Origin of the sequence: Streptomyces colwelliae (assembly GCF_048158785.1) — a bacterium.
Classification (GTDB): domain Bacteria; phylum Actinomycetota; class Actinomycetes; order Streptomycetales; family Streptomycetaceae; genus Streptomyces.
Genome location: NZ_JBLTJC010000010.1, coordinates 1 through 56842, shown reverse-complemented (window position 1 = coordinate 56842; position 56842 = coordinate 1). Strand labels below are relative to the sequence as shown.

Genomic DNA, 56842 nt, shown 5'->3' with positions numbered 1-56842 from the left:
TGAAGGAACACGGACGTCGTCGCGAGCGAGGTCGACAGGTGCTGTACCTCGGAGGGACCGAGAGCGGGACGGGCTCGTCGTCGCCGCCCTGGGCGAGCATCATCCCGGCCGCCGCCTGGATGACGACGTCATAGCCGGGCTTGTGGGCCAATGGTCCCCGCTCGCCGCCGTACGCCGTCACCGAAACCGTGGCGATGTCCTTCGTGTCCTTGGCGAGGTCTTCATGGCTCGTGCCGAGTCGCCGTGTGACACCGAGTCGAAAGTTGTCGACGACCACATCGCAGGAGGTGAGAAGCCAATAGACCGCGGTTGCGGCTGCAGCCCTGCATGCGCCACGGATCGCCGACCAGCGGTTCGACCTTGATGACGTCGACACCCAGCTCGGCCAGCAGACGACCGACGTAGGGTGCGGCGACATAGGAGCCTGAGACTGCGGCCCATAGCCGGCCAGCGCTCCGAGTCGCTCCGCGCCCCGCAGGGCACGCATTAGCCCGGTGTGCCCCGGACACCCCGGCTCACCGGGTCGGCCGGGGCACAGTGCATGTCAGCCTGGCCGCCGAGCCGGTCTCGGTGGAGGGGGCGGTCACCGAACTGGTCCTCGAGCACGGCGCAGTGCAGGTGATGTGAGCGCTGGACGGGGCCCGATCGGTGATCGGGGTCGAACCGGTGACCGTTCCTTGCTGGCCTGATGTCGGCCCCCTATGCGCCCATCAGGGCCGACGACGCACCTCGAAGCCCAGGCCGGCCCGGGCGCGACGCCGCAGCGGGCCTACGCCTGGCGGGGCTCTTGTTCGCCCGGCTCTCCCCGTTGCGGCTGGGCAGTGCCCTGTCCGGCAGTGATGGGGTGGGTGGTGGACTGGGCGTACCAGCTGGCCAGGATACGTAGTCTTCCAAGGTCGTCGTCGGTTTTGCCCGCGTAGACGAAGAGGATCTGGTCGGGGTCGCCGGGCAGGGAGAGGGCTTCGTAGGTGATGTCGAGGCGGCCGACGACGGGATGGTTGAACCGTTTGCTGCCCCAGGTGCGTTCGACCACGGTCCGCTCGGCCCACCACGTGCGGAACTCGGGGGATGCGGAGCGCAGTTCGGCGACGAATTCGGCGATCTGCGGGTCGTCCGGGTTACGGCCGGCCTCCGCACGCAGCACGCCGACGACCTCGGAGGTGATCTGCGCCCAGTCGAGGTACAGAGAGCGGGCGGCGGGGTCGAGGAGCAGCCAGCGCAGCAGGTTGCGCTCGCCGGGCGGGCGGTGGTTGAACGGGGTGAACAGGGCGTCGAGAAGGTCATTGGAGGCCAGAACCTCGTTGCGGCGGCCGAGGACGAAGGCGGGCTGGTCATGCAGCCCGTTCAGCATGCGCAGCAGAGCGGGCCGCACCTGCTGGGGCGGCGCCGGTTCAACGCTGCGGTGGAGCTGGGGGCGCAGCAGGTCACGCAGGTACTGGGTCTCGGCCTGCGTCAGTCGCAGGGCCTCGGCGATGGACAGGATGACGCCTTCGGAGGCGCTGGTGAGGCGTCCCTGTTCCAGGCGTGTGTAGTAGTCCACGCTGACCCCGGCGAGCTGCGCGACCTCTTCGCGGCGCAGGCCGGGTACCCGTCGGCCCGGGTAGTTCGCCAGGCCGACTTCGGAGGGGCGGACCGCGTCGCGCCGGGCGCGCAGAAACTTCTTGATCTCCTCGGCATTGTTCGCCATGTCCGCCAGTGTTCCCCGGGTCGTCGCGGGGATCCACGGGCGTGAGGGGGAAGGTTTTTCCCCGGCAGCAATGGCCCCCGTTCACAGCTTGGTCCGCCGCCTCGCGGCGTGCATCAATGGTTGGGCGGCCATCGCAGCGACCTTGAGAGGTTCGCGGCCCGCCTGCCGTGTGCGTGACACAGGCCGGGGCGGGCGTCGCTTTCCCCCGTACATAGCGCCCCCTTCACTGTCACCCCTGGTGATCGCCGTGGGAGAGGTGCGCCCGTTCTGAGGAAGATCCGCATCGTGACTGTTCAGCAGAAGGTCTGGTTCATCACCGGATGCTCGACCGGCTTCGGCCACGCTCTGGCCCAGGAAGTCCTTGCCGCCGGCCACAAGGCGGTCGTCACCGCCCGCGACGTCGCCCAGGTCCAGGATCTCGTCGAGGGCAATGGCCAGGCGCTCGCTCTGCCCCTCGACGTCACCGACGGCGCTCAGGTCAGGGAGACCGTCGAGGCTGCGGAGAAACACTTCGGCGGCATCGATGTGCTGGTCAACAACGCCGGCATCGGCTACTTCGCCGCCGTGGAGGAGAGCGCCGACGACGAGATCCGCCGGATCTTCGACATCAACGTCTTCGGCCTGTCCGACGTCATCCGCGCCGTCCTGCCCGGTATGCGCGATCGCCGCTCGGGAACGGTCGTGAACTTCTCCTCCATCGGAGGACTCCGCGCCTTTCCGGCTGTCGGCTACTACGCCGCCACCAAGTTCGCCGTCGAGGGCCTGACCGACGCCCTGCGCCAGGAGGTCGCCCCGCTGGGCATCACCACGCTGCTCGTGGAGCCCGGCCCCTTCCGCACCGACTGGGCCGGCCGTTCCGCCAACGAGACCCTGCCCGAGCGGGAGATCGCCGACTACGCCGACACGGTCGGCGCGCAGCGCGCGGCGTTCCGCGCGGACACCGGCAAGGAGCCCGGCGACCCCCACGCCGCCGCCCGGGCGATCATTACCGCCCTCGCCGCCGACACCCACCCCCAGCGCCTGCTGCTGGGCGCTCCGGCGTACGGCATGGCGATCGAGCAGCTGGAGTCCATGCTCGCCGAGATCCGCGCGAACGAGGCGCTGACGAAGTCGGCCGACTTCCACGCCTCCGCCGCCTGACCTCGAAGTCGGGCGGGCCGGCCGGTGACAACGCCGTACAGCCTGTCGCCGGCCGCGGCCTCACCCACGGCCCAGGGAACGCTGGTACCGCACACGGTTCTTCGACGACCTGACCTACCAGCCCGACGCGATCACGGACGCCGATGTGGACTTCTGCGCGCGCACCGTTCGACCAGTGCGCACGGCAAGGAGGAAGCCACCATGGCAGACAGCCACGAACCCGGCTTCCCAGGCCGCGTCAGCGCCATCACCGCGCCTCCTCCACATCGACGCGACCACCGCCCGCGTCGTCCCAGCCGCCCACAACGCCGATGTCACCCACCCAGACGACGTCGAGGGTCTATGGGTTTCACCGCCAGTGAGTACGGCCCTGCCGGCCACCTGGTCAGCAACGCAGGCCCGATGCTGTTTCTCCAAGTGGTCCGACCGTGCCGTCGACGACTGGGACAAGATGATCGACACCAACCCCCACGGCTTCCCGCACGCCGGCAGCGCCGTCCTGCCCGGAATGATCGCCCGCCGGTCGGGCCACATCGTCAACCTCAGCGCGGTGCCGGCATCCGCGTTGGGGACGTCGGCGGCGTCCACAGCGCCACCAGGTTCTTCATCCGCGACATCACTGACAGCCTCCGCCAAGAAGTCGGCATCGTCCACGGCATCCGGGTCTCCATGATTATCCCCGGTGTCAACGACACCGGCTGGGCCTACGAGGTCTGCAACGCCGAGGGCAAGCAGATCGCCCAGGACCGCAGCGGGTGCCATCCGCCCGGACCGCGTGGCCGACGCCGTCCTACGCCCTCAGCCAGCCCACCGGCGTCACAGTCAACGGCCTCGTCATCCACCCCACCTGCCAGGACTGATAACGCCACCCCCAGCCTCGTGGTCGGCGATCGGCAGCACCGGCCAGCCACCGGCACACGAAGAAGGAGCACCTCTCATGAGCAGCATCACCTCCCACCGCCCGCTCGCCCTGGTGACCGGGGCCTCCGCGGGCATCGGCCACGAACTCGCGAAGCTCTTCGCCATCAACGGGTTCGACCTGATCGCCACCGGCCGCAGCGAGCACACCGACCAGGCAGCGGCCGACCTCTCGCAGCACGGCGTCCACGTCACTCCCGTGCGCGCCGACCTCTCCCGGAGCGAGGGCGTCGAGACGGTGTGGCGGGCAGTGCGGGAGACCGGCCGACCGCTCGACGCCGCGGTCCTCAACGCCGGCCGGAGCATCGGCGGGGCCTTCCTCGACACCGACCTCGACGACGAACTCTCCCTGATCCAGCTGAACGTGGCCTCCGTCGTCCACCTGGCCAAGCACGTCGCCCGGCACATGGCCGGCAACAGCCGCGGCCGCATCCTGATCACCTCGTCGCTGTCGGCAACCTTGCCCACCCCCTACGAGACCGTGTACGGGCCCTCCCGCGCCTTCACCCGCATGTTCGCCCTCGGACTGCGCGAGGAACTCAAGGAACACGGCGTCAGCGTCACCTGCCTCATGCCCGGAGCCACCGACAGCGACTTCCACGCCAGCGCCGGCATGAACAACACCGCCTTCGGCCCCGGCATGAAGAAGAACAGCCGCAAGGAAGTCGCCCGCCAGGGCTTCCTCGCCCTGATGAACGGACGTGCCGAGGTCGTCGGCGGCGACACCGCCACCAAGCGCACCGCCATCGAACACCGCTTCCTGCCCGAGACCTACAAGGCCGCCCGCCACGCCATCAAGGCCAAGCCGCGCCCTGAGCACTAGGCAACCATTGACTTCGAAGCTCGGAGGATCACGAGCCGAATGCGGCCCCTCACGTTTCGGGCCCGGGTTGGCTCGCAGTCGGGGGCGCGCTGCCGACTACTGCACGCGGCTCTGTGTTGTCGACGGCCGGCAGCCACGAGCTTGACGCGCTTGCGGAGTAGCGGAGTGCCGCCCAACTGACGCTTGCGAAACTTGATGTCCGTGACTCTGCCCTCGACGCAGCCCGAACTTCATCCCGTGCTCAGGCCGAGGACGACGGCGTCGAGGTCGGTGAGCAGGCCGTCGGCGAAGCCGCGGAGGCCGATGGCGGAGTCCGCTCGGGCTGCGGCGATCCATTCGGGCAGGCGGCTCGCGCTGCGGAATGCCATCATCGCGGCGAAGGAGCGGACGTGTCCGGTGGCGGCTTCGAGTTCGGGGCAGCACGCCAGGATGGCCTTGAGTTTCTGCTGGTCGTCGTCGTTCATGCGGTCGGGGTTTCGGGTGATCCAGCTGGTGACCTTGCGGATGCCGTGTGGCCGGTGTGGGGGCGGGGCGTCGGCGGGCAGACGGCGGAAGCGCCGGAGGTAGTCGCGGAAGACGGAGTAGGAGCCGGTGAAGCCGCGCTCACGGAGTTCGGCGTGGAGCTTGGCGCCGTTGGTGTGGCCCTGGTGCCACCGCTGGTGCGGGTAGGGCTTGTAGGGGTCCAGGGTGCTGGGGAGGTTCTGCCAGCGGCCGGTGGCCGGTTCCTCCCAGGTGACGGCGCGGGCATAACGGCGGACGGTGTTCCGGGACAGCTTCAGTCGGCGGGCGACGGCCCGGATGTTGAGACCCTGGGGACCGATCAGATCGTGCACGGCGGTGTGGTGCTGCTGGACCCGCTCGGTCAGCCGACCCGCGTGGGAGAACGGCGGGTGCAGGACTTCAGGGGGTGACTCCGGGGCAGGTGCCGGTTCGCGAAGGCAGGAACTGTGCTTGCTGACCACGGACTTCACGGCTTCGGCGAGGTCGTACCAGACGTGCCACAAATCGGCGACCTGGACGGCGTTGGGGGCACCGGTGCGAGCGCCGTCCGCGAAGGCGCCGCCACGGTCGCGGCAGATGATCCTCCCCAGGCTCAGCGCGTGGTGTCGCTGACCGGAGCCGACAGCCGGGCCGCCAGGCGTTCACCGGCGCGGCCCGCCAAGGCCACCGCAATCGCGCCCAACATGCCCTTGAGGTGCGAAGTCCGCCGGCCGTAACGCACGGTCAGTCCATCGTCCTGCTCGGCGAACGTCACTCTCGCGCAGCCCGGGTTGTCGCAGAACAGGCGCCGGATGGTCCACGTGATGACACTCGCCGGCCTCCGACTGCGTCGTCGGCGAGCCGGCGCTCGTAGCCGCTGTGCCGACGTCTCGACAGAAACCTCGCAGTCCAGACATGACGCCGAGATCGTCGATGCCGTACTCGCCACGATCTGACCGAGCATCCCGCCGTCCGTGACGGAGCGTCACCGGCGCACGGAAGCATGACCGGCTGCACGGAAATCTTGGAAGGGCCACGATTCACTCGTCGCCGACGCTGTTCCCGCACCGCGTTCTCTGACGAAGGCTTTACGACTGAACCAGATGTTCCTGCATCGCTGGGTCGGGTTCTCTGACAGACGGACATCGGCGTTATTTTTCGGATAGTGATAGCGCCCACAGATGGCTACCTTGTGACAGCCAGGTAGCCCAGTCGTTTCGGCTGGTACTCATCTCGACGTGACCGGAGTAACTCCGTGACCATGCCCGTGCATCAGCAGGACACCTTCGGCGTCGGAGAAGTCGATGTCGCCACCACACCCATGATGAACGACCAGAAGTTCAAGCTCGGGGTTTTCGCCTTCAATTGCAGCGGCGGCATCGTCAACAGCCACGCCCCCACATCCTTCCGCGTCACCTGGGAGCAGCAGAAGAGAATCGCTCAGCTCGCCGACAGGAGCGGCTTCGAAGCGATCGTTCCCATCGCGCGGTGGCGAGGATTCGGTGGTGAGACGAACTTCAACGGCGTTTGCTACGAAACCTTCACGTGGGCAGCGGGCCTTGCGGAGGCCACGGAGAACATCCACGTCTTCACCACGTGTCACCTGCCGACGGTGCATCCCATCGCGGCCGCCAAGATGGCCACCACCATCGACCACATCTCCAACGGCCGTTACGGCATCAACTTGGTCATGGGCTGGTTCACGCCGGAAATGGAGATGTTCGGCAAGAAGCAGCTGGAACACGACGACAGGTACGCGTTCGGTAGCGAGTGGGTCGAGTTCGCCGAAGAGCTGTGGACCAAGGACGGCTCATTCGACTTCGACGGCAAGTACTTCCAGTCCAAGGGCGTCGAGGCATACCCGAAGCCACTGTCGAAGCCCCGGCCCCTACTGCTCAACGCCGGCACGTCACGCGCCGCACTGGAGTTCAACGCCAAGCACGTCGACGTCAACTTCACCGCTCTCGACACCCGCGAGAGCATGAAGGAGTACTCCGACGCGATCAAGGCCCGGGCGAAGAACAGGTACCAGCGCGACATCCAGGTCATGACCATGGCGCTGGTCGTGTGCCGCGACACCGAAGCCGAAGCCAAAGCGGTGCACCAGGAGATCATCGACCAGGGTGACTGGCCGGGTGCGCGCAACATCATGAGTGTCCTCGGGATCGAGAGCCAGTCGTCGAACGCGCAGATCGAGAAGATGCAGGAGCGGTTCATCGCCGGCTGGGGCGGAATCAACCTGGTCGGCACGCCCGAACAGGTCGTCGAGCAGTTCCAGCAGCTTTCCGATGCCGGAATGGACGGCGCCTTGATCGGATTCCTGGACTACGCCGAGGAACTCGAGTACTTCAACGAGAAGGTCATGCCCCTGATGCGTGATGCCGGCCTCAGGCACTGATCGACCGGCCGTGCGTCGTCTCCGGAAAGGGAGGAAACGTGACCTTCACGGTTGTCGCTCGATACACCGTCATCGATGGACACACTGACCGGCTCCTGGACCTGCTGCGGCAGGTACGGGAGGAGACTCTGAAGGAGCCCGGTTGCATTTCGTACGAACCGCATCGATCGGCCGACGATGAAAATGTCTTTTTCATCGTCGAGAGGTACCAGGAAGCAGCTGACTTCGATCACCATTTCTCCACACCTCACGTGAAGGACATCGTGTTCGGGCAGATTGTTCCTCTGCTGTCGGATCGAGTGGTCACCAAAGGACCGCCCATCTTCTGACGCTCGGTCAGAAGAAGCGGCCGTGGCCCCTTTTCGGCATACCGCTGAAGACTCGCGGTCTTTCAATCGAATTGTGCCGCCGATGCCGTCGGCTCTGGCGGCACAATTCATCCCACGGATTTCCCCAGTTATCTGGAAAGTGATGGGAGCATCATGTCCATGTCATCCGACACCATGCCAGAAACTCTTCTGGTCGAGGAACCCCTCAGCCCACGGAATCTGCGCAAAACTCTGGGGCTGTTCTGCTCAGGTCTGACCGTCATATCCGCCGCCGACGAAACCGGTCCGATCGGCTTCACGTGCCAGTCGTTCGCCTCGCTCTCTCTCGATCCGGCGCTGGTGAGCTTCAATCCGGCACGTACCTCGACGACCTGGCCGCGCATCCGCGCCGTGGGCAACTTCTGCGTCAACGTCCTGGCGACGCACCAGGAAGAGATCTCGAACGCCTTCGCCAGGTCCGGCGCCGACAAGTTCGCGGGTGTGCACTGGTCGCCCGCACCATCCGGGGCCCCCATCCTGGACGGTGCCATCGCGTGGGCCGACTGCACCGTGTGGGCGGAGTACGACGGTGGCGACCACACGATCGTCGCCGCGGAGATACGGACGCTGGGCTCCGATTCGACTCAGCATCCACTCGTATTCTTCGGCGGCAAGTACGGGCTTCCTGTGCCTGCGGGCAACGCCTCCACTGTCACCGGCAAGGAAAGGTGAGTAACTCGTGACCAGGGAAGCAGCTCAGGAGTTCCCCGCCCTGCGGCGCGACGTAGAGCGCGTCATCGGGACGCTGACTCGCGAAGAGTGGATGATGGACTCGGCCTGTGCCGGGTGGCGGATCCGTGATGTGGTGGCCCACATGGCCGCGAACGCTCATGAGGCCATTGATCCCATCCCCGAACCCGAGGGCGCGCCGCCGCTCCCATCGAACCGTGAACGACAGCACGATGTGCGTGTCGACCGGCGCCGGAACCGTTCGATCGAAGAGATTCTCGAAGAGTTCCACACCTATGTCCCGCTGTTCGAGCAGAAACTGCTCGCCCAGCAGGAAGAGCCTCAAGCGTCGGTTCCCGTGACGATCCCGACTTTGGGAACCTATCCAACGCACGCCCTCGCCAACGCCCAGGTGTTCGACTACTTCTGTCATCTGCGGCACGACATCCTGCGGCCGTACGGGCCTGTCGATCCCACCCCGGCGGCCCGAGCCCTCGAGCCAGTGAGCCAAGCCGCACTGTACGCGGCGGTGCAGTGGATGATGTGGGGGCTGCCGCAGATGCAGGGCTCGTTGCTCGACGAGACGGTGACGGCGCCCGTGACCTTCGAGTTCACTGGCGCCGGGGCGAGTGTGTGGACGGTCAGCCGGTGCATGGACGGAGGCCTGAGCACTGGCGAGGGCGACTTCGGAGCGGTGCGCGTGATTTCGGACGCAAGTGCGTTCGTGGCGTGGGGAACAACCCGGCGTCCTTGGGTGGACCACTGCAAGATCGACGGCCGGCAAGAGCTCGCTGTTCCACTGCTCGATGCACTGGACATCGTCTGACCCGTCGTTCCGACAGTCTCGATGGAGCAGCGAGTCCATGCCGGACGACAGGGGTGCCGTGGTGGGCGGCGTGTAAAAGTGAGAGCCGTTATCGGTGATGAATTCGCGGAACGGATAGTCGCGACGTTCTCTGGATAGTGACACCCGCCCACACTTGCTCTATTGTCTTGCGCAAGTCTAGGCCATGCGGTTTCCCATGGTGGCGGGTGGAGGTGGCGAAGTGATCACAGGCTTGAGCGGCGATACTCAAGGCCGCTCCGGAGTGGAATCCAAGCGAGTGCAGCGAGATGCGGGAGATCTTCTTCGCAGCTCTGAGCCCGCCATGCCGGCACCGGGGAGCCTCCTTTCGCGCGTCCCTGATCGATCTTCTCGGCAGCCGGATCCGCAACTGCGGCCCGACACCGTGAGGACCAGGGACTTCGAAGAGGCCCATGACGTGATTGCGTCCGTTTACGTGCCTCATGAATTGAAGTCTCACGACGGGAAACCGCTGGACTTCAAGTTTCACTTTCTACGGTCCCAGCAACTGCTCATCGGGCACCTCGGTTACGGGGCGGACGCCGAGTTGCTGGTCCCGCAGATGGTGCAGAACTACCACCTCAACCTGACCATGCAGGGCAGGAGCAGGGTGACACAGGCCGGCCGGCGTGTGGTGACGACGGGGATGTGGCAGGGGGTGATGGTCCGCCCGTTCGATGACTTCACCGTCCGCTGGAGCCCCGATGCCCTGCAGTACGCCGTCCTGCTGCCGAGCAAGGCGGTCGAGGAACATCTGGGAGTGTTGCTGAACCGTCCTGTGGAAGGGCCGATCGATTTTTCGCTCGGCTTCGACATGACCACAGGAGCCGGACAGGGCCTGGTCTCAGCGGTCCGCTTTCTGCGTTCTGAACTCGCCCGGCCCGGAGGCGTCGCTGAATTTCCGCTCGCCCTGAGGCAGTTGGAATCATTCGTGTTGACTCAACTGCTGTTGGCCGTGCCGCACAGCTATAGTGACGAGCTCTGCACGCCGACGAAGCCGGCGCAGCGCAATAGGATCAAGGACGTCATCGACCTTGTCGATTCGCAACCTGAGTCGGACCTGTCCATCGCGCGTCTGGCCGGGGTCGCAGGTGTCAGCGCGAAGTCACTGCAAGTGGGATTTCGTGAGGCCACGGGAATCACACCGATGGCATACGTTCGAAAAGTCCGTCTCGAACGAGTCCGAAATGAATTGATGGCCCTGGCCGGTCGGCGTTCCATTACCGACATCGCCACACACTGGGGATTTCTACACCTAGGCCGATTCTCCTCGTATTACCGGCAGCAATATGGTGAGACTCCCACGGAGACCGTCCGAAAGGCATTGCGTGGCTGAACAATTCGCCGACTTTCCCAGTGATTTGGTGGGGATTCAGGCCGAGCGCCGCCACAGGTGAGCTGACCGGCGCGGCGGACCATCGGCGAGCGCGTTGTGTCGGATCCGCCTCGGTGAGCGTCTCTCCGAGCAATCGTCCTGCCTTGGCGCCCGGGCGGTGAGGCCGGCGCAGTACTCGTTCTCGTAGTCCGTCGGGCTCTTGAACCCGCACCCGCTGTGTGTACTCGACCTTGAGAACGCTGTCGAAAGCCTCGCTGACAGCGTTGTCGAAACACGAGCCGACCCGGCCCATGGACTGGGTGACGCCCAGCTTGCGGCGCGGACGTCACCGCACCGGGTGGCCCCAGCCATGTTCAGCGCGGCCACGACCAGCTCCGCAATCATGGTGGGCGCCCATCACGTAGCCGAGCAGGCGCCGGGACAGCAGGTCAATGACCGTGGCGAGGTGGAGCTTGCCCTTCTCGGTGACGATCTCCGTCATGTCGTCCTCCCAGACGAAGTCCCGCTTGACGAAGGCGGGGGCAGCGGACCGCTTGCCCGGCCTGGTCAGCCCGCTTCGGCGTCTTACCACCCGGGCGACGAGGCCGAGTTCGGCCATCAGCTTCGCGACGGTGTTCACCGAGCTGCGCCAGCCCTTGCGGACCAGCAGAATGAAGATCTTCGGGTGATCGGCGTGCACTTGGACCAGCTCGACGACGTCGTGACGCGACGATGACGGAGGCCCGCACAGCACTGGCCGCCGCACCACGGCCCGTGACGGTGCGGGATGTCCGGGCCTTGCTGGGCAGGCGTACTGAGGGGCGGGGAGATCACTCTCCCGGGTTCTGCCTCGCCGGAAACTGGTGTGAGTGCGGATGGGGGTGCGGGTGCGCGTGGTGGCGCGGCTTGATCGCGCCCGACGCCAGCTCGTCTGCCGTCAACGGGGCGGCGTGGTAAGGGCCTTCGTGGGCAACGACGGGTGAGCGTTTCTCGGCAAGTTCCGGGTGGCGCTCCTCCAGTGCCGCGCGTGCGTCGAGGGTGCGGCGCCAGTGCGCGATGTACTCGGTGTTGCCCTGGTGGGTCCCGTCCCAGGACTTGGGCGCGGCGTCGGCGGTTGCGGGCAGCCGAGCCTGGCCGAGCAGGGCAGCGCCCGCGGACGGCAGGCGCCGGGTCGGCCGGCCGCAGTCGGCGCATGGGGGCGGGGGCGCGTCGGGGCCGCTGACCATCGCCTCGAAGCGGGTGCCGCACGCGCAGGCGTAGTCGTAGATTCGCATGGTGACCGTCCTTGGGCCGGGGGCCGGCGATGCCCGCCCCCGGCGGTGTGTCATCAGGAGTAGAAGGCGGGGGTGACCTTGAGCTGGGTGATCTGCTCCTCGTCGTGCCCGAACACCACGGTGGCGTTGGTCCGCTCGGCGATGCTGCGGATCTTCTCCACCGAGGCGAACCACTTTCGGCTGTCGTACACGACTCCGGCGCCGACCGACGGGGGGCCGTAGCTCTCGGAGCGGTAGACGGCGTCCGACGTGAAGATCATGGTGCCGCTGTCGGGGAGGTCGACCTGCAGGGACATGGTGCCCCAGGTGTGGCCGGGGGTCTGCAGCAGGGTGACCCCGGGCAGGATCTCGGTGTCGCCCTCGACCGTCTCGAAGTGCAGTCCCGCGTAGTCGTTCTTCACGTGGGCGCCGAGGTTGTACCCCTCGAAGCCGAAGGCGCCTTCGTACTCGTCCTTGCTGCAGATGACCCTCGTGCGTGGAGCGTCGTTCCACAGGTCGGCCTGGCCGGCATGGTCGAAGTGCAGGTGGGACAGGACGAGATGATCGATGTCGTGGGGCTCGTAGCCGAGTTGCTCCAGCCGCGAGTCCAGCCACTGGTCCTCGGTGACCTCATCGACGGGGAAGTACTCCTGCAGGCCTGTCGGGGCCCAGCGGGTCTCCCAGTCGCGGGGCACACCGGCGTCCCAGAGCAGCTTGCCCTCGGGGTGGTCGATGAACACACAGTGCGTGGGCACGCCGACCCACTGCGCGGGCCTGTTCTTCTCCGCGCGCGACGCCATCACCCTGGAAGGGTCCAGGAGCAGCCAGGTGAGGTCGGCGTGCATGGTGCCGGTCGGCAGGATCTGCAGCTTGATGTTGTCCGGCATGGTTCACGTCCTCAAAGTCCGTGTCGGGGACGGGGGTGGAGTGCTGCTGGAGGTTCGCGCTGTGCGGGTGGCCGCGCCGGTCACGGGCGTTCTCCCGTTCCCTCGTAGACCCGTACCGTGCGGGCTGCGAGCCGCGGAATGATCTCGGTCTTGCCAATGGTCTCGAAGTGATCGGTCTTCAGGTGGGCGTCGAAGCCGGCGGCGTCCACGTACCGCTCCAGGACGACGACGTGGGCCGGATCTTCCGCGTCGCGGAAGAACTCGTAGCTGATGTTGGCCGGTTCGGTCCGGCTTGCCGCGGCGAGGCGTGCGAGGTGGCCGAGCACCACTTCCTCGGTGCCTTCCCGCAGCCGGTAGTCGGCGATGACCTGGAATCGTGCGACCTGCTGGGCGTCGTTGCTCACCATGGCGTTCTCCCCTTGCAGTCTTCTGCGTTCGTTGTCCGTACGATCAGGGCGCCTGCCGAGCCCGGACGGTTCGACGGGCACGGTCGAGGTCAGCGGCCCCAGATGGAGGTACCGCCGTCGACGGTCAGCACGCTGCCCACCACGAACCCTGACTCTTCGGACGCCAACCAGACGATGGCGTCCGCGATCTCCTCGGGCTCCGCCATCCGGCCGACAGGAGCACGGCCGTCGAGCGAGGCCCGCAGGCTCTCCGGCTCCGGCGACTCGGCGAGCATCTTGGCGAAGTACGGCGAGTTGACGGTGCCGGGCGCCACGGCGTTCACCCGAATGCCCTGGCCGATGTGGTCCACCGCCATGGCCCGGGTCAGGGACGCGATGGCCCCCTTCGACGCCACGTAGGCGGCGCGGTCGGCGATGCCCTGGGCCGCCGTGTACGAGGCGACGTTGACGATGCGGCCGCCGGTCTTGGCGAGCTCGGGGATGGCGTACTTCGAGCAGAGGAAGACACCCTTGGCGTTGACCGCCATCACACGGTCCCAGTCGGCTTCCTCGATGGTCTCGACGGTGCCCCGGAACCCGAAGCCGGCATTGTTGACCAGGACGTCGATCCTGCCGAAAGACTGCACCACGGTGCTGATCAGCGCCGCGACCCGGGCACTGTCGCTGACGTCCACAGACACCGCCTTGCCGGGCGTCTTCAGCTCGGCGACGGTGCGGGCGGCCGCGCCCTCGTCGACGTCGGCTGCGACGACCGTCCAGCCGCGCTCGGCGAACCGCAGCGCGGTCGCGCGACCGATGCCGCTGCCCGCACCGGTGACGATGACGACCTGCCCTTGTCCACTCATGCCGGCTCCTGCTCGTTCGCGAGATCGATGATCTGGCGCAGGACCGATCCCGCGTGGAGGTCGTCCATCGCCTTGTTGATGTCAGCGAGGGCTATGTGGCCCGTGATCAGCTTGTCCAGTGGCAACCGGCCTTCGAGGTACAGGGCGGCATAGCGCCTGATGTCCTCGGCGGGGTCGCCGGAACCGAGGTACGAGCCGATCAGTGAGCGCGCCTCGGTGACGAGGGAGAGCGGCGAGATGGTCAGCTGCGTCGAGGGGTGCGGCAGGCCGACCGTGACGGTCCGACCGCCCGGACGCGTCAGAGCGATCGCCGTCTCCAGCGCACGTAGGTTGCCGGTGCACTCGACGACGAGGTCGTAGCGCGCGTCGGCGGCGACCGCGTCCTGCGGGGTGAGCGAGCGCGTCGCACCGAAGCCCCCGGCCCGGGTGAGCTTTCCGGGCAGGACATCGACCGCGAGGACCGCTGACGGCTCGGCGCTGGCGGCGATCATCATGGCGGCGAATCCGACACCGCCCAGACCGACCACCGCGACCGACTCCCCGGGCTTCAGTCCTCCGGCGTTGAGCACGGCGCCGCCGCCGGTCAGCACCGCGCATCCGAGCACGGCGGCGACGTCGGCTGGCACCTCGGGCGGAACGACCACGAGCGAGGCGATGTCGACGATGGCGCGGGTCGCGAACGACGACACGCCGCCGTGATGGTCGATGTGCCCGCCGCGCCGGCGCAGCCGTCGCCCGCCGCCCAGCATTTCACCGCGCGCGTTGGCGGCGCTCCCGCGCGAGCACAGGGCCCATCCGGGGCTGGTGCACGCCTCGCAGGTGCCGCAGATCGGGAGGAAGGTCATGACGACGCGGTCACCAACCGCGACACCGTCGGTGTCGGGCCCGCAGCGCACGACGGTGCCGCTGCCCTCGTGGCCGAGCAGCATCGGCACGACGACCTCACGGTTGCCGTTGACGCGGGAGAGGTCCGAGTGGCAGACGCCCGCCGCCTCCATGCGGACCTCGACCTCGCCAGGTCCGGGGTCGTCGAGTTCGAGCACGTCCACCGTGATCGGGGTCGACTTCGACCACGGCTCGGCGTCACCCACCCGTTCGAGGACTGCGCCTCTGATCCGTGTCATTGGGGACCATCTCCCTTCACCTTCGTGCTGTACATGTCGGTTTCGCGGACAGATGTGCCGAGGGCTTCACCGGGCGCATCCGCTGCCTCTCCGTGATGCGTCCTTCTGCGGCGTCAAGGCCGGACGACGGCTCTTGGGTCACGGGGGTCAGGGGCAGGCGCCGCTTCAAACAGAGTGGGCGGGCCGGCCGGAGGCTCTGGATCAGCTTCCGAAAACCGACAGCCATATGACCGTAATACCGTAATCGGCAATGTCAAGGGACCGGGACGGATCCCGTCAGGATCGACATCGAGCGAGGCCGGCGTGGGACTGCGCGGCCGCCCACCTGGGCATCCTGATGGCCGTTGACTGACACCCTCACGCCCTGCGGGCAAGGGGGGTCAGCGACCCCAAATGGACGTGCCGCCGTCGACGGTGAGCACGGTGCCGACGGCGAAGCGCGACTCGGAGCCGGCCAGCCAGGCGATGGCATCGGCGATCTCCTCCGGCTCGGCCATGCGGCCGATCGGCGCGCGACCGTCGAGTGAGGCTCGCAGCTTCTCCGGGTTGTCGGACTCGGCGAGCATCCTGGAGAAGTACGGGGAGTTCACGGTCCCCGGTGCGACCGCGTTGACGCGGACGCCCTGGCCGATGTGGTCGACGGCCATGGCCCTGGTCAGTGCCGCGATCGCGCCCTTGGAGGCGACATAGGCGGCACGGTCGGGGATGCCGACCTGGGCGGTGTAGGAGGTGACGTTCACGATGGCGCCGGATGTCTTGACCAGTTCAGGAAGTGCGAACTTTGAGCAGAGGAAGACGCTCTTGGTATTGACGGCCATCAGTCGATCCCAGTCGGCTTCGGAGATCGTCTCCACCGTGCCGCGGAAGCCGTACCCGGCGTTGTTGACCAGGATGTCGAGCCGCCCGAACGCCTCGACCGTCGCGGCGACCATCTTCTGCACGTCAGCGGAACTGCTGACGTCGGTGCAGGTTGCCACTGCCCGCTTTCCGGCCAGGCCCGCCGTTTCCTCTGCTGCCGCCAGGTTCTTGTCCGCGGCAGTCAGCGAGGCGCCGAGTGCGGCCAGCCTCAGTGCCGTCGCCCGGCCGATGCCGCTGCCGGCGCCGGTGACGATCGCGGTCTTCCCGTGGAAATCCATGGATGCTCCTCAGTCAAAGGTGTTGATGTGGCCCAGGGCGCGGCCTTCGTGGAGTCCGTCCATGGCCCCCGCTGCTTGTGTCGTACCGCCGAATGTCCTCGGCAGGGGAGCCCACGGAGAGCCGATCGCGCATGGGTGACCAAGGCCAGTGGGGCTGCCACACCGCATGTGTTGATCATGTTCCTGCTGCGGTCGCCGGGTTCTCGGGTGGCGCCGTAGCGGTGTCAGCTTCGCTGATCTCGTCGAGGGCCGGCAGGAGGTATTCGCGAAACAGCGCGTAGTTCTCCGCCATCGGGAAATGCCCGATCCCTGCCATCCGCCCGCCACGGGCGCCGCTGATCCTGCTGATGGCTTCCTGGGTTTCGTCGGCCGTGCAGGCATGGTCGTACTCACCGGTGAACAGATAGACGGGGCACCGCTTCGTGTCGAACTCCCCTGTCTTCTCCGTCAGGTCCAGGTCCTCGGAGTAGAAGTAGGTGTCGCCCCGGTAGATGCCCGGGCCGCCCTGGCTGTAGATCCACCACACCTCCCGGCGCCATTCCTCCGGGCTCGACGGGGCCATCAGGCTGTAGGTCCAACTCGGCACCGACTGCTGGGCGTTGACGTCCGGACGCAGCGACCAGTCCTGGAACCGGCCGTGCACCTTGAGCGCACCGGACAGGCCGATGACGGCACGCCAGCGGTCGGGGGTGCGCCGGGCCAGTTCCAGCACGATCGAGCCGGCCATCGAGCACCCAAGGACGATTGGGGAGCGCAGTTCGAGCGCGTCGGCGAAAGCATGGATGATCTGGAGGTAGGAGTCCGTCGTCAGCAGGTACTCCTCACGCCACCAGCCGTCGGGAGGCAGGGAGCGGCCGTGCCACGGAAGGTCGAAGGCGATCACGCGATACCGAGAGGTCAGCTCCCGGTCATTGATCATCTGCCGGAACTGCCGCGAGTCGGCGCCGGCCGTGTGCAAGCACAGCAGCACCGGGCCTGAGCCCGCTTCTTCGAAATAGATGCGGTAGCGCACACCGCCCGCAGTGAGATGGACGTAACGTCCGACCGTCTCTTCCAGGACGACCGGTTCACTGGATTTCGACATTCTTCCCCAATTCCACCAGGCGCGTAATGACCCGCAAATTACGAATGAGTGTGAGCCGACCTTTGCGTAGTTCGATTCCCTGAGAATGCTTGAGCAGAGCCAGGAGATCGTGCCGGAGCGGCTGGGGTGGGCCGTGGAACAGCTCGGTCCATGTGTGGAGATCCGCGCACAGGGTTACGGTTTCTCCGTCAGATTCTTCACTGTCGCCGAGGGCCAGTGTTCCCGCTCGATAGGTCAGCTTGATTTCTCGACCGTCACTCACGACAAGCTCGATCAGGAAATTGCTGAACCTACCCGTGTGGCACAACTCGGGGTCTGCCCAAGCGTGTTCGATCCATCGCCCGATCCATGATTCATCGGGAAAACTCGCGGTGCCCGATGCGGTCACCATTCCTCCTTGGATCCGATAACGGCGGCGTGTTCCCCCAGATCGCCCCGTTGAGGGCGGAATCGCTGGAGTGTCGAGGCGTCGTGGCCCGTCACCAGGTGGCGCACTCCAGACGCCTGCAGGTCACGGACGGTCTGGAGTCCGCTGTACGTGTCGAGAAGGCTGGTCAGCGAGACGAAGGGCATGTCCCGCTCCACCTCCTCGTAGAAGTGCACCGCGTCGGACGCGAGCAGTGTCGATCCCTCTGAGGTCTCCACCAGTACAGCCAGCTGACCTGGGGTGTGCCCGCTGATTTCCAAGAGGGTGATGCCGGGCGCGGGCGAGTATCCGTTCTCCACGAAGATCATGCGGCCCGTTTTCGCGGCAGCAACGATTTGATCGATCTCCTCGGCTTCGGTGAACTGCCGGAGAAGGGTCTTGTCGGAGATCTCGGAGGTCCAGAAGTCGTATTCGCGCCGGGACATGAAGACGGTGCTGTTCGGCAGGGAGCCGAGATTGCCGATGTGATCGTAGTGGGCGTGGGTGACGATGACGTCGTTCTGGGCCTCCGGGTCAATGCCCAGGGACCGCATCGCTGTCACGGGGTCCACACACGTCGTGCGTTGCCTCTTGCGGCCCGCCTCGCTGTTGAAGCCGGTGTCCACGATGAATGTTCGGTTGGAGCCGCGGACCACCCAGAAGAAGTAGTCGACAGTCATAGGCCCGTCGGAGAGGCCGTAGAACTGGTAATTGAGGAAGACATCGCTGCGCAGGGTTTCTCTGGTGCCGTAGCGAACAATGGTCACCTCGTAGAGGTCTTCAGGAACCGCCTGTTTGTTGCTCATCTTTTCTCCGTGAGGTCGCGTCAACCCAGAGTGCTGGGCCGCCGCAGCGGCCGCCTGCCGGGGACTCCTCGAGAGGCGTAGAACGCCGGTGGCGCTTCGGACGCACAGTGAACTGAGCAGAGCCACCGGAGGAGTCGAGCGAGGGAGAACAGCCGGCCCGCGGTCGTCGCGAAGAACGTGACGAACGCGAAGTCGGACTACCCCGTCAAACTGCCGACACCGACCGCGACGGTGGTCCTGGCCCCATGTCCGGCAAGCGGTAGCCAAGGACCTGTGGGCACTGTGGTGTCCGCTGTGGCCACGGGAATGTCGATGCCTTTCGGATGGAGCCAGCCAGCTACGGACGGCCTCATCGGGGCGGGGTGACTGCGTCCATCCTCTCACCAGCCTCGGTGAGAGGACGATATTACGGTATGACGCTATGAGCAAGGCTTTTCTGCTGCTCTGGGAGGTGTACATCCCGGCGGTGGCCTCAAGGGAGGTGGCGCGCGCAGGGCGCCCGGCTCCTGTCCGTCGGGCGTTGCTGGGCCGACGAGACGTGTGATGCACAGAATGCGCTGTAGATGGTCAGGGGTGTGGCGAGGCCCGCCTTTGTGATCAGGCCTCGGCGGCCCGCCTGGCTTCGCGCGCAGAGCGCATGGCGGTGGCGGCCGCTCCCACGTGCTCCAGGCAACGGATCCGGGCCAATTCCGGGTCTCGGCGCACGACGGTGGCTTCCACGATGCCCTCCAGTTCCCGCAGCGTGTGGGGGAGGCGCCCCTCGGCCTGCAGCGACAGCGAGCGCAGCATGCGGATCTGGGTGTGGATGTTGCGCAGGGCCGTACCGATGACACCGTTGCCCGACCCCTCGATCAGGGCGTCATAGAAGCTGTCCTTCACCTCCAGCAACCTGGCAAGCGAGCCGTCGGCGAGCGCCGTACGCACCTGATCCAAAGCACGTAGGAGCTGCTCCCGCTGGGCGGGCGTGGCTCGCTCGGCGAACAGCTGGCCGGCCAGGCCCTCAAGGGCCCCGCGCACCTCGTACAGCGAGTCTGCCTCCTGGTCGGAGAGCACCCGCACTACAGGACCCCGGTTCGCCACGATGTCGACCAAACCCTCGGCCTCGAGATGCCGAAGGGCCTCACGGATCACCGTCCGGCTCACGCCGTAGCGCGCACACAGGACTTTCTCCACCAGCCGCTCACCTGGTTGGAACTGCTCCCCAGAGATCGCGTCGCGAAGCCGTTCGATCACCTGCTGACGCAAAGGGGCAGCCATCCTGGGAACGGCATCGACGGTCGAATCTGCAGCCTCAGTCGTCATGTTCCTGATAATACGGTAACACCCGATGTACTAGTCGAGGAGGGCGAGGGCATGGCGGCATTCCGGGTGGTCGCGGGGGTCCCAGTTGCTGACGGAGCCGCGCCTTGGTCCCGGAGCGATGAGGGGGACCAAGACACGGAAGACGAGGTCAGTTGGAGCCGGAACCGCCCTCGTGCACCGTGACGGTGGGCTCCAGACCATCGGCCCCCACTACCTCGCGCCACGCGTCGAAGCCTGCCTGGAAGGCGACGATGCCGGCCTCCGGCAGGGCGATCTCGATGGCTTCGAGGATCTCCCCCGGACTCAGCCCGAGGTCCAGTGCGACGCGGATGTGGGTCTGGATGTGACCCTTCGAGGCCCGCATCACGGTGAGGCTGACGATGAAGATGAGTTCCTTGGTCGCGCGGTCCAGCTTCCGCTGCTTGAGATAGGCGCTCGACACCAGGTTGTTGGCCGCCGTCAGGACGTCGAAGTCCTGCTTGGCCATCACCTTGTGGTAGTCCAGCACGTAACCGCGCGCGCGAGCCATGTCGTCGATGTATGCCTGAGCCTCGGCCTCGGTGGCCATGCGGCTCTCCTTTCGTTGTACGGATGGATGTTGCCGATGTGGCGCGGGCGGCGCCTACGCTCAGCGCAGCTTGGCGCCGACCATGCGTTCAACGCACGGGTAGGTGGACGACGCGACGCAGGGGCGCAGCCCTGGCCGCTTCGCCCGTGCCCGCAGGTTTGGGCGCTCATATGGATTCCGACACGGAGTGGTCCGCGCGTGCGAGGTTGCCGCCGTGAGCGCGCGGCATTGATGCTCGCTCCGAGAAACGGGACCCGGCCCGCAACGCGTGTCAGCCCATCCGTCATGTGCTGGATCTCCTCGCGAAGCGGGCGGCAGGCCGGCGTGCGACTCTTGGAGCGCCTGAGTTCGCGGCCTTCGCCGTGTCCGTGGGGCGGCGACCCGTCATCCGGAGGGAATGAGTCGCCCCCGGCGGAACAGTATTACGGTAATACGAGTCGGGCAAGTATGTGACTCCCCGTTGTGCGAGCGGCAGATGCCGGGCGCCGGCTTGATGGAGCCAGGCGGGGGCCGATCCGCCGGGCTTGGGCCCGACTCCCCCCTGTGAAGCCGCTGTTTGCGTGCGCCCTTGCGTGCGAGGAGCCCCAGCTCAAGACGAGCGAGGCCCAGGTCATCGCGGATGTTCTCCTCGGTAGGACCCGCACTCGATCAGAGGGTGTTGGGGTGCGGAGTGTCGAGGATCTTTGTCCGCCCCCTTGTCTGCACATGTCGACGGTATTACTGTCTGCTCGCCGCAGTGCATCGGGCGGTGCGACGATCAGGCGCGGCAGATCGGCCGCGAAGGAATCGGCGTCGAGCTTCCGGCGAACCACCGGCACGCCGGCCCGGCGGGCCCATCCGACCCAACCGCATTTCCCTCCATCTCCTTCCGGGACAACCAGATCGAACCGGATGAAAAAAGTCTCACGATCACTGAGGGAACGGGCGCTCAGCGACAGCCGAATGGATCCGACGGCGAGGATCACGGTTATTTTCGCCAGGCCTCAAGACGTATACAGCGCGGGTTACGCATGCGGCAGATGCAAGCCCCTCCGATGAAGGAACTCACCTTGTTGAAACGAACCCAACTTGCCCTGCTTGCGGTCCTCGCCGCACTGGTCCTGGCAGCCGCCGGGTGCGCCGGATCGAACGGAGCAGAATCCGGCACACAGAAGTCATCACAGCAGGGGCTGAAATCACTGCCGAGCGACATAAGAGCGGCTTACACGGACTTTGACGGGCCGACCGGCTCATCGCCCTTCGCGAACTTCAAGCCGAAACAGGGCCCTCCGTGGACCATCGGCTACGCCAGCTCGTACGCCGGCAACACATGGCGATCCGGGTCGCTCAACCAGCTGCAGAAGGTCCTCGTCCCCGCCTACAAGAAGGCCGGGCTGGTGGACAAGCTGATCGTGACCCAGTCCAACCTGAATGACTCGACGCAGATCCAGCAGATACATCAGCTGGTCAACCAGGGCGCCGACATCATTCTGCTGTGCTGCTCGTCCACCGCGATCAACCCTGCGGTCACCTACGCCCAGGCGCGCGGCGTTCCCGTCGTGACGTTCTCGGGATTCACGTCGGCCGAGGGATCCGTGAACGTGTACGGCAACTACGTCCAGGGCGGTGCCGCCATGGCCGACTTCGTGGCCAAGCAGATGGGTGGCAAGGGCAACATGCTCTATGTCAACGGCATTCCCGGAGCCGCGTCCAGTGACAGCGTCGACAGGGGCGTCAAGGCTGTCCTGAAGAAGTACCCGAACATCAAGCTGGTCGGAACCGTGGCCGGACAGTGGACCGATCAGATCGCGAAGACCGAGGTCCTGAAGTTCCTCTCCACCCACCCGGAGCGCATCGACGGCATCGTCACCCAGTCCGCTCAGGAGATCGGCGTGATGCAGGCCGTGCTCGAATCAGGGCGCAAGCTGCCGCCGATGACCATCGGCGGTGAGAAGGGCGCTGCCTGCTACTGGACGAAGCACCCGGAGTGGAAGACCCGGCTGTTCAACGTGTGGCCGCCCGGAAGCGAGGCGACCGGTGCCATGAGCATCATGGTCCGCATCCTCCAGGGGCAGGGTCCCAAGGTCCAGTCGATCACCCGGAAGCTCACCGAGTACGGCATCGACGACATCCGCAAGATCACGCCGAGTGGCTGTGACGTGAACGACGCGACCTGGATCGAGCCCGCGGAATGGTTCTCGGAGAAGTATCTCGACAACTTCTTCCTGCGGCCCAAGGCGCCGCTCGGCAAGGACGTGGCAGTCCCGGGCAGCGGGAGCACGGGATGACACGTACTACGCGCCGGAACCGGAGGGAGGACACCTTGACGGCCGAGGTCACTTCCGGTCCGCGGGACGCGAGCGTGACCGCACGGGACGACATCGCGGACGATGTGCTCTGCGTGCGCGACGTGCACAAGGCCTTCGGTGACACCAAGGCGCTGCAGGGCTGTTCGTTCACCGCCCGGCGCGGCGAGGTCCACGCGATCGTGGGGGAGAACGGCAGCGGCAAGAGCACGCTCGCCAAGATCATTTCGGGTGTCTTCCCCGCCGACTCGGGGACCGTCGAACTGCAGGGCGGCACGCCGGGCAGCCCCGCGCATGCGCGAAGCCTCGGTGTGGCCACCGTCTTCCAGGAGGTCCTCCTGGCGGAAGGCATGACCGTGTTCGACAACCTCTTCATCGGCGCGGAGGCACCCCGGACCCGGAAGGGGCCCAGGGCCGAGCAACTTGGCCGCGCCGCAGAGGTGTTCACCGGGCTGCTCGGTGAACCACTCGACCTGTACGGCCTCGTTGACGACCTTCCGTTGAGCAAGCGCCAGTGGGTCACCATCGCACGGGCTCTGCTCAGCGAGCCGCAGGTTCTCATCCTCGACGAATCCACGGCCGCCCTGGACCACTCCGGAGCAGAGCGGCTGTATGAGGCGGCGGTCCGCCTCAAGGCCGCAGGGATGTGCGTGCTCATCGTGACGCACCGGATCGAGGAACTGACGAGGTTCGCCGATCGGGCCACCGTCCTGCGCAACGGGGTGGATGTCGGCACGCTCGAGGGCTCGCAGATCACCGAGAACCGTCTCCTGGAGATGATGACCGGCGATGCCGCCAACTTCGGCGAGGGGGCGGCGACCGCCGCACATCCGCCGCCCGTGCTCCATGGAGAGCGTGCCCCCGTGGTACGTGCGACCGGTGTACGCCTCCGCCATGGTGCGACGCCGTTCGAACTGGACGTGGCCGAAGGCGAGATAGTCGGCGTCATAGGCCTGGACGGCCAGGGACAGGCCGGGTTGATCCAGGCAGTGGCCGGCATCCGGCCCGCGGCCGAAGGCACGATCACCGTCGCCGACAGGCAGGGGAACGAGCTGCGGATCACCAGGCAGAAGGACGCGGTGAACGCCGGCGTCGCCTACATCCCCGGTGACAGGAAGCTCGAAGGTACCTTCCCCAACCTGTCGATCCTCGAGAACTTCGGTATGCCCCTGTTCCGCACCCAGCGGTCCGGAGGCGTGATTCGATTCGGAGCCGTGCAGAAGGCTTTCGAGGAGCAGCGGGCAGCGTTGTCGATCCGTCTGAACCGGCCCTCAGCGCCCATCGGCACCCTGAGCGGAGGCAACCAACAGAAAGTACTCATCGGCCGAGCACTCGCAGTCGATCCCGGGGTCATCCTGCTCAACGATCCCACCCGTGGGGTCGACATCTCCGCGAAGCACAGCCTCTACGACCTGCTGCGTCAGCTCTCCTCGCAGGGAAGCACCGTCCTGTTCCTCTCCTCGGAGATCGTGGAGTTCATCGGACTCTGCCATCGCGTCGCCGTGTTCCGCGACGACTCGCTGTTCACGATGTTGGAGGGCGAACAGATCACTGTGGACGGCGTACTCGCCGCCATGTTCGGCCAGGCAGACGGCCGTCCCGACGGGGACAGGGAGTTGGGATCATGACCGCGAAAAACAGTTCCCTCCTTCGTCGGCTCGCCGATCGCCATGGATATGCGGCTGTTCCCGTGAGCCTGCTGGTGTGTCTGCTGGCGCTTGCCGCGGTCCGCGGCCCCCACCTGTTCACCAGCGACGGAGCGGCGTATGCGATCGTCAGCGCCGCACCGCTCATCATGGCCACGATGGCCCTGACTCCCGTCGCCATGGCCGGCCGGGGAGGGGTGGACCTGGCGATCGGGCCGCTCGTGGGCTTCGTCAACGTGAGCCTGGTGTTCTGGCTGATCAAGTCCGGAGTGACCAGCCCCCTGCTCATCATCGCCTTCGCGATCGGGGTGTCGGTGCTCTTCGAGGTCGTCCAGGGCCTCCTCATCGCCGGTCTCAGACTGCAGCCGGTCATCGTGACGTTGAGCGGATTTCTGGTCCTGGCCGGTGTCAACCTGATGATCACCGACAAGCCCGACGGCATGGCGCCCGCCTGGCTGACCGCCTGGGGTGCCCCGACGTCGGTGTTCTCCCCCGTAACGGGTGTCCTCGTGGCAGGTTTCGTCGTGTGGACGCTGATCGCGCGGACCTCTTTCTTTCACAACCTGCGGGTTATGGGGTTCAACGAGCGCACCGCGTTCGCAAGCGGCGTACCACTCGTCCTCACGCGTGTCGGCGCCCACGCCATCGCCGGTGTCTACGCCGGTCTCGCCGGGGTGCTCTACACCGCGGTGATCGCCTCGGGCGATCCGGCGTTCGGTCAGCAGTACACGCTGATCGTCGTCACCGCGCTGCTGCTCGGCGGCATCAGCGTCGGCGGCGGACGCGGGGGCGCGCTGGGTGCGGTCGTCGGGGCGATCGATGTCTTCCTGATCAGTGATGCCCTGGCGACGTTCGACTTCGGGGCCGCTGCCAGCTTCGTGGTGCAACTGGTGTACGGCCTGATTCTGGTTCTCGCGTTGGCGGTCGGGACCGTCTTCACGAGGAGCGGTCTGCGAAGGCGACGTCGCCATGGCCGAGTGGAGGTGCTCGCATGAGTGGGATGTCCGCGCGGAACGAAAACCCCGTTACCGGTGACGGCCACGTGCAGCCGCGCGCTACGCGTGCTGTTCTGCGCAAGTCGGTGCAGAACAGCAGCCTCATGGCCGGCGTTCTCGTGGTCGCCCTCGTCCTCACCGGCATGCTCGCCGTGGACGGCTTCGGGTCGGGCACGAACCTCAAAACCATGCTGGTGTTCGGCGCCTTCCTGGGCATCGTGTCCATAGGCCAGACGCTGTGTGCACTCCTCGGCGAGCTCGATCTCTCGATCCCGTTCGTCGTCGGCGCCGCCAACATCGTGATGCTCTGGCTCCTCGGCCAAGGGCTGTCCTCGTGGTCCAGCGTGCTGATCGTCGTCGCACTGGCGCTCGTGGTGGGCACGGTCACAGGCCTGATCAGTTACTTCCAGCCCGGAAGATCCCTGATCCTGAGCCTGGGCATGGGCTTCGCCGTGCTGGGAGGCGCGCAGATCGTCGTCAGTGTCGGTGCCGACCAGGCGGGGACCGTGTACGGCCGCGTTCCCGGATGGCTCACCGACGCCGGGTCCGCCAACGGCAGTTTCCTCGGGACCGGCGTCGGACTCACGGTGTGGCTGTGGGCCGCGCTGTCCGTCGTGGTCATCCTCGTCCTGCGCCGCACCTGGCCGGGGCGCGGTCTGTATGCCATGGGAGGCAATCGGACGGCTGCCGAGAGAGCCCTGGTGCCGCAACTCGGCATCTGGCTGGGCACCTTCGCCCTCAGCGCCGCGATGGCATCGGTCGTCGGCATCCTGCTGCTCGGGTTCAGCGGAGGCGCCTTCGCGGATGTCGGCCGCCCGTACCTGTTCACGACGGTCGCCGCGGTCGTCGTCGGTGGCACGTCGCTGCTTGGTGGCCGCGGCGGATACGGGGCCACGGTGCTGGGCGTCGCGGTCATGACCCTGTTGGGGACTGTTCTCGTGGGACTGGGGCTGTCCGCAGCGGCGCAGCAGGCGGTGCTCGGTCTGCTCATCGTGCCCATGGTCGCCCTGTACGGGCGTCAACCACATCCCCGCACCCAGATATAGGGCAGTGCACCGAAGTGGTTCCCGCCATGCGCACAGCACGGCGGGAACCACTTCCGTGCTGTCCGGCGGCAACGCGGGCGTCCAGGCTCAGGCGGCGAGGGGGGCCTGCTGCTCGGAGAGGGCGGCCAGGTGCGCCCTGACCTGCCGTACGAAGGCCCGCAGGTTCGCGGAGCGGGCGTCACGGCGCCAGGTGAGCCATGTCTCCGCCCGTCCAAGGTCACCCTGGATGGGGTGGCAGGTCACCCGGTTGCTTCCGGGCAGGGACTCGTAGAGGCAACGCGGCATCATGCAGATGCCGGCTCCTGCGGCCACGCACGCGAGCATGCTGTAGTAGGACGAGATTTCCACCATCCTTCCGGGTTTGATGCCGCTCTCCTCCAGCCAGTCCTCCAATCGCTGGCGGTAGGAGCAGACGGTGCCGAAGAGGAAGACAGTCGGGTTCGACTGTCGGAAATCGTCATCGATCGTCTTCACCGGCTCGGGGGTGAGGATGACCAGATTCTCGGTGAACGCGTGCATTCCCGTGAGAACCGGGGAGGCGGGCGGGCCGTCGGTGAAGACAGCGCTTACCTGACCGTTGAGAACATGATCGAACAGCATGCCGGAGGCTCCGGCTTCCAGTTCGAGATCAACTTCCGGGTAGCTCAGATGGAACTCGGCCAGCAGCGAAGGGATCCGTACGGCAGAGGTGCTTTCGAGAGCGCCGATGCGGAATCGGCCGTGAGGCCGCTCGCCGTTGGCCAGGGACTTCGCCTCGTCGGCGATGTCGATCAAACGCCGCGCGTATTCGAGGAACGCCTCCCCTTCGGCGGAGAGGGTGACCTGTCGCTTGTCACGCAGAAGCAGGTCCATACCCAGCTCCTTTTCCAGGTGCCGGATACGGGTGGAAACGTTGGAAGGGGCTCGTAGCAACTTCTCGGCAGCGGCGGTGATCCCGCCATGCTCGGCCACAGCCACGAACATCTCCAGCTGGGCGAATTCCATCGTTCTCTCTCGCTGAAGTTTAGGTTCTGAAACTGCTCGTTCACAGCAGCGTGACACTCTCCTAACCTTTTATCAAGCGGTCACCGGCCCTGAGAAGCGTGGGGCTCACCAGCCGCCCCGGACGGAATCGGTCCCGCGCCGTGAAAGCGGCGCTCACCTTTGACAGGCCGGCATGAGGACGCACACCGCCCCTCCGCCGCCGGCCCCGTCGGATGCCCGCTCACTCACTGCACTGCGCGGAGTTGTCCTCCAACTTTGTGCTCTTTTCCCCACCCGGCTCCGAGAGGACCAGATTGTGACTCTGCAAGCACCCGCGGCCGCGAGGTCGGTCAACCCCGCCACGGGAGAGGTGATCGACACCTACCCGTTCGTCGGTGATGACGAACTGGATGCCGTCCTTCGCCGTGCCCGGCAAGGCTTCGCACAGTGGAGCCAGAGCAGTCCCGAGGTCCGGTGCGCCGCTCTGGCCCGCATGGCCCGGCTGCTGCTGCGGGATGTGGAGGAACTGGGCGCGCTGATCACCGCCGAAATGGGCAAGCCCATCACGCAGTCCCGTGCCGAAGTGGAGAAAGCGGCCTGGGTGGCGTCCTGGTACGCCGACAACGGCGCGAAGATGATCGCCGACGCTCCCACCTCGATCGGGCCCGCGGCCCATGTGGCCTACCGTCCACTGGGACCCGTGCTGGCTGTGGAGCCGTGGAACTTTCCTGTCTGGCAGGTGATGCGCGGGGCGATCCCGATCCTGCTGGGCGGCAATGCCTACGTTCTCAAGCCCGCCCCGAACGTGGTCGGCTGCGCTCTGGCCGTCGAACGGTTGTGGCGGGAGGCCGGAGTTCCGGAGGGGACGTTCAGCGTCCTCAATGCCGACAACGACGTGGTCTCCCAGGCCATCGCTCATCCGGCCGTTGTGGGTGTGACGGTCACGGGCAGTGTCCGTGCGGGCTCGGCCATCGCCTCCCAGGCCGGGCGGGCCATCAAGCGCAGTGTGCTGGAACTGGGGGGCTCGGACGCCTTCATCGTTCTCGGCGACGCGGACCTGGACGCGGCCGTTGAGGCGGCGATCCACGGCCGGTTCCAGAACAGTGGGCAGATCTGCATCGCGGCCAAGCGCATCATCCTCGACCAGGGCATCGCGGACGCGTTCACCGAGCGGTTCGTGGCCGAGGTGCGCAAGCTGACGATAGGCGACCCCACCCAGGAATCGACCTACATCGGGCCCATCGCCCGCGACGACATCCGCCAGGAGATTCACCGCCAGGTCGAGCGCACCGTCGCCGAGGGCGCCCGGCTTCTGACGGGAGGGAGTCCGATCGAAGGACCGGGCAGCTTCTTCCAGCCGACCGTGCTTGCCGATGTCACACCGGCCATGACGTCCTTCCGCGAGGAGATCTTCGGCCCTGTCGCCTCTCTGGTGGTGGCCGAGGACCTCGAGGACGCCCTCGCGATGGCCAACGACTCCCAGTTCGGCCTGAGCGCCAGCCTGTGGACCGGCGATGCGGACCTCGCTTCCCGCGTGGCCCAGCGTCTGGAGGTGGGCGGGGTGTTCATCAACGGCATAGCGGTCTCCGACCCCCGGATCCCCATCGGTGGAGTGAAGAACAGCGGCTACGGCCGCGAACTGTCCCACTTCGGGATCCACGAGTTCACCAACATCCAAGCCGTGTGGAACTGCACACCAGGTTTCGAAGGAGCAACACGTTGAACAAGGAACTGTTCGAGAAGGGCCTGGCCACCCGCCGTGAGGTACTCGGCGACGCCTACGTCCAACGCAGCCTCGACGGTGCCGATGACTTCTCGATGCCGATACAGGAAGTGGTCACCCAGTACTGCTGGGGCGATGTGTGGGACCGCCCGGGTCTCGACCGATCTCAGCGCAGCCTCATCAACCTGGCCATGATCAGCGCCCTGAACCGCCCGCACGAGCTGAAAGTGCATGTGCGCGGGGCGGTCCGCAACGGGGTGACGAAGGAGCAGATCCAGGAGGTCTTCCTCCAGGTCGCGGTCTACTGCGGTGCCCCCGCCGCCCTCGAAAGCTTCCGGCTGGCACGGGAGGTCTTCGCCGAAATGGAGGCCGAGGCATGACGACCATCGGATTCATCGGCCTGGGCAACATGGGTTTCCCCATGGCTCAGCGCCTCGTCCAGGCCGGACACAGTCTGATCGTCCACGACCGGAGCACCGAAGTCGTGGAGAAGTTCCTGGCCGCCCACCCCACTGCCGCTGCGGCCGGGACCGTCGCCTGGCAACGCGCGGACGTCATCATCACGATGCTGCCGACCTCCGCCATCGTCCAGGCCGCTCTGCTCACCGACCAGGTCGTGGCCGCGGCCTCACTGAACACCCTGTTCATCGACATGTCCTCGGCCGAACCCAGCCGCTCTCAGCAGCTGGCGGTCACCCTGGAGGAGAAGGGCATGCGCTATGTCGATGCCCCGGTCTCCGGGGGAGTGCGAGGAGCGCTCAACGGCCGGCTGGCCATCATGGCCGGCGGAACCGCCGCCGACGTGCATGAGGCGAAGCCGCTGTTCGAGGTGATGGGCAAGTCCCTCATTCACGTCGGGGGACCCGGCTCCGGGCACGCGGCCAAGGCCCTGAACAATCTCGTCTCGGCCGCGTCGGTGGCCGTCACAGTCGAGGCACTTCACATCGGGCAACGGTTCGGAATCGAACCACAGACCCTGACCGACGTGCTGAACGCCTCCTCCGGGCGCAGCAACACCTCGGAGAACAAGGTGGCCCAGTTCATGCTCTCGGGCAGCTTCGGTTCCGGATTCCCCGTCGGACTGATGACCAAGGACGTGGACATAGCCATCGCCCTGTCCGAGGAACTGGGCGTCGACGCGGAGCTCAGTCACCACTGCGCCGATGTGTGGCACAAGGCCGTGGACAACGGCTTCGCCGCCGAGGACCACACGAGGATGTACGAGCTCCTCGACCGCCCTGACAACACCCTCCGCACCACACAGGAAGGACGCGCCCATGCGTGACTTCGCGGCTGTCCTGAAGCAGGCCAATGAGGACTTCGAGTTCTCCCGGGAGATGCGCTACTACACCGGCAAGCTCCATGTGACCATCGGTGACCAGGCGTGGCTGGGCGTCTATGAAGACGGCCGCCTCCTGTCGGTGGACCCGAGCGACATCGATCCCAAGGACGCGGCGATCGCCGTGTCCGGCACCCGCGAGCAGTGGGAGGAGATGACCGCCGAGCACCCGCGGCCGTTCTTCCAGTCGCTGCAGAGTTCGTCCATCAAGCATGGCGTGCAGCTGAGCAACACGGAGCAGCTCTACGCATATCTGCCGGCCCTGAACCGGCTGATGCAGATCTTCCGCCGGCTCAACGCACAGGGAGCGTGAACCATGGCCAGGCATGAACCGATCACCGGACGCTACGTCCACCTGACCGTGGAAGACGTCGAGTACCGCGTCTACTACGAGGAGGCCGGTCAGGGCATCCCTCTGATCGTGGGGCACACCGCCGGCTCGGACGGGCGTCAGTACCGGCACCTGCTCAATGATCCGGAGGTCACCGACCGCTACCGCGTCATCGCATTCGACCTGCCGTACCACGGCAAGTCCCTGCCGCCGCACGGAGTGTCGTGGTGGACGCAGGAGTACCAGATGACCAAGGCACGCATGATGGCGTTCCCCAACGCGCTGTCCGAGGCCCTGGAGCTGGACCGGCCGGTCTACATGGGCAGTTCCATGGGCGGGCATCTTGCCATCGACCTGGCTTCCAACTGTCCCGACAGCTACCGGGCGACCATCGCTGTGGAAGGGGCCTTGCGCTCAGCCGCAGAGTACGTCGACGTGGGTATGGCCGGGATCCGCCGGGAGTTCGACAACCCCAACGTGTCCCGCACCTCCACCGGGGCCGCGATGCTGCTGAACATCTCCCCGTACAGCCCCGAGGAGAACGTCCGGGAGCTCCAGTGGGAGTACCAGTGCGGCGGACCGGGCGTGTTCGCGGGCGACCTCTATTACTACTACTACGACCACAACGTCTCCCCCGAGGAGGCGCGGGCCATCGACACCGACAGATGCATGCTGTACCTGCTCACCGGTGAGTACGACCCGAACACCTCGCCGACCGACACCAAGGAACTGGCCGACCTTGTGCCCGGGTGCAAGTACTGGGAGATGCCCAGGCTCGGCCACTTCCCGGTGACCGAGAACTACGAGGAGTTCCGCAGGTACCTCCTGCCGATTCTGCTGGAGATCGAGGGTGGCTCCGAGGCGCCCGCACCCAGTCGGACCGACAGCCTGAGCCAGTAGGTCGCAGGCGGAGGCCGGCTGACCAACCGGCCTCCAGCCCCCTTTCCCTCACAAGCGCATGAGGCGCATCGCCCTCATGTCGCATACGCGTACACCCCCCGTTCGCGACTTTCAGTAATCGATCGACAGCGAACGGTAACTATCCTGGAGGTGGGTCGATGACGATCCAGAGCGAGAACACCTGGCGGCCTCGGCCCGTCACCAATCGACAGATCACATACGCCACTGTGCTGGCCTTCCTGGCCTGGGCGTTCGCTGTCTACGACTTCATTCTCTTCGGCACCCTGTTGCCGGAGATAGGCAAGGACAAGGGCCTGGACTCAGCCGAGCAGGCCACCCTCGTCACCTGGATGTCCATCGGCGCGGTGGCACTCGGCCTGTTGGCCGGGCCGGTCGTCGACAGGTTCGGCCGCAAGGCCGGCGTGGCCGTCACCACCGCCGGAGCCGGCGTAGCCTCGGTTCTCACGGCTCTGGCAGGTGTCGTGCCGGCCTGGGGGCTGGTCGCCATCCGCTCGCTCAGCGGTCTGGGTCTGTCGGAACAGGGTGTCAACGGCGCCTATCTCAGCGAACTCTACGGGGCCTCGGACGATCCGCGGATCAAGAAGCGTCAGGGCTTCATCTACTCGCTGGTGCAGGGCGGTTGGCCGATCGGAGCGATCCTGGCCGCCGCACTGACGGCAGTGATGCTGCCGATCACCGGCTGGGTCGGGTGTTTTCTCTTCGCCGCTGTCCCGTCACTGGTCGTCGCGCTCCTCGCACGCAAGCTGCGTGAGTCCCCGCAGTTCGAGACCGTGCAGAAGCTGCGGCAACTTCAGTCCCGCGGCGCACGCCGAGAAGCCGAACAGCTCGCGGCCGCCCTGGGCGTCGACGAGTCCGAGACCCGTAGCACCTTGGCCGACATCTTCCGCGGCAGGGGCCTGCGAACCACGCTCTCCCTGGGGCTCGGACACATCCTCAACTACTTCCCCGTGCAGGTCTTCAGCGTCCTGGGCACCACCGTACTCATCAACGTGCACCATGTGTCGTTCACGAACTCGCTGGTCATCCTGCTGCTGTCCAACGTCATCGCCTACTTGGGCTATCTCACTCACGGATTCCTCGGGGACCGGTTCGGCAGGCGCAACGTCATCGCCGCCGGCTGGATCACCGGAGGTCTCGTCTTCACCGCGATGATCTACGGGCCCAGCAACTTCTGGACCGTCGTCGCGCTCTACAGCATCGGGACCTTCTTCCTGATCGGTCCCTACTCGTGCGTCCTGTTCTTCGTCGGCGAAAGCTACGAGACGCGTATCCGAGGCCGCGGCGCCGCCTTCGTCGCGGCGGTGGGTCCGATCGGGGCGATCCTCTCCTCTGCCCTGGCAGCCACTCTGCTGAGCAACCACGGCACCTGGGCCACCGCTGCGTTTCTCTTCGGCGCGGTCCCCTGCACGCTGTCAGGCCTGGCGGTCCTGTTCTCGCGGAAGCGGCAGAGCGTCGCCGCGCCGGTACATGTCGGCCGCCACGCTCGGAAGACTGAGCCGGCCATCTGACGTCGCGCCCCTGCCCGCCCCCTGCCTCGCCCTTGCGTTCGAGGGCCGCCCTCTGGGGGGCGGGTTCCCGCTCCTCCAGCAGGCTCACGCGACGCGACCCCGGCGGGGCGTTCCTGCCTCGCCGGGGTGGGGTGCACCTCCGCCCGAGCCGCTGAGATCAGTCGTCAGAGGGTTACTGGCTGAGCGATAGTTCGGCCCAGATGGTCTTGCCCCTGTGTGTATGGCGTGTGCCCCAGCGTTGTGCCATCTGGGCGACCATGAGCAGGCCGCGTCCGCCCTCGTCGAAGGCGCGGGCGTGTCTGAGATGGGGAGCGGTGCTGCTCTCGTCGGTGACTTCGATGACGAGTGCGCTGTCACGGATGAGCCGAAGCCGGATGGGAGGGGCGCCGTAGCGGATGGCATTGGTGACCAGTTCGCTGACTACGAGCTCGGTGGTGAACTCGAGATCGCTCAGTCGCCAGGCGGTGAGTTGCCGGCGCGCGTCAGCACGCGTGGGAGCCACGGCCACCGGGTCGCTCGGCAGGTCCCAGGTGGCGACGTGGTCGCCGTCGAAGGCCCGGGTGCGGGCAAGGAGCAGGGCGACATCGTCGTCGGGGGCCTTGGGGACGAGTGCATCCATGATGGCGTCGCACTTGGATTCCAGCGAGCGGTGCGAAGCTCCCAGGGCCTCGCGCAGCGTATCCAGGCCGACGGAGATGTCATGGGCTCGGGATTCGATGAGGCCGTCGGTGTACAGGGCGAGGAGACTGCCGGCCGGCAGGTCGAATTCGGCGCACTCGAAGGGCAGGCTGCCCAAGCCGAGGGGCGGCCCGGCCGGTATCTCGGGAAAATCGACCGTATCGTCCGGGAGCACGATGGCAGGCAGGGGGTGTCCGGCACGGGCGATGCTGCAGTGCAGCGAGACGGGGTCGTACACGGCGTACATGCAGGTCGCACCGACGTCACCGTCGATTCCCTGGCCGCTCACGCCGTCGGAATCGACGGACAGGCGGATCACCAGATCGTCGAGGCGGGTGAGCAGCTCATCCGGGCTGAGGTCCACATCGGCGAGTGTGCGTACAGCGGCCCGCAGGCGTCCCATCGTGGCGGAGGCCTGGAGCCCGTGCCCGACGACGTCACCGACGACGAGGGCGACCCGCGCGCCGGAGAGAGGAATGACGTCGAACCAGTCGCCGCCCACGCCCAGGGGGGAGTCTGCGGGCAGGTAGCGGGAGGCGAATTCCACAGCGGGTTGTTCTCGAAGCCGCTGGGGCAGCAGGTTGTGCTGGAGTGTCAGGGCGGTGGCGTGCTCGCGGGTATAGCGGAGGGCATTGTCTATGGACACCGCCGCTCTTGCGGCGAGCTCTTCCACAAGGACCGCGTCGTCCCTGTCGAAGGGATGCTCAGGGTGGAGGCGACGTAGCAGGGAGAGGACACCCAGCGTCGTACCACGAGAACGCAGCGGTACCGCCAGCGTCGAATGGAACCCGAACTCGTGCACACGGGCCCTGCGAACGCTGTCGTTCGCGAGCCACCGTTCCCATGCGGGGTCTCCAGCTCTCGCCAGAATCGCTTCTCCCGTGGCCAGACAGCGTGTGTAGGGCGAGTCCGCCGTCTGAGCGGTGGACTCGCCGACGGCGACTACCGCCTCCGGAGAGCCCGCAGTGGCCGAGCATTGCGCGACACGGCGCAGCGCGAGCGGCGAGTGGTCGTGCCTCAGAGCGGGATCCGTCCCTTGGAGCACCGAATCGAGGAGATCGACGGTGACGAAGTCCGCTAGTTGTGGCGTGATCGTCTCGGCGAGTTCTTGAGCGGTCTGCGACACGTCCAGGCTGGTGCCGATACGGGTGGCCGCATCGTTCAGCAGAGACCACCGCCGACGGCCCCAGTATTGTTCGCTGCTCTCGTAGGTTGTGACGATCGCACCGCACAGGCGCCCCGAAGCATCCCTGACGGGCCCTATCTCATGCGCCCAGGGGCGCTCGTGAATCACGCCCGGCACGCTGTAGTAGCCCTCGTAGTGCACCGGTTCCCCGGTCTCGATCACTTGACGCAGATGTCGCTGGAATGCCGCGTAGACCGGCGCCGAGAAGACATCGGAGACCGGACGACCCCGCAGCTCTTCCTCCGTGGCGGCGAACCGGCGGGCGGCGGCAGCATTGACCCGTGCGAAACGTAGTTCCGTGTCGTAGATCACCTGGACGACCGGGCACTGGGTGAAAGCCTGGTCTGCGAGAGACTGGCCGCCTTCCGACCTCGTCGGCTCACCGGGCCGGGCCATCGTCAGAACCCAGCGAAGCTCCCCTCTCCCCGACGGCATCGGCTGCGCCCGAAGTACCAGCTCCAGGGCCTGTCCGTCGTTACGCAGAAACGCGAGCCGACCACTCCAACTCGCCTGACGCGCAAGCACTCGCTGCAAGGTCGCGGCGTCGTCCCGGGACAGCAGGTCCTGCACCGGGTGCCCTTCGATCTCGGTACGAGAGAGGCCGAGCGGCTCACGGGTCTCCGGACCCCAGCCGATCACCACGCCTTCGGCGTCCGTCAGCGCCACAGCCGCGTATGACATATCAGCGGCTGCACCCCAAGGAGCCGTGCCGAAATCCTCCATCGCAAAGCCAGTCTCCCACCGATGCGGGCATTCAGCAGCGGTGAGAATTTCGATGTCAGAGGGGCGTCCTGTTCCTAGTGATGTGGCCGGCCCGCGGGATAACACCTGGTCGCCGCATATCCCTGCACGGCGGTGCCGACCGGTCGCGGCCGGCACGGATACGAACGCCCCCTGAGCGGTTTCACGCCGCGGCGTCGGTCTCAGCGGCGACCATCCGCTCCCGTCGCGAGCATGCCGTTGACCACGAGCGTCGCCAGTGCGTCCGCCGTGGCGGTCAGCTGCTGCGGCGAGGACGGCACGGGTCGGCCCAGGCGGCGAGCCAGGGGCACGTCCACCATGCCCGAGACAGGCGGGATGACGGCGAAGAAGAGCACGTCCAACGGGATCGGCGCCATGCGCCCGGAGGCGACGAGCCGGTCGATACAGTCCGTGATGGTCTGCAGGACCGGACCGATGTAGTGCGCGTACAGGTAGTCCAGCCGCTCCGTGTCCCGGTTGAGCTCGTCGACGAACAGCCGTCCGACGAGGGGCGCGTCCGCCGCCGTTCGGTAGAAGGTGCTGATGATCTGCCGCAACTGCTCGGCATCGTCCAGCGAGGGGTCCACCTGCGGCATACCGGCCAGCTGTGCCCCGAGGGAGAATTCCACCACCGCCCGCCAGAACGCGGCCTTGGACCCGTACCGGTCGTTGATGAAGTTGTGGCTGACGCCCAAGCGGCGGGCCAACTCTCTCGCCGATGCGTGGTCGTACCCCAGTTCCGCGAAGGCTTCGAGCCCGCGCCGCAGGATGCTCTCCTCCCCCGGCACCGCGGGAGTGTCCGCGCCGGGGCGCCCCGGCCGACGAGCCGATTCGGCGCTTGCTCCCATTTCCTGCCTCCATGCCTGACTATTCGTGCCCGCGCAGCGCGCACCCTGTGCTGCCGCGCGGCGGCCTGATGGACCAGGAACAGCTTACTTGACACATGTCAGATTGAAGATAATCTGACATGTGTCAGGCGACCTTCCCCCATGATCGTCGGTCCGCCTCGCCCTCTCGGAAGTGAGAGCCACATGACTGAGAACCAAGCACCCCGCGAAGCCCCCGAGCGAGTGATCGACCTGGAAGCCGCGCGACAGCGGCACACCTCACAAACCCAACACCTCGTCGTCCTGCTCACCGCCGGGGATCTGCTCGCCGACGCCGCCATCGCCGAACTGGACCTCCACGGCACGCCGGCGCGACAGGCCCTCGACATGGGCCTCAAGGAAGGGTTGGCGAGCCTCGGCGAACGCTCCTTCACAGCCATCACCGCGCTGCTGAAGGACCTGGAGGCCACTCCGTCCTGGGTCACCCCTGCGACGCTCCACCGCGGCGATGTCGTGAGCCAGTCCGTGCCACCCATATGGTCCGGGCTCTGCTCGATCACCAGCGCGCTGGCCCACACCTACGCCTCCCCGACCGTCGCGCGGCTCCTGGCCGGGCGCGGCACACCCACTGCCACGGCTTCGCGCAACCTCGTGGAGACTGCGGTGTGGGCCCGTCAGATCGTCCAACCGGGCGGGCTGCTGCGCGGAGGGCAGGGGTACGTGGCCGCCGCCGAGCTTCGACTGCGCCATGCCCGTATGCGTGCCAAGTCTCTCGCGGACTGGGACGCGGGCGCCCCCGGCCTGCCGATCGGTCAGTTCGACATGGCCCGTACCTGGCTCGGCTTCACCCTGATCTCCTACCGAGCCCTGGCCGCCGTCGGCATCGAGATCAGCCCCGAGGAAGAGCGCCACCTCTACCGGTACTGGTCGTACGTGGCCCACCTGCTGGGACTCGACGAACGCCTCCACCAGGACGTCGCCGACCACGCCGGAGCCCGCCGGTTGCAGGACCTGCTGGACTCCGTGACACCGTCGCCGGACGAGAACTCACGCACCCTGACGATCGCGATGGTCGAGATTCAGGCTCACGCCATGGCCCGCGCGCCGGGAATGGCCCTCTCCAAGGAACAACTCAGCACGCTGATGCACACAGTGCTGCGGCAGACCTTCGGAGAACCGGCGTCAAATCGTATGGGCCTTCCTGCCTCGGCCACGCCGGATCTCATGCCGCTGATCGGCACTCTCGACCGGCAGGCCCGGGGCTGGCAGACCTTCTCCCCCGCCTCGCCGCGAGAAGTCCACCTCCGGGCACTCAAGGACTCCGGTCCGGGCGTGGTCCCACGTGTCCCGCGCCGTGGCACACGTCGTCGACAGAACTCAGGAGCGGGTCTCCCGAGGTTCCCGGCTGCCTGATTCTCCCGCCTCCAGTTCGCGCGGAGCACCGGCCGTCTCACCGGCTGCCCTGCACCGCCCCGAACCACATGACGAGCTCCGACGACGCAGCCGTCCCGCACCGCGCCACCACTATTTGCACTCCTCGATTCGTCTGGAGCCCCGCCATGCCCAAAACCACCACCGACGCCCGTGAGGGCGCGGCCAACGTGTCCCCACTCCCTGCGGCCGAGTCACCGCCCCACCATCGCTGGTGGATCCTCGCCATCATCGGTGTGGCTCAGCTCATGGTCGTCCTGGACGCCACCATCGTGAACATCGCCCTGCCCTCCGCACAGAAGGACCTGGGTTTCTCCGACGGTGACCGGCAGTGGGTCGTCACCGCGTACGCCCTCGCCTTCGGCAGTCTGCTACTACTCGGCGGACGCATAGCGGACCTGTTCGGCCGCAAGATGACCTTCCTCATCGGCCTGGTCGGCTTCGCCGGCATGTCCGCCCTGGGCGGTGCCGCCACCAGCTTCGAGATGCTCGTCGTCGCCCGTGCCGGGCAGGGCCTGTTCGGCGCCCTGCTCGCCCCCGCCGCCCTGTCACTGCTGACCACGACCTTCACCGACCCAAAGGAACGTGCCACGGCCTTCGGTGTCTTCGGCGCCATCGCCGGCGCCGGCGGCGCCATCGGCCTGCTCCTCGGCGGTCTGCTCACCGAGTACTTCGACTGGCGCTGGACCCTCTACGTCAACCTCGCCTTCGCGGCCGTCGCCTTCATCGGCGGCATGATGCTGCTGCGCCGCACCGCACGCAGCAAGACCACCTCCCTCGACGTCCCGGGAGCCGTTCTCGTCGGCGCCGGCCTCTTCAGTCTGGTCTACGGCTTCTCCAACGCCGAGTCCCACGACTGGAGCTCCCCGCAGACCTGGGGTTTCCTCATCGCCGGAGCCGTACTGCTCGCCGTGTTCACGTGGTGGCAGACCCGGTCCTCCCACCCCCTACTCCCTCTGCGCATCCTGCTCGACCGCAACCGCGGCGCCTCCTTCGTCGCCGTCATGATCAGCGGTGCCGGTATGTTCGGCGTCTTCCTCTTCCTCACCTACTACCTGCAGCAGAGCCTCGGTTACACGCCCGTCAAGACCGGCCTGGCCTTCCTGCCCATGGTCGCCGCGCTCATGGTTGCCTCCACCCTCGCCACCAGCGTGCTCGTCCCCCGCATCGGCCCCAAGCCGGTGGTCCCGCTCGGTATGGGCCTGGCCGCCGCCGGTATGGCCTGGCTCACCGCTCTCGGCCTCGACAGCAGCTACACCGCCGACGTCATGCCGCCGCTCATCGTCGCGGGCCTCGGCCTCGGCCTGGTGATCGCCCCGGCCATGAGCCTGGCCGTCGCCGGCGTGGACACCGAGGACTCCGGCGTCGCCTCCGCCACCGTCAACGCCATGCAGCAGGTCGGCGGTTCGATCGGCACGGCCCTGCTCAACACCCTCGCCACCAGCGCCGCCGCCGACTACATGATCGGCCGCGACCCCAAGGACCCGCTCGTCCAGGCACACGCCAGCCTTGAGGCCTACTCCACCGCGTACTGGTGGTCGGCCGCCTTCTTCGCCGCCGGCCTGATCGTCAGCATCGTCCTCTACCGGCGCGGAGTGCCTGAGCAGGACCCCGACGCAGCACCCGTCGTCCACATGTGAGAACCGGCAAGGGACGGCCCGCAAGGAACTCCTCGCGGGCCGTTCCGCATAGCTGGGAAACCGCCACCGAACCGCCTTTGACACCTGGAATGCCTGGATGAGCGGCATGGACGGCATGGACGGCAGACAGAAACGACGATACCTGTCGCGCGAATTCGACCCGAATTCGATCCCCAAGGGTTTATTTACTGGAAAACATGGGCTCTGCACTTCGGAAATACGAAGCGCCAGAAGAGTCGGGCTGTACCAGGGTTCTGCACGCAGACGGACTTCTGCTTGCTCGTGGCGACGCCAGCCACGTGGGACTCTGAAGCTGAATTATGGGTCAGTCATGTGCGTCGATTTGTCGGACGCAATCGACAGGAGCTGGTTGGTTCTCGATCCATGCGAGTCCTCCGAGGTCCAGTTGATGGCGGGCGCGAGTGACTGCGACGTAGGCGAGACGGGCGTCCGTTTCACTCACGGTCTCAGGGATCGGCCGGCCGTTGCCGTCCACCTGGTCGCTGTCCGGCGGCGGGGGAAAGTCGTCGGCGATTCTGATCCCGAGCCACTCCCGGCCTTTTGCCTTGTGAGCGGTGGATACCGTGACCTCGGCTTTGTCTTCGTCGGTCAGCGCGTCGACGGCGGCGATGACGGCTTCGGGCCCGCGGGTATCGACAAGCTCCACGAACGGCTGGAGATCTCGGCCAGCGGGATCGTATTCCGCGTATTCCTGCAACTCACCCCATGAGGAGAAGAGAACCAGTTCGGGGTGGGATGTGCGTCGGCCGTCCTTGAGGTCCTGCGCGGCGCGTGCCAGTGCGATGAGCGTCTGTCCGCCTCGGGTGAGCGCCACCCGACGACCCTCCTCCAGCAGTCTCATAACCTCGGTCATGGCCCCGATGTTGGTGCGGCACAGCACCGCGTCCGGACAGGTGACCGGGCCGACCTTCGTTGGAATGGCGTCGGAACCAGTCAGCCGGATCGGCGCGTCGGTGAACGCGAGCCACCGGTTGGCTTGTTCGGCGAGGAGCGGGCCGAAGCGGAAGGAGCGGGTCAAGGTGAGGTGGGTGGCGTCGAAACCTGTCATCACGTCTCGGGCCCCGCGCCACCCGTAGATGGCTTGGGCGGAGTCGCCGACCATGACCAGTTGGGCGTGGCCGCGTTGGGCTGCGAAGACCCGCTCCAGGACGGGGTTAGTGTCCTGGGCCTCGTCGAGGAGGAGGAAGTCGGCCTCGATCTTCGGCTCGGTCAGGGCCCACATCTTCAGGTAGTGGTCGTGGTCGAACCGGACTACGCCGTCATCGGCATTCTGTAGATCGTTCCATGCCTTTCCTGCGAACGGCATGACAGCTTCGGCGAGTTGGGCACGCTCTTTCAGTGTGCCCAACCTGCGCAGAGCCGGCACGTGGTGGGGGGCCAGGGTCCTGTCGGCGGACTGGCAGAAGCGGGTGACCGTACGCAACACCGTGTGGGACAGGGTCCGATGGCTGATCTCGTGATCACCGATACGGACGAGGGATCTGATGCCCAGGGCGTGCCCGATCCGCCAGGCAGGCTGGCGCGGACTGTTGAGCCGGCGAGTGAACCGGTGACCGACGGCTGCGAAGGCCGTGGCGTGAGCGGTCCTGCACTGCACCGAGCGCGGAAACCGTGCGGCGGCGTCGTCGGCGATGTCCTTGTTGAAGGCGAGATAGCGGCCTCGGCGTCGAGTGTTCGCAGCCAGCAGAGCCAGCGTGCTGGTCTTGCCTGTGCCGGCGCCGGCCTGCAGCACCATGTGGTGGCCGTCCCGGAAAGCGTCGACGGCGTGGGTCTGTTCGTCGGTGGGGGTGTGCAACAGGGGCTCCGCGGTGGAGAAGGGTCAAGGGGTCGTGTGTACGGTGCTTCGCCTCAGGTCGTCCGCTTCGGGCGAGGAACCCGTTGGTTGGCGCCGGCGGTCGAGCAGGACGCGTGCCGCACACGCGAGTAGGGCTTCAGGCGTGTGATCGACGAGAAGGTCCTGGAGCTGTCTGGTCAAGTGGCGGGTGCGAGCTTGCTCGGCCCGTTCAAGTGCTCCTACGACGGCCTGGGCGAGGAAGTCCGCAGGCTTCCGTCCCCGAGCTGTCGCGACCTGACAGATCGTGGAGTGCATGGTGCGGGTGAAGGCGACGTTGAGAAGGACCTGACCTGACGCGTCGGGGTAGTGGGTCGTCAGGACGTCGATGGGCAGGAGCCGGTCGAGTTCGTGGCGGAGGGACCGCAGCGCGCGTCGTGATGACTTCGCCCCGCGCACGGCCATCAGGCGGGTGCGGTCCGCGTTCGCGGCGAGCGGCACTCGGCGGCAGGCTCTGTGCAGCTCTGCTCGGGTGACCGGCCTGGTCAGGATGATTTCTACGGCATGCCGTCTTCTCATCACCGGACCGCCTTCTGCGCCCCGCCGCCCGGCTGCGGTCGGCGGCTGTGGGTGGGGAGACGTCGGTGTACGTACGCATGGTGGACGAGCGGGTCGAAGGGTTCCCAGTCCGTCAGTGCCAGATCCGCGGCTGTTGGGGTGGCCGCGTGCTGGGGGCAGCGCTGCGTTCGCCAGCGGAGCTGTTCGGCGTACGGCAGAAGGCTCAGGTCGTACAGTGCCATCACCTCGGCAGGCAGAGCCAGTTGCCCGTCGGAGGCCGTTGCGGGAACCAGCCTCCAGACGCCTGCTGGGCCGTCAGAGGCGAGCATCCCGGCGGTGCATCGGTCGCGTCGCCGTGTCTGGGCCACGCACTGGATCTCATCCAGGGGGCGTGTGGCGAGGTAGCGGACGTACAGGATCTGGACGACGGGTCTGGCCGGCCGGCAGGGGCCCTCCGGCTGCCGGGCCGCAGGGCCCGTCGGTGCTGCCGCTGGGGTGAAGCTTCCGGCGTCCACCAGGCGGCGCGTGTTCACGGCCAACGTCCGACGGAGGCTCGTCAGATCGGGGATTGCGGCGGTGTCGGCGTTACGGGCCGGGCAGACGCTGGCGTGGGTCAGTCGGCACCAGTCGCTGCCGTCTCCGGAGGGATAGGCAAGGCCGGAGCTGACGTGCCAGCGGTGGTCGGCGGGCACCGCGGCCGTCGGCAATTCCTGGGGATGCAGGCGGACGGGACGGTCCCGGACTCGCTGATACCACTCGACTTGATTGCCGCATTCACGGCAGCGGTCACGCTGAGCGCAACGCAGAAGTCTGCTGGGGCTGTCGGGATCGACACACAGTGAGCGTCGCGGGTGGGCCAGGACCGGGCTGCCGTCCAAGCGTCGGGGTACAGGTGAAGGGCGCATGTGCGCGAAGGTGCCAGCCCACACGCCGTAGAGCGACGTCTGGGCCGTGAATGTCCACCAAACAGCCTCATCAGGGCGACATGCGTTCGACCCTTCGCCCAGACGTTCACATCAAGCTGCCCGATCGACTGAACACCCGCCAGCCCGGACGGCCCGTCAGTCGCTCATCAGTTGCGGGGGTTGATGCCCGGGGAACGGGGCACCGAAGAGCTCATCGAGCGGAGTGCCGAGCGCGTGGGCGAGGGCGGGCATTGGCTGGACGGTGCCGATCGTACGGCCCTGCTCGATATCGATGAGGGTCCTCCTGGCCAGGCCACTTCGGGCAGTGAGCTGGTCGTAGGTCCATCCCGCACCGAGCGCAGTCGGCCCACCTCCAGGCGGAGCGCCTCGAAGTCCGAGTCGGGCGGGAAGATCGTCACCCACCCCTCGGAAGGTGCAGACACCTGCCCTGTCGGTGCAGGCCACTGCCTCATTTCGGCCTGTCAGGGGCGAGGGCGACGGGCAGAGGTCTGCACTAGCGTGTGCGCCCGAGTCCAGTCCGGCAGAGCGCCGGCGCAGCGAACGACGGGAGGAACACACGCGCCATGAGGCTCTGCTCCGTGCGCCCGGGAGTCCGGCGCACCTGGACGGTCGAACTGCGCCCGCAGGCCGGCGGACCGGTACTCGTATGCCATCAGTGCACCCACAGCGGGCGGCCGCTCGTCGGCTCCGCCGCTCGATCCGAACTCTTGGCCCACTTGGCCGCGCACGCCAGTCAGGACCCTCTTCCCGCACACCTGCGGACCTGCCAGTGCCACGAGCGTGGTTGTCGCCAGCATCTCCGCCACCGTGGGTGCGACGGCCCGATCCGGCTCCTCCTCGTCCGGGAACGAGGCGGACGCCGGTGGCGCCTCTCCGACGCCTGCACCGCGTGCGCGGGGGCCACCTCCCAGGCCGCCGTCGTCCCCGAAACAACCCTGGCCGCCACGGCTCCACCATCCGGACAGCCGCGCGCTCGACGCAGACGATCCCCAAGAGGGCCGGACAGCCAGATTCGGGTGCGCGAGATGCTGAACTATCTCTCCACGGCCCTGCCCGGGGAGACGGGAGCCGGTGCCCGCATGCTCGCCCTTCAGTGCGCACTACGCATGAACGACTCGGCTCAAGTCAGGCTGCCCTACGGCGTGCTGCGCAGTCTTCGCCTCGAATCGGCTGCGGACGTATGGCGCGAGCTCGACGAAACAGGACTGTTGCGTACCTGCCCATCCGACCCTCGTGTGATGGCAGTTCAGGTACTCGACGCGGGTCTGCTCACCCAGCACCCGGCACGGCCCGACCGGCTCCGCGCCGCCGACTGGGCATTGCGCGGCGCTTGCTCCGCTCGTACCTCTACCCCGTTGCTACAACTTGCCGCCCTGTCCTTCGTCGTCCGCACGGCCCTCGGAAGTGATTACGGCGTGGCGGAGATGGACCATGTGGCGCGAGAGTGCGGGGTGCTTGCTGCCGCTCTTCCCCCGCTGCTGGAGCAGTTGGTGACTGCGGGGGTTCTCACGACCTGGCAAGCGGCACCGGAGACAGGACTGGATACAACAGAGGTGTCATGGAGGCTGGGTCCGAAGGGGCTGTATCCGCGTTCTGCCGTCAAGGACGGCAGCTGAACGCCCTGGACTGGCTGATCCACCGCCACGGCGACCTGAGACTCCAGCGAGGAGCGTCCCGGGCACATCCGTCCGGAACTCGGGGAGGCGGACAAGCTCAGCTCTCGGCGGGAAGGCCCCGGGACGCCATGAGCTCGTTTGTCAACTCCACCGTGGCCAGATACCACCAGAAGATCCAGTCGAGGAAGGCTTCGTCGTAGTCGCCGCGCTGGTCGGCCCGACGGTGACGCAGGTCGAAGCGGTTGGCGATCTCGAACAGAGCGCCTTCGTCCTTTCCGAGGTGTTCCTTGATCAGAGCGCGGCGCTCCTCCAGGACGCGGGCAACGTTGAAGATCGCCGACCTCTTGCTCTCGGCTGACGTTCCGCGTCCTCGGAAGAGTGCGATGGCGTGGCGCACGCCGGCGGTGACGTCGGGCGGGCTGTCATGAAGCGCTCGGTGCACGAGCTCGGAGCGGGCATCATCGGTGACGGCGACGAGTCGACCGAGGTCCTCTCCCTCTGCGGCCAGCTCGTACTCGATGCCGGCTTTGTGCAACAGCCGGTTCACGCGCCACCGGTACAGGATGCGAGCCGGGCCGTTGTGGAACTCCGCGTGATGCCAGCCGCAACCGCCGTAGCTGTGAAAGTGTCGCCGCCGGGGGCGGCTGATCAAGTCGTGGAACACCTCGACGAGGCCGTAGAAGGTGTCCTCGTCCCATGTCTGCGGAGCCAGGGGCCACAGGTCGGGACTTCCCAGTCGGCGCTCGATCACCTCCGAGGCGTCGGGCAGATCATCGTGGTCGTCCACGCAGTAGTGACCGAACGACTCAACCAGGTATCCGTTCTCGGCGAAGTCCCCGACGAGCCGTGCGAATTCCTCCTGGGCGTCCTGCTCTGCCCGGCTGCCGGGAGAGACGACGACGTTGCCGTGCCGCTGCGACCAGTACGGCCGGGGCGCAACCGCGTGCCGCAGCTCGGACGCTCGCTTGACGAGTTCCCCGAACCAGTCACGCCGATCCTCCACACTGGGCACGCGGCGCCAGCGGCTCGTCGTGGTGGCCCACGGGTCGTCCGCCGGATCTCTCCGGCCGGGTTCCTCCTCGAAGTCCAAGGCCGCGCCCCCTGCGAGGGTCTCCGTCAGGAACCACTTCGCCTGCTCCTCCCAGGAGGAGCCCGTCATCCGAAGAATGCGCTCTCCCTCGGTGACGAACAACTCTATGGGCCAGCGGAGTTCGTAGTTACTGAAGTCCAAGCTCACCGCAACATCATCACCCATCTGGGCGCGCCACGAACGTGAGTTACGGGTCCTGTCCGAGTCCTGCTTGAGGTACTGGCACCGCGGACAGCCGATGGCCGTGCCATGCCCAGGCCTTCCCTGTAAGACTCTGCGTGTTGGGCAGAACGGGAAAGGCACTGGGCAGGACGTCGTACAGGAGGAACTCAGCTCACCGCTTGGGGAGCAGGGAGTTGAGCCGCATGAACAGCTGGTCGGCTCGCGTGACCGTCGCTGCGTCAATGCCCGACGCGAGCGTGGCCTGCTCCCGGAGGAGAACGGCGGCCGGCTTGTAGTGGTTGAACCGTGTAGCGATCTTCCGCTTCCTGAAGACCGCCCCGATCTGCCGGACTACCCGAGGGTCCTTGGCGTTTAGTTCCGAGGCGCTGATGGGCTTGAGGAGCTGGGAGGCATAGGCGCGGTTGACGAGTTCGAGGTAGAAGTCCCGGTCGAACAGGTCCTCGACATCTGCGTCGGCCGTGCCGGTGAACTCGCTGATCTCGACGAGCCCGTTCCTGGCGAGCTGGCCGTTGTCCCGCAGTCGCTGAACGGCCCCGACGTCCTTGGTGCTGGAGTCGACAAGGACGGCGACGTTCAGCTTGTTCGCGCCCAGGAGGGTTACGAAGGTGGACAGCTTTCCGGAGCCGCCGATGGGCGTCTTGACCCAACGCGGATCAAGCCCGATGGAGCCGTTCGCCTCGATGACGTCCGTGAGGACATCGAGGTAGATCAGGTCGCTCGGGCCTTCGAGAAGGAGTGTGTGTTCGCCGACGAACAGCGTCTGCGTCATCTCGACGCCCATCGCGGCAAGGAGTGGGAAGGCGGTGTCCTCGTCAGCTTTGAAGATCTCCGAGGAGACCTTCGCCCCGCCGCGCTCCATGTCGATGACAGTCCGGACCCTCTGGAGGTTTCCGGGATCGACCATGAATGGCGAGTGGGTTGTGTACAGGACCTGATGCTTGGGGGCCAGCCGCTCCTCGATCAGGCGGAGCAGGTCTGCCTGGGCCCGGCCGTGGAGTGACAGACCCGGCTCGTCCAGGAGCAGGATCAGATTCGTGGTGCCCGCCGCCTCCAACTCGTTGAAGTAGGCGAGGAAGGAGAAGAACCAGACGAACCCGCGGGACCTGTCGTCGAAAGGCACCGAAGCCCGGTGGCGGCGGTTGAAGACACGTACCTGAAGGATCGGCCCCGCGTCGAACGGGGGCTGGGCCCCGGCTTCGGGAGGCAGGACCTTTAGCTGCACTTCCAGCTCGGTGTTCTGAGACCAGTACTCGAAGACCTCGTCCGAGATGACGTTGCCCGAGTTCTCCAGCTCACGCAGAAGACGTTCGTGCTGGTCGGAGTCCTTGAACTCCTCCGGCGAGACCCCCGCCATTTCAAGCAGGCTCAGCAGAGCCAGCTCACCGCGCTTGAGTTCTCCTGAGTCGCGTCGCCGGATCAGATCGGGCAGCGCGACCTTGCCTGGCATCGTGTCGTACTCCGCGAAGTAAACGAACTTCGGCGTGGCTGGCTTGATGTACTTGTCGATCAAGTACAGCGCGAGCCGGCTCTGGCGCCAGCCACGGATGCGATCAGCAAGCGCGGATGCGTCGGACGGAGGCTCTTCCAGCTCGTCCAGGGCGTCGAGAAGGTCCGCGATCGTCTTCGCACCCCCGATGGCCCTGGCTGCCGCAGCCGGAAGATCCAAAGCGGAACGCAGATGATCGACGACTGCCGCCTCGTTGCACTTCGGATCGATGGTCTTGAAGTTGTCCCGGTAACCGATGACGACTTCGAACTCGGCGCTCCTCATGGCCTTCGGGCCGAACTCATCCTCAATGGCCTTCATCTCGGCGTCGTCGAAGCGGAACGTCGCCCGGACCACGGGAATCTTGCGGTCAGCCGGGATCTGCTTGCGCTCGCGGGTCTTACGCGCGGGGAAATCAACCACCTCGTCGAAGCCGGCGGTCTCCACGGGGTTGAGTCGAAAAAGAGCCTGGAGGAGGGTCGTCTTGCCCGACTCGTTCTTCCCGACGAGACAGGTGACGTCCTTCTCGACGTCGAATATCTCGGAGTCCTCGATGGATCTGTAGTCGGTGATACGGGCTCTGATCAATTGCACTGTACTTGGGGGTCCTTCCTCGGATTTCCGCGAGGAGGCCCGGCGTGCCAGATCGAGAGGCAATGATCACAACCGGATGACACTGGGTGCCTTCGGTGCTGTGTTCGAGGTATGTTCCAGACGCCAATCAGGAGCGACCCCGGTGCCCGTCGACCTCGACGCCGCCGGGGTCCTCATTTGAGCCAAATCTGAGAGTACCGCCCCCCACTGACAACCCCTCAGCAATTGTCGGAGGGCCCACCTCGCTGGTGATCACCGACGACGCAGGCAAAGTGCGGATGCCATGCGCGATCACCTCCTGCGGCGAGAAGCGCTGCGCCCGCCAGCGCTCCCGCCGGAGGCCCCACGCAAAGATCACCGCCGCGCCTCTCGATAAGCGCAGGTCAGCGCCACTCTCATTTCCAATGTCCCAAAATCGCGCTAGTACGATGCCTGTCGAACTGAGAGTGCGCAGGTCAGAGACCTTGTCAACTCTCATTTTCAGCGTCGGTCCTCAGCCTCTCCCCCTTCTTCCTCCACCGCATCAGCGCGGCCGTACTCGGCTACGGCTGCACGGAAAGGCGCGTTTGCCATGTCCAGGAAGCCCCGCGACTTCACCTTCTCCGCTCCCCTCGTTTCGGCGGACGATCCCCACGCCAACACCATCGCCGCCGCCATCGTGGCGATCGAGGACCAGTGCGGTGAACGGGAGGGGTGGAACCGCCCCTCCCGCCTCTTCACGCTGCGTCTGCTGTCCGGCGATCGGGTGGAGACGGCTCTGTATCCCGAGGCCCTCTGGAACCCCGGCGGCGTCAACCCCGCCGATGCCTTGAGCGGGCTGAGCAGCTCGCTGCCGCCCGTCCCGGACCTTCTCCTGCCCGCCGACGCGTCTCAAGCGCCCGTCTGCGCAGTCGGGTTCATGTTTGAGGGCTGGATGCGCGACACGACCGTCCCGCTGCCCCCGGCGGTGGAGGGGCTCCGGCAGATGGGCGTGCGGGTGAACCATCTGCTGCCCAACCGGCGGGAAGTCCGGCTCGTGCACGCCGTCGATCTCAACCAGCGCACCTTCCACGTGAAGCGTCAGCGGGGTGGAGAGGCAGACGTACGGGTCGCCGGTGGGCGGGACGACGCGGCGGGCCCGGAAGGAACCGTCTCCGTCGCTCTGGCCCGCATCATGCACGCCATGCGCAACGGCGAACAGGTCATTCCCGGTCAGCCCGCCTGATCATCAGCCGTCCCGGCTGACGGGCAGTCCTCCCGGCGGCCGGGCCCTACCCAAGGAGTGCCATGCACCCGTTCCCCATGCTGTTCCGCTTCATCGCGAGCGGCGCCACGCCCGAGAACGCCTTCGCCCTCTACGCCGCCGCAGACCGAGAACTCCCGGTCGACCTGTTCTCGCCCCGCGCGGACCTGTCGAAGGTGGACCGCGTCACCGTCGTACGCGAACGCGCTGCGCTGCACGCCGTCGCGGCGGGCTACTTCAACGCCTCCCATGTCTCGTCGTTGCCCGGTGACGGCGAGCCCTTGAACGAAGAAGACGCCGAGTGGCTGGCCGACCGCCTGATCGAGGATGACGCCGCGTGCGTCCGGCTGGGCGCCGGAGCGCTGCTGCTCGATGCCGCCGGACCCGAGCCGAGCTGGCTCTTCTTCGGCTGGAGCACCCGGGCCGAGTGACCCAGCCTTCGTGGCCCGGTGTCGTGGAGATCCACGGCACCGGGCCATCCTCGCGGTCGGTCACTGCGAGTCGTCGTCGACGCCTTCCAGGGCGGGGGGCGCCTGCCATTTCAGGGTGTCCAACGGCCGCGGCAGGCGCTGGCCCGAGCCGGGCACGGGCGTCATCACGGCGGATGCCTCGTCGCTGAACAAGGCGACGGGCATGCCCGAAGTGTGGGCGGGCGCGGGTGCTGCCGCGCCTGATGTCTTCGTGGTGGTCATCTGCTCCCCCTGATGCGTCGCGGGCCATGCCCGCTTGAAGGCCGGCACACGGGCCGGCTGCGAAAGCGTACCCAGATTCGAATCTACGGTCCGAGAGGATTTCCCTGGGCCGCGCCCGCAGGTCAGACTCTCTTCGCTGGTGATCGGCGGCAAGGCGGCGCTCCGCCCAGCAGCGGCCCCGCGGGCTCCCGTTCGCCGTCTTGGCCTTGCGGATCTGCCGCACCCCGGGCCCGGTGCTCTCACCGCTCGACCGCCGCCACCCGGGCAGCACCCGAGTACGGCAAGTCCGGCCCCAGTGGCCGCCGCATCGCGTACAGCCAGCCTGTCCCGGCCTCGCCGGTGCCCGAGGCCGACCCGGCGCTCTTGCCAACGACGTGGGTCATCTCGTCCAGGAGCAGCACGGACGGCTTGAGCGGCGCCAAGACGACGTCCACGGCCGGTCCTCGATCACGGACCGCTCGCGCCAGTTGTTGGACCTCTTCGTGGCCGCGATGGTCGGCCCGAAGCTGATCCTCGTCCATGAACACGGTCATCCGGCCTTCCGTGGTGTCCGCGAACGGTCCGAACGTCTGCTCGGCGGCGGCTGGCCCGAGTTCGCGGCATTCGACGGTGTGCAGGGCGCGCCTCAGCACGGCTGCGAGCTGGCCAGCGTCGGCGTCAGCCGGCAGCGGCGTTTTCCCGTGCCCCATGGGGCCTATGAACATGGCCGGGTCCGGCAGTTGCTCACTCATCGAGGGGCTCTCCTTCTTCCAAGGGTCGACGGGGATCAGGCCCGGTCGAGGTGGCGTTCGTACCAGGCGTTCAGCTGGGCGGGGTCCTGGGGCATCGACTTGATCAGGCGGAGGAGTCCTTCGCGGACCGGGCGGACCTCCGTGCAGGCCAGGGCGGAAAGGTCGGTGGTGCGCAGGGCTGCGAAGCCGGCTACATGGCGCTCTTCGAAAGTGCGCGCGCCGGCGAGGCTGTCGGCTGCGGCGAGGTAGCGGGTGACGAACGGGTCGAGCGCTGCGCGGTGGGCGGCGAGGTGGCGGAGGTAGGCGGGGCTGTCGACCGCGGCGGTGTTGGCGGCTTCGGCGTGGTGGGGTGAGGGAAGTTCGAACCAGTCGCTGATGAGAGCGGTGAGGGTGGCTGGGTGGTCGCGCGGGGTGTCGGAGTGAGGATCGGTTCGCCAGTGGCCGTCGGTTGCTCCCTGGGTGAGGCCGACGCGGTCGTGGAAGCGGCCGAGGAGGCTGGCGAGGGTGAAGAAGCCCAGGGCGTGATCGGCTCCGGCGATGACGGACCGGATCGTGGGCTCGGCCGTGGCCGACACCGTACTGGGCAGCAGGAGGCGCTGCTTGCGGTGCTCGCGCTGGAAGGGCAGGCAGACCGCGGCCTCGATCGCGGCGTGTTCGGCCAGCAGGACGGCGGCGCTCTGCGAGGGTGCGGCCTCGCGTTCCCATTCCACGGTGTCGTCCTCGTCGGCGAGGTCGCTCAGGCCGAGTGCTTCCAGGCTGACGCGGTAGACGCCGGTGGTGCTGGCGGTCAGGGTCAGGGTGCCGTCGCGGTCGGGCAGCTGCTGCCTGTGCTGAAGCGTGCCGTCGGCCCCGTTGGGGTTCCAGTCCCGACGGTTGGTGGGGCGGGTCGCGGCGGCGAGCGCCCAGTCGAGCAGGTGGACGAGTTCTTCCTGGCCGGCGTTAACGAGGTCGGTGCGCGGGGTGTCGGAGGATCGGCTGGTGAAGTGCCTGCCGAGGCGCTGCAGTGCGTCCTCCGGGAGGTCGGTGACTTGTTCTGCGCCGGGCGGGAGGCAGGGGTCGGTGCCGTGGACGGTGCCTTCGGGATACGTGCGGCAGCTGCCTGCCCAGCCACCGGAGGCGTACACGCTGGCGTGGGCGGGGTCGGCGAGGACGTGAGCGGCGACGTCGAGAACGTGCTCGGCGGCCTGGACAAGGACGGGGGCGGTGTTCAGGCCGGCAAGGTGGCACAGGGCACGGGCGGCGCGGTGGTCGGCGGCGCTGGAAGGGGCATGGGCGGGTTCGATCTCGGTGAGGAGGTCGAGCACAGCAGTGCGCGGGTCCCTCGGGCCCGGGGCGGGTATCGAACCGGCAGGCCACAGCGCCAGGGGCAGGGACCGGGAGGTCCACAACGGCAGGACGGTGGGGGTGGCCTCGCACGCCTCGATCAGGTGGAGGTCGCCGTGGTCGCGGGTGGTGAACAGGTGGACGTGACCGCTCCCACGGGTAAGGGCGTCGACAAGCCGGATCCGGCGCAGGGTGGCGCAGAGGTGGTCGCAGGCGCCAGCGAGTTCGGCGTCCTGGGTGGCGGTGTGCTCGGCCTCTCCGAGGAGCTGGGGGATCCAGTGCGGCATGAGGCTGCTCTGGTCGGCGCTCCGGCGTCCGAGCGCAGCACGCCAGTTTGCCTCGCTGATGTCGGCGAGGATCATCTTCGTGCCGGGCAAGGTCAGGATGATCCCGTCTCGCCGGCCGGCCCAGCGCAGGCCTGCGACGCCGGTCCCGCCCTGCCGGTAGGCGAGGGCGTCGATCCACCGATCCACCTGGGAGGGCGCGATCCTCACCACCAGTTCGTCGGTGCGGGGGGTGAGACTGCGGATGCCGAACGGGCCGCCGGTGAGTATGGGGCGGTGGCGGCCGTAGGCGGTGATGAGTGCCTGGAAGACCCGTGCCTCGCCTCGGGCCTGTCCGGGGGTGGGCGTCGAGATGAGGTGCTGGGCGTCCGTGAGCTCGGCTCGGGCGGTCTCCTCGGACTCACCCGTGGCCATCTGGCGCAGGGCGACCGCATCAAGGACCGCGTCGGTTGTGCGAAGGCCCCACTGCTGTCGAGGCGTGTACGGGGTGAGGGTGTGGGTCACGTGCAACTCCCGCTGTGAGGTCCGCTGTCACCTGCTACAGGTGTGCGGACGACGCGCGGTGTGACAGTCGCCGCGGACAAGTTTCCAGGCTTGTTCGGACGCGGGGCGAAATGTGTCGTCTGACACTGAACGTGGCCGGATTGCCAGGGACGTTGGACGGCTACTACGTTCCTGCCATTGATGTTGGACCGAGGACTGGGGGCATGGTGGAGGCGCCGACTCTTGCGTACGGGGACGCCGCGCGATGCTGATCCCGACATTCAACGACTTCGTCGCAACCCGTTGGGTGCAGCTACACCCGGGCGACACGCGTGTCGATGCTCAATGGGCGGTCTACAACCAGACCGTCCACGAGCACGTGCAGATGATGCTGGCGGACCCGGCTATGCAGGGAAACGATGGCATCGTTACCGACATCTTGGCCGAGGATCTACTGGAGACCTTCTTTGGCCCTGAATGGGTGGCGAAGAGGTTTGGACTGGCGGACAAGCGCGGGCAGGAGGATTTCCGATGGATTCTCCCCGCTCACCGCAGACGTGAGCTGGCCCGACGGGTTTACGAGTTCCAGAGCTTCTCTTGGTTCCAACACTTCATCGACCACACTCGCACCAACGAGATTCCCTCCGCACTGTACGAGGGAGACGTCTTGTCTGCCCTGATGCATCTGCCGGCCACCGTGACACGAAACAAGGAATCAGGCATAAAAGGGCAAGACTTTGACATCCTGCTTGAATTCCTTGGCGAGCAGCCCCGCGTCCCTGTCGAAGTAAAGAACAAGGACGATGACGCGGAGTTCAAGGACACCGCGGTCCGCAAGGTCCTCAAGAAGGCAGCCACGCAGCTTCCTAAGGGAGAGGTCGGATGGGTTTTCCTTCGGATACCCACGACCTGGGTTGGCAGCCGCCTGGAGGACGAGTACCCAGAGATACTGCACGATACGGTCCGCCAGACCTCACGAATAGGCGCCGTGTTCACCGCCATCGACAAATTTCACCTGAACTCGGACCGCAGCAAGCTGTCGGTCAACAGGATCTGGCATTACTTCCCCAGCACCGATGCGCCAGACGTGCTCCGCGAGACCAGCTTCAATCTGTACAGATTGCTCGAACAGGGTATGGACCACTTCGCTCCACGTGCCCCTTTTTAATTTCCAGAGGCTTGGAGAGCCCCACACTGAGAATACCCGCGAACCTTCTACCGGCTTCGGTCTTGATCCGATATCAGTGGCACAGAGTCCAAGTTCAGGGTCAGAGACAGTGTCCCGTCGCAACGAACGTTGAGCGTGTCCCACCGGAGCCTGACGGCTTGCCTTCGTTGACCGTCCAGGAAGTTGTCGCTTCTCGCTCCTGACAGCGGAAGAATACGGGCCGGGTCGGCCAGAACGCCGACCCTGTCTATTTCTATGCCCCTTCACGCAGCGCTGCCCATGCCGCGCACTTCCGGCGCTCAGCTGAAGATGTCGAGGACGTCCAGCCAGGAGCCGTCGTCGGCCGAGCGGGGCCGCATCGGGCGTGGCTCCGGGTAGGTTGCCGCTGCAGCTCGAGCGCGGACGACCTCCGGCCCGCCACACGCCTCGAGGGCGAAGGTGCCGAAAACCTTGGCGAAGGCGGCAGGGTCGCGAAACTCCACGCCGAAGGCCCGGCCGTCTTGGAGCGGAACCCACACCACTCGGTCGAACCGTATCCACTCCAGCACCGGCTGGTCGTCCGCAGTCGACCGCCCTCCCAGCCACAGCCGCGCCACGTGCAGCAGGTTCACCTGCTCCATGGCCAGCCGCTTGCGCCGCACACGCAGTTCGCGCGTCGTCAGCGTGATCCGCTGGTCCTTCTTCGGATACCAGACGACGCCGATCCCGAACGGCACCCACAGCAGGATCCCGATCATCGGCCAGACCAGAGCGTCGCCCCACGATCGGAACAGCCCCCCGTCCGCCAGGTACAGGGCCCCGAAGACCACAACCCACTTCGCCGTCATCCGCCAGAACCCAGTGCCCTGCCGGTACAGGACCCGCCGCTTCCCCGTCATCGTCATGCCCGCACGCTATCCGCCACCCTGCAGCTCCCGACAAAGCCGGCTGTCCGCCGAAAGGCACTCGGACTTCAGTGGGAATGCTCAGCCTTCACCGCGACAGGACCCGAAGGCGGTGACGTCCCCCGTTGGGTTCAGCCTTGCTGGACGCTCAGGGAGCGGGCGGGGCGAGGGTTCGATGTCCGTGGGCGTAGCTGAGCAAGTACAGCGCCGCCTGGAGGATGAGCGCGACGCGGTGCTTGGGCGGGGTGTCGATCAGGCCGTGGCAGACCTCGTTGCGCAGGTTCATGCCGCGGTCGGGGTCGACGAGGAGCAGCTCCAGGGCGCGGCTCCAGTCCGCGGGATACCCGGCGGCCGGCATGCTGCGGACGAGTCCGCCCAGCTGGTCGACGGTCCCGGGGGACGGGCCCTTGGCCACGGACAAGATCGAGACTTGCCAGCGCAGGAGCTGTCTGAGGATCTGCTCCACCTGAGGCAGGGCGATGCACACCGCTGCGTCGAACTCCCCCAGCCAGAAGTACCGGAAGGCGTAGGCCAGAGTTCGGGCGCGCGCCTTTGGCAAGACGGCGTCATGGGCGAGGGCGCCGATCAGCTCGGCCTCGTCCGGAGCGAAGCGCTCGTGGATGTGGTCGAGCTGATGGGCGGCAAGGTGCCCGAGGAAGTCCATCGCGAGGACCTGCAGTCCGACGAGGTGGTCGTCGGCGGCGTAGACGGGCGGAGCGACCTGGACGGGTCCGGCGGTGTTGATGCGCGTGCGCGGGAGCCGGAGCAGACCGTCCAGGAGGCCCACGTCGTCGGTGTGCTCGCGCATCGCCGGATGGGCGTCTTGCGCGGTTCGCCACAGCGCCTCTCGCAGGCTGGGGGCGGCGTCGACGTGCGCCCGGGCCCCGGCGAAAAGTCCCGGCGGGGGGATGAGCGGGCGACGGATTCGAGTCCATCCCAGGGAGTCCGGATCGGTCTGTTGCAGGGCCATCTCGGCACGCACCCTCAGCTCGGGCAGACCTCGATCCCGCGCGATGGTCGCGGCCTGGGTCAGCAGGTTGTGGCGACGGAACCCCGTGTCGGCATCGGCGGCGTCGAGGAGGGCGCTGACGATCTCGGTGTCGATGCCGACTCGGCGGAACTCAGACGCCTCTTCCCGCAGCAGCTTGAGGAATCCGACGCGCGCGTGCACATCGCCTGCATACCGACGGGCGGCGCGTTCCGCGAAGGTGGTGATGTCGTAGCGCTGGACACGCAGCCCCTCCAGGAGATCGGCCATGATCGCCGTCTCGTCCTCGGGAGCGGCAAGGACGCGCTCGGCCAGGGCGACCGTCTCGTCGGTGACGCGCTCGCACAGGTCGGTCTGGTTGAAGGTCCGGGCGAGGTCTCCGGCCCAGCGCAGACACTCGGTCGCACCCACCAGCCCGCGGAAGCGCTTGCGGGCGGCGAGCAGAAGCGGCACCGCGTCCAGGTACCCGGCGGCCGCGCCCCGGATCCGATCGACCTTGCGACCGTGGCCTGCGACGAGCAGAAGGTGATGGAGGCGTCCCCGGACAAAAGAGTTGGTCACGGCCTCGGCGTACGCGCTCCAGGTCTCCATCTGGTCGGCGCCGACGTCGGACAGGCTCGCAGGCCACGCCCTGAGCGGCCGGCCGAGGACGATCCCGGTGAACGTCTGCGCCCTGCCGGTCCCGGCGGGTCGGAGACGCAGCGCGGCGAGTAGCGCATCGCACTGCTGCTCGGCGGCCGCGTTCGTGCCGGTGTCCGCGGCCGCGAGCACGGCGGCGATGTCCTCGCAGGAAGCGGCGTTCGACGCCGCTTCCGTGAGCACGTCGAGCACACACGGTTCTACTTGCGGCATGGGCGCCTCACTTCCTCCGTCGCCAGTATCGGTACGACTTCGGACCGGACCCACTGCTTTTCCGGAGTTCGTCAACGCTCACGCCGTCGGCGCAGTATGCGGAGGGTGTCTACCCATCGGCGTTGCCGCAGTACGCCCGCGCCGGCGAACTCCGCGTCCAGACCTGCGCCGACTGCGAGTCGTAGGGGCCGACGGTGTCGAGTTCGCGGCCCGGCTCGCAGCTCAACTCCTGCGGGAAGGACGTCTCGAC

The 56842-nt window shown here is 66.9% G+C and carries 53 protein-coding genes and 2 pseudogenes (1 of these 55 cut by a window edge); 23 read left to right on the top strand and 32 right to left on the bottom strand.

All coding sequences use genetic code 11. The features are described 5' to 3' along the window. The 3 genes and pseudogenes from ACNFOC_RS03930 to ACNFOC_RS03920 form a co-directional block, all read right to left on the bottom strand. A protein-coding gene (locus ACNFOC_RS03930; RefSeq protein WP_416956601.1) for a CoA transferase crosses the window boundary here: on the bottom strand, window positions 1-38 show its 5' end (the start). The gene continues 619 nt to the left of window position 1, outside the view; 38 of the gene's 657 nt are visible here — the first part of the coding sequence; its start codon is at window positions 36-38; its stop codon lies beyond the left edge, outside the window. A 41-nt stretch (window positions 39-79) separates the two neighbouring features. Continuing rightward, window positions 80-509 (bottom strand): annotated as a pseudogene (locus ACNFOC_RS03925) (CoA transferase); the annotation flags it as partial. Window positions 510-769: 260 nt separating this feature from the next. Then, window positions 770-1687: a helix-turn-helix transcriptional regulator gene (locus ACNFOC_RS03920; RefSeq protein ID WP_416956582.1), complete on the bottom strand. Its 918-nt coding sequence runs from the start codon at window positions 1685-1687 to the stop codon at window positions 770-772. A gap of 285 nt (window positions 1688-1972) precedes the next feature. Here ACNFOC_RS03920 and ACNFOC_RS03915 point away from each other — a divergent pair, with 285 nt between their 5' ends. Continuing rightward, a complete protein-coding gene (locus tag ACNFOC_RS03915) occupies window positions 1973-2827 on the top strand; it encodes an oxidoreductase (protein WP_416956580.1) in 855 nt (284 codons plus the stop codon). A gap of 114 nt (window positions 2828-2941) precedes the next feature. Here ACNFOC_RS03915 and ACNFOC_RS03910 read toward each other — a convergent pair whose 3' ends face one another. After that, window positions 2942-3481 carry a hypothetical protein gene (locus ACNFOC_RS03910; RefSeq protein WP_416956578.1) on the bottom strand — a complete coding sequence of 180 codons (540 nt, stop codon included), beginning with the start codon at window positions 3479-3481 and terminating at the stop codon, window positions 2942-2944. A gap of 283 nt (window positions 3482-3764) precedes the next feature. On the opposite strand from ACNFOC_RS03910, the gene ACNFOC_RS03905 reads away from it, so the two are divergent. Next, complete coding sequence (locus tag ACNFOC_RS03905) at window positions 3765-4568, top strand: SDR family NAD(P)-dependent oxidoreductase (RefSeq protein WP_416956576.1); 804 nt, start codon at window positions 3765-3767, stop codon at window positions 4566-4568. Window positions 4569-4798: 230 nt separating this feature from the next. On the opposite strand, the gene ACNFOC_RS03900 is transcribed toward ACNFOC_RS03905, so the two are convergent. After that, window positions 4799-5572, bottom strand: coding sequence for a hypothetical protein (locus ACNFOC_RS03900; protein WP_416956574.1), 774 nt, complete (start codon window positions 5570-5572; stop codon window positions 4799-4801). A gap of 89 nt (window positions 5573-5661) precedes the next feature. Next, the gene (locus ACNFOC_RS03895; RefSeq protein ID WP_416956573.1) at window positions 5662-6012 is read right to left on the bottom strand and encodes a hypothetical protein; all 351 of its coding nucleotides are present in this window, start codon (window positions 6010-6012) and stop codon (window positions 5662-5664) included. Between the two features lie 297 nt (window positions 6013-6309). On the opposite strand from ACNFOC_RS03895, the gene ACNFOC_RS03890 reads away from it, so the two are divergent. From ACNFOC_RS03890 to ACNFOC_RS03870, 5 genes are all read left to right on the top strand, one after another. Further along, the gene (locus ACNFOC_RS03890) at window positions 6310-7446 is read left to right on the top strand and encodes an LLM class flavin-dependent oxidoreductase (protein ID WP_416956599.1); all 1137 of its coding nucleotides are present in this window, start codon (window positions 6310-6312) and stop codon (window positions 7444-7446) included. 38 nt (window positions 7447-7484) lie between these two features. Then, a complete protein-coding gene (locus tag ACNFOC_RS03885) occupies window positions 7485-7775 on the top strand; it encodes a putative quinol monooxygenase (protein WP_416956570.1) in 291 nt (96 codons plus the stop codon). 159 nt (window positions 7776-7934) lie between these two features. Beyond that, window positions 7935-8486: a flavin reductase family protein gene (locus ACNFOC_RS03880; protein ID WP_416956568.1), complete on the top strand. Its 552-nt coding sequence runs from the start codon at window positions 7935-7937 to the stop codon at window positions 8484-8486. Window positions 8487-8493: 7 nt separating this feature from the next. Then, window positions 8494-9309 carry a maleylpyruvate isomerase family mycothiol-dependent enzyme gene (locus ACNFOC_RS03875; protein WP_416956566.1) on the top strand — a complete coding sequence of 272 codons (816 nt, stop codon included), beginning with the start codon at window positions 8494-8496 and terminating at the stop codon, window positions 9307-9309. Between the two features lie 436 nt (window positions 9310-9745). Then, window positions 9746-10663: an AraC family transcriptional regulator gene (locus ACNFOC_RS03870; RefSeq protein ID WP_416956564.1), complete on the top strand. Its 918-nt coding sequence runs from the start codon at window positions 9746-9748 to the stop codon at window positions 10661-10663. 325 nt (window positions 10664-10988) lie between these two features. Here ACNFOC_RS03870 and ACNFOC_RS03865 read toward each other — a convergent pair whose 3' ends face one another. The 12 genes from ACNFOC_RS03865 to ACNFOC_RS03810 form a co-directional block, all read right to left on the bottom strand. Further along, the gene (locus ACNFOC_RS03865; protein WP_416956562.1) at window positions 10989-11411 is read right to left on the bottom strand and encodes a hypothetical protein; all 423 of its coding nucleotides are present in this window, start codon (window positions 11409-11411) and stop codon (window positions 10989-10991) included. 61 nt (window positions 11412-11472) lie between these two features. After that, complete coding sequence (locus ACNFOC_RS03860) at window positions 11473-11916, bottom strand: FmdB family zinc ribbon protein (RefSeq protein WP_416956560.1); 444 nt, start codon at window positions 11914-11916, stop codon at window positions 11473-11475. Between the two features lie 53 nt (window positions 11917-11969). After that, window positions 11970-12782 carry an N-acyl homoserine lactonase family protein gene (locus tag ACNFOC_RS03855; RefSeq protein ID WP_360807156.1) on the bottom strand — a complete coding sequence of 271 codons (813 nt, stop codon included), beginning with the start codon at window positions 12780-12782 and terminating at the stop codon, window positions 11970-11972. 80 nt (window positions 12783-12862) lie between these two features. Next, window positions 12863-13189: a putative quinol monooxygenase gene (locus tag ACNFOC_RS03850; protein WP_416956557.1), complete on the bottom strand. Its 327-nt coding sequence runs from the start codon at window positions 13187-13189 to the stop codon at window positions 12863-12865. An 89-nt stretch (window positions 13190-13278) separates the two neighbouring features. Then, a complete protein-coding gene (locus ACNFOC_RS03845; protein ID WP_416956555.1) occupies window positions 13279-14034 on the bottom strand; it encodes an SDR family oxidoreductase in 756 nt (251 codons plus the stop codon). Continuing rightward, entirely contained in the window at window positions 14031-15158 is a 1128-nt protein-coding gene (locus tag ACNFOC_RS03840) for an alcohol dehydrogenase catalytic domain-containing protein (protein ID WP_360807162.1), read from the bottom strand. Before ACNFOC_RS03840 ends, ACNFOC_RS03845 begins: the two co-directional genes overlap by 4 nt. A gap of 380 nt (window positions 15159-15538) precedes the next feature. Beyond that, on the bottom strand, window positions 15539-16294 hold the full coding sequence (locus ACNFOC_RS03835) for an SDR family oxidoreductase (RefSeq protein ID WP_360807164.1): 756 nt from the start codon (window positions 16292-16294) through the stop codon (window positions 15539-15541). A gap of 175 nt (window positions 16295-16469) precedes the next feature. Beyond that, entirely contained in the window at window positions 16470-17378 is a 909-nt protein-coding gene (locus ACNFOC_RS03830; RefSeq protein ID WP_360807166.1) for an alpha/beta fold hydrolase, read from the bottom strand. Beyond that, a complete protein-coding gene (locus ACNFOC_RS03825; protein ID WP_416956552.1) occupies window positions 17362-17766 on the bottom strand; it encodes a hypothetical protein in 405 nt (134 codons plus the stop codon). Before ACNFOC_RS03825 ends, ACNFOC_RS03830 begins: the two co-directional genes overlap by 17 nt. Beyond that, window positions 17763-18590, bottom strand: a complete 828-nt coding sequence (locus ACNFOC_RS03820; RefSeq protein WP_416956550.1) for an N-acyl homoserine lactonase family protein — start codon at window positions 18588-18590, stop codon at window positions 17763-17765. Before ACNFOC_RS03820 ends, ACNFOC_RS03825 begins: the two co-directional genes overlap by 4 nt. Window positions 18591-19187: 597 nt before the next feature. Further along, on the bottom strand, window positions 19188-19892 hold the full coding sequence (locus ACNFOC_RS03815) for a GntR family transcriptional regulator (protein WP_360807172.1): 705 nt from the start codon (window positions 19890-19892) through the stop codon (window positions 19188-19190). A 148-nt stretch (window positions 19893-20040) separates the two neighbouring features. Continuing rightward, window positions 20041-20460: a carboxymuconolactone decarboxylase family protein gene (locus tag ACNFOC_RS03810; protein ID WP_416956548.1), complete on the bottom strand. Its 420-nt coding sequence runs from the start codon at window positions 20458-20460 to the stop codon at window positions 20041-20043. 695 nt (window positions 20461-21155) lie between these two features. Between ACNFOC_RS03810 and ACNFOC_RS03805 the strand changes: the two genes are divergently transcribed. The 4 genes from ACNFOC_RS03805 to ACNFOC_RS03790 are packed head-to-tail and all read left to right on the top strand — an operon-like array spanning window position 21156 to window position 26432. Then, window positions 21156-22727 carry a substrate-binding domain-containing protein gene (locus tag ACNFOC_RS03805; RefSeq protein ID WP_416956546.1) on the top strand — a complete coding sequence of 524 codons (1572 nt, stop codon included), beginning with the start codon at window positions 21156-21158 and terminating at the stop codon, window positions 22725-22727. Window positions 22728-22762: 35 nt separating this feature from the next. After that, complete coding sequence (locus ACNFOC_RS03800; protein WP_416956544.1) at window positions 22763-24373, top strand: sugar ABC transporter ATP-binding protein; 1611 nt, start codon at window positions 22763-22765, stop codon at window positions 24371-24373. Further along, on the top strand, window positions 24370-25386 hold the full coding sequence (locus ACNFOC_RS03795; protein ID WP_416956542.1) for an ABC transporter permease: 1017 nt from the start codon (window positions 24370-24372) through the stop codon (window positions 25384-25386). The genes ACNFOC_RS03800 and ACNFOC_RS03795 overlap by 4 nt, the downstream gene beginning before the upstream one ends. Further along, window positions 25383-26432: an ABC transporter permease gene (locus tag ACNFOC_RS03790; RefSeq protein ID WP_416956540.1), complete on the top strand. Its 1050-nt coding sequence runs from the start codon at window positions 25383-25385 to the stop codon at window positions 26430-26432. The genes ACNFOC_RS03795 and ACNFOC_RS03790 overlap by 4 nt, the downstream gene beginning before the upstream one ends. Before the next feature lie 87 nt (window positions 26433-26519). Here ACNFOC_RS03790 and ACNFOC_RS03785 read toward each other — a convergent pair whose 3' ends face one another. Next, the gene (locus ACNFOC_RS03785) at window positions 26520-27416 is read right to left on the bottom strand and encodes a LysR substrate-binding domain-containing protein (RefSeq protein WP_416956538.1); all 897 of its coding nucleotides are present in this window, start codon (window positions 27414-27416) and stop codon (window positions 26520-26522) included. A gap of 295 nt (window positions 27417-27711) precedes the next feature. Here ACNFOC_RS03785 and ACNFOC_RS03780 point away from each other — a divergent pair, with 295 nt between their 5' ends. The 6 genes from ACNFOC_RS03780 (at window position 27712) to ACNFOC_RS03755 (ending at window position 33217) form a co-directional block, all read left to right on the top strand. Further along, a complete protein-coding gene (locus ACNFOC_RS03780; protein WP_416956536.1) occupies window positions 27712-29118 on the top strand; it encodes an NAD-dependent succinate-semialdehyde dehydrogenase in 1407 nt (468 codons plus the stop codon). After that, window positions 29115-29498 carry a 4-carboxymuconolactone decarboxylase gene (gene pcaC, locus ACNFOC_RS03775; RefSeq protein WP_010356369.1) on the top strand — a complete coding sequence of 128 codons (384 nt, stop codon included), beginning with the start codon at window positions 29115-29117 and terminating at the stop codon, window positions 29496-29498. Before ACNFOC_RS03780 ends, pcaC begins: the two co-directional genes overlap by 4 nt. Beyond that, window positions 29495-30403 carry an NAD(P)-dependent oxidoreductase gene (locus ACNFOC_RS03770; RefSeq protein WP_416956534.1) on the top strand — a complete coding sequence of 303 codons (909 nt, stop codon included), beginning with the start codon at window positions 29495-29497 and terminating at the stop codon, window positions 30401-30403. Before pcaC ends, ACNFOC_RS03770 begins: the two co-directional genes overlap by 4 nt. Further along, a complete protein-coding gene (locus ACNFOC_RS03765; protein WP_416956532.1) occupies window positions 30396-30770 on the top strand; it encodes a hypothetical protein in 375 nt (124 codons plus the stop codon). The genes ACNFOC_RS03770 and ACNFOC_RS03765 overlap by 8 nt, the downstream gene beginning before the upstream one ends. Before the next feature lie 3 nt (window positions 30771-30773). Beyond that, a complete protein-coding gene (locus ACNFOC_RS03760) occupies window positions 30774-31688 on the top strand; it encodes an alpha/beta fold hydrolase (RefSeq protein WP_416956530.1) in 915 nt (304 codons plus the stop codon). Window positions 31689-31846: 158 nt separating this feature from the next. Continuing rightward, entirely contained in the window at window positions 31847-33217 is a 1371-nt protein-coding gene (locus tag ACNFOC_RS03755; protein WP_360807192.1) for an MFS transporter, read from the top strand. Window positions 33218-33389: 172 nt separating this feature from the next. On the opposite strand, the gene ACNFOC_RS03750 is transcribed toward ACNFOC_RS03755, so the two are convergent. Continuing rightward, a complete protein-coding gene (locus ACNFOC_RS03750) occupies window positions 33390-35762 on the bottom strand; it encodes a SpoIIE family protein phosphatase (RefSeq protein WP_416956597.1) in 2373 nt (790 codons plus the stop codon). A 242-nt stretch (window positions 35763-36004) separates the two neighbouring features. Then, complete coding sequence (locus ACNFOC_RS03745) at window positions 36005-36670, bottom strand: TetR/AcrR family transcriptional regulator (protein ID WP_416956528.1); 666 nt, start codon at window positions 36668-36670, stop codon at window positions 36005-36007. A 183-nt stretch (window positions 36671-36853) separates the two neighbouring features. Here ACNFOC_RS03745 and ACNFOC_RS03740 point away from each other — a divergent pair, with 183 nt between their 5' ends. Together ACNFOC_RS03740 and ACNFOC_RS03735 are read left to right on the top strand one after the other, a co-directional pair. Next, complete coding sequence (locus ACNFOC_RS03740) at window positions 36854-38062, top strand: oxygenase MpaB family protein (RefSeq protein ID WP_416956526.1); 1209 nt, start codon at window positions 36854-36856, stop codon at window positions 38060-38062. A gap of 146 nt (window positions 38063-38208) precedes the next feature. Continuing rightward, the gene (locus ACNFOC_RS03735) at window positions 38209-39720 is read left to right on the top strand and encodes an MFS transporter (RefSeq protein ID WP_416956524.1); all 1512 of its coding nucleotides are present in this window, start codon (window positions 38209-38211) and stop codon (window positions 39718-39720) included. A gap of 325 nt (window positions 39721-40045) precedes the next feature. Here ACNFOC_RS03735 and ACNFOC_RS03730 read toward each other — a convergent pair whose 3' ends face one another. From ACNFOC_RS03730 to ACNFOC_RS03715, 4 genes and pseudogenes are all read right to left on the bottom strand, one after another. Then, complete coding sequence (locus tag ACNFOC_RS03730; protein WP_416956522.1) at window positions 40046-41536, bottom strand: UvrD-helicase domain-containing protein; 1491 nt, start codon at window positions 41534-41536, stop codon at window positions 40046-40048. 24 nt (window positions 41537-41560) lie between these two features. Beyond that, entirely contained in the window at window positions 41561-42091 is a 531-nt protein-coding gene (locus tag ACNFOC_RS03725) for a hypothetical protein (RefSeq protein ID WP_416956520.1), read from the bottom strand. Further along, entirely contained in the window at window positions 42091-42975 is an 885-nt protein-coding gene (locus ACNFOC_RS03720; RefSeq protein WP_416956518.1) for a DUF6083 domain-containing protein, read from the bottom strand. Before ACNFOC_RS03720 ends, ACNFOC_RS03725 begins: the two co-directional genes overlap by 1 nt. A gap of 156 nt (window positions 42976-43131) precedes the next feature. Continuing rightward, window positions 43132-43394, bottom strand: a pseudogene (locus ACNFOC_RS03715) (helix-turn-helix transcriptional regulator). A 618-nt stretch (window positions 43395-44012) separates the two neighbouring features. Between ACNFOC_RS03715 and ACNFOC_RS03710 the strand changes: the two are divergent. Beyond that, a complete protein-coding gene (locus ACNFOC_RS03710) occupies window positions 44013-44612 on the top strand; it encodes a hypothetical protein (RefSeq protein ID WP_416956516.1) in 600 nt (199 codons plus the stop codon). Window positions 44613-44709: 97 nt separating this feature from the next. Here the strand turns inward: ACNFOC_RS03710 and ACNFOC_RS03705 are convergent, their stop codons facing one another. After that, window positions 44710-45867 (bottom strand): hypothetical protein, encoded by a 1158-nt coding sequence (locus ACNFOC_RS03705; RefSeq protein WP_416956514.1) that lies wholly within the window; start codon window positions 45865-45867, stop codon window positions 44710-44712. 169 nt (window positions 45868-46036) lie between these two features. Then, the gene (locus ACNFOC_RS03700) at window positions 46037-47965 is read right to left on the bottom strand and encodes an ATP-dependent nuclease (RefSeq protein ID WP_416956512.1); all 1929 of its coding nucleotides are present in this window, start codon (window positions 47963-47965) and stop codon (window positions 46037-46039) included. A 571-nt stretch (window positions 47966-48536) separates the two neighbouring features. Between ACNFOC_RS03700 and ACNFOC_RS03695 the strand changes: the two genes are divergently transcribed. Next, entirely contained in the window at window positions 48537-49169 is a 633-nt protein-coding gene (locus ACNFOC_RS03695; protein ID WP_416956510.1) for a hypothetical protein, read from the top strand. A gap of 62 nt (window positions 49170-49231) precedes the next feature. Beyond that, window positions 49232-49618, top strand: a complete 387-nt coding sequence (locus ACNFOC_RS03690) for a hypothetical protein (protein ID WP_416956509.1) — start codon at window positions 49232-49234, stop codon at window positions 49616-49618. Between the two features lie 60 nt (window positions 49619-49678). Here ACNFOC_RS03690 and ACNFOC_RS03685 read toward each other — a convergent pair whose 3' ends face one another. The 3 genes from ACNFOC_RS03685 to ACNFOC_RS03675 form a co-directional block, all read right to left on the bottom strand. Further along, window positions 49679-49822: a hypothetical protein gene (locus tag ACNFOC_RS03685; protein ID WP_234374049.1), complete on the bottom strand. Its 144-nt coding sequence runs from the start codon at window positions 49820-49822 to the stop codon at window positions 49679-49681. A 296-nt stretch (window positions 49823-50118) separates the two neighbouring features. Beyond that, window positions 50119-50610 (bottom strand): hypothetical protein, encoded by a 492-nt coding sequence (locus ACNFOC_RS03680; RefSeq protein ID WP_416956507.1) that lies wholly within the window; start codon window positions 50608-50610, stop codon window positions 50119-50121. Between the two features lie 35 nt (window positions 50611-50645). Beyond that, complete coding sequence (locus tag ACNFOC_RS03675) at window positions 50646-52721, bottom strand: hypothetical protein (protein ID WP_416956505.1); 2076 nt, start codon at window positions 52719-52721, stop codon at window positions 50646-50648. A gap of 244 nt (window positions 52722-52965) precedes the next feature. On the opposite strand from ACNFOC_RS03675, the gene ACNFOC_RS03670 reads away from it, so the two are divergent. Next, entirely contained in the window at window positions 52966-53868 is a 903-nt protein-coding gene (locus ACNFOC_RS03670; RefSeq protein ID WP_275538985.1) for a hypothetical protein, read from the top strand. A 299-nt stretch (window positions 53869-54167) separates the two neighbouring features. Here the strand turns inward: ACNFOC_RS03670 and ACNFOC_RS03665 are convergent, their stop codons facing one another. Together ACNFOC_RS03665 and ACNFOC_RS03660 are read right to left on the bottom strand one after the other, a co-directional pair. Further along, window positions 54168-54752, bottom strand: coding sequence for a hypothetical protein (locus tag ACNFOC_RS03665; protein ID WP_275538986.1), 585 nt, complete (start codon window positions 54750-54752; stop codon window positions 54168-54170). 148 nt (window positions 54753-54900) lie between these two features. Next, window positions 54901-56592, bottom strand: coding sequence for a DUF4209 domain-containing protein (locus tag ACNFOC_RS03660; RefSeq protein WP_416956502.1), 1692 nt, complete (start codon window positions 56590-56592; stop codon window positions 54901-54903). Window positions 56593-56842: the final 250 nt, after the last annotated feature.

Coding starts and splice junctions, on each gene's coding strand:
- ACNFOC_RS03920 (WP_416956582.1), bottom strand. CDS start 1,687: ATGGCGAACAATGCCGAGGAGATCAAGAAGTTTCTGCGCGCCCGGCGC.
- ACNFOC_RS03905 (WP_416956576.1), top strand. CDS start 3,765: ATGAGCAGCATCACCTCCCACCGCCCGCTCGCCCTGGTGACCGGGGCC.
- ACNFOC_RS03895 (WP_416956573.1), bottom strand. CDS start 6,012: ATGCTCGGTCAGATCGTGGCGAGTACGGCATCGACGATCTCGGCGTCA.
- ACNFOC_RS03890 (WP_416956599.1), top strand. CDS start 6,310: ATGCCCGTGCATCAGCAGGACACCTTCGGCGTCGGAGAAGTCGATGTC.
- ACNFOC_RS03880 (WP_416956568.1), top strand. CDS start 7,935: ATGTCATCCGACACCATGCCAGAAACTCTTCTGGTCGAGGAACCCCTC.
- ACNFOC_RS03860 (WP_416956560.1), bottom strand. CDS start 11,916: ATGCGAATCTACGACTACGCCTGCGCGTGCGGCACCCGCTTCGAGGCG.
- ACNFOC_RS03855 (WP_360807156.1), bottom strand. CDS start 12,782: ATGCCGGACAACATCAAGCTGCAGATCCTGCCGACCGGCACCATGCAC.
- ACNFOC_RS03850 (WP_416956557.1), bottom strand. CDS start 13,189: ATGGTGAGCAACGACGCCCAGCAGGTCGCACGATTCCAGGTCATCGCC.
- ACNFOC_RS03845 (WP_416956555.1), bottom strand. CDS start 14,034: ATGAGTGGACAAGGGCAGGTCGTCATCGTCACCGGTGCGGGCAGCGGC.
- ACNFOC_RS03840 (WP_360807162.1), bottom strand. CDS start 15,158: ATGACACGGATCAGAGGCGCAGTCCTCGAACGGGTGGGTGACGCCGAG.
- ACNFOC_RS03835 (WP_360807164.1), bottom strand. CDS start 16,294: ATGGATTTCCACGGGAAGACCGCGATCGTCACCGGCGCCGGCAGCGGC.
- ACNFOC_RS03830 (WP_360807166.1), bottom strand. CDS start 17,378: ATGTCGAAATCCAGTGAACCGGTCGTCCTGGAAGAGACGGTCGGACGT.
- ACNFOC_RS03820 (WP_416956550.1), bottom strand. CDS start 18,590: ATGAGCAACAAACAGGCGGTTCCTGAAGACCTCTACGAGGTGACCATT.
- ACNFOC_RS03815 (WP_360807172.1), bottom strand. CDS start 19,892: ATGACGACTGAGGCTGCAGATTCGACCGTCGATGCCGTTCCCAGGATG.
- ACNFOC_RS03810 (WP_416956548.1), bottom strand. CDS start 20,460: ATGGCCACCGAGGCCGAGGCTCAGGCATACATCGACGACATGGCTCGC.
- ACNFOC_RS03795 (WP_416956542.1), top strand. CDS start 24,370: ATGACCGCGAAAAACAGTTCCCTCCTTCGTCGGCTCGCCGATCGCCAT.
- ACNFOC_RS03790 (WP_416956540.1), top strand. CDS start 25,383: ATGAGTGGGATGTCCGCGCGGAACGAAAACCCCGTTACCGGTGACGGC.
- ACNFOC_RS03785 (WP_416956538.1), bottom strand. CDS start 27,416: ATGGAATTCGCCCAGCTGGAGATGTTCGTGGCTGTGGCCGAGCATGGC.
- ACNFOC_RS03770 (WP_416956534.1), top strand. CDS start 29,495: ATGACGACCATCGGATTCATCGGCCTGGGCAACATGGGTTTCCCCATG.
- ACNFOC_RS03765 (WP_416956532.1), top strand. CDS start 30,396: ATGCGTGACTTCGCGGCTGTCCTGAAGCAGGCCAATGAGGACTTCGAG.
- ACNFOC_RS03760 (WP_416956530.1), top strand. CDS start 30,774: ATGGCCAGGCATGAACCGATCACCGGACGCTACGTCCACCTGACCGTG.
- ACNFOC_RS03755 (WP_360807192.1), top strand. CDS start 31,847: ATGACGATCCAGAGCGAGAACACCTGGCGGCCTCGGCCCGTCACCAAT.
- ACNFOC_RS03750 (WP_416956597.1), bottom strand. CDS start 35,762: ATGTCATACGCGGCTGTGGCGCTGACGGACGCCGAAGGCGTGGTGATC.
- ACNFOC_RS03745 (WP_416956528.1), bottom strand. CDS start 36,670: ATGGGAGCAAGCGCCGAATCGGCTCGTCGGCCGGGGCGCCCCGGCGCG.
- ACNFOC_RS03740 (WP_416956526.1), top strand. CDS start 36,854: ATGACTGAGAACCAAGCACCCCGCGAAGCCCCCGAGCGAGTGATCGAC.
- ACNFOC_RS03735 (WP_416956524.1), top strand. CDS start 38,209: ATGCCCAAAACCACCACCGACGCCCGTGAGGGCGCGGCCAACGTGTCC.
- ACNFOC_RS03725 (WP_416956520.1), bottom strand. CDS start 42,091: ATGAGAAGACGGCATGCCGTAGAAATCATCCTGACCAGGCCGGTCACC.
- ACNFOC_RS03720 (WP_416956518.1), bottom strand. CDS start 42,975: ATGCGCCCTTCACCTGTACCCCGACGCTTGGACGGCAGCCCGGTCCTG.
- ACNFOC_RS03705 (WP_416956514.1), bottom strand. CDS start 45,867: ATGGGTGATGATGTTGCGGTGAGCTTGGACTTCAGTAACTACGAACTC.
- ACNFOC_RS03695 (WP_416956510.1), top strand. CDS start 48,537: ATGTCCAGGAAGCCCCGCGACTTCACCTTCTCCGCTCCCCTCGTTTCG.
- ACNFOC_RS03690 (WP_416956509.1), top strand. CDS start 49,232: ATGCACCCGTTCCCCATGCTGTTCCGCTTCATCGCGAGCGGCGCCACG.
- ACNFOC_RS03685 (WP_234374049.1), bottom strand. CDS start 49,822: ATGCCCGTCGCCTTGTTCAGCGACGAGGCATCCGCCGTGATGACGCCC.
- ACNFOC_RS03680 (WP_416956507.1), bottom strand. CDS start 50,610: ATGAGTGAGCAACTGCCGGACCCGGCCATGTTCATAGGCCCCATGGGG.
- ACNFOC_RS03670 (WP_275538985.1), top strand. CDS start 52,966: ATGCTGATCCCGACATTCAACGACTTCGTCGCAACCCGTTGGGTGCAG.
- ACNFOC_RS03665 (WP_275538986.1), bottom strand. CDS start 54,752: ATGACGATGACGGGGAAGCGGCGGGTCCTGTACCGGCAGGGCACTGGG.
- ACNFOC_RS03660 (WP_416956502.1), bottom strand. CDS start 56,592: ATGCCGCAAGTAGAACCGTGTGTGCTCGACGTGCTCACGGAAGCGGCG.